General features: G+C 70.2%; 50 protein-coding genes and 4 pseudogenes (1 of these 54 cut by a window edge). 21 read left to right on the top strand and 33 right to left on the bottom strand.

Translation table 11 applies throughout. The annotated features are described in order from the left end of the window. Both AB0H32_RS17945 and mltG read left to right on the top strand, forming a co-directional pair. Positions 1–1,102 carry the 3' portion of an ABC transporter ATP-binding protein gene (locus tag AB0H32_RS17945; protein ID WP_361120854.1) on the top strand. It extends 701 nt beyond the left edge of the window, so the window shows 1,102 of its 1,803 coding nt (coding positions 702–1,803); its start codon lies beyond the left edge, outside the window; the stop codon is at positions 1,100–1,102. A gap of 93 nt (positions 1,103–1,195) precedes the next feature. Next, positions 1,196–2,188: an endolytic transglycosylase MltG gene (gene mltG / locus AB0H32_RS17940; protein WP_361120851.1), complete on the top strand. Its 993-nt coding sequence runs from the start codon at positions 1,196–1,198 to the stop codon at positions 2,186–2,188. 12 nt (positions 2,189–2,200) lie between these two features. On the opposite strand, the gene AB0H32_RS17935 is transcribed toward mltG, so the two are convergent. Both AB0H32_RS17935 and AB0H32_RS17930 read right to left on the bottom strand, forming a co-directional pair. Then, positions 2,201–3,286 carry an NAD(P)-binding domain-containing protein gene (locus AB0H32_RS17935; RefSeq protein ID WP_361120848.1) on the bottom strand — a complete coding sequence of 362 codons (1,086 nt, stop codon included), beginning with the start codon at positions 3,284–3,286 and terminating at the stop codon, positions 2,201–2,203. Positions 3,287–3,308: 22 nt separating this feature from the next. Further along, complete coding sequence (locus AB0H32_RS17930; protein WP_361120846.1) at positions 3,309–3,464, bottom strand: hypothetical protein; 156 nt, start codon at positions 3,462–3,464, stop codon at positions 3,309–3,311. Between the two features lie 91 nt (positions 3,465–3,555). On the opposite strand from AB0H32_RS17930, the gene AB0H32_RS17925 reads away from it, so the two are divergent. Further along, positions 3,556–3,978, top strand: a complete 423-nt coding sequence (locus AB0H32_RS17925; RefSeq protein WP_361120843.1) for a secondary thiamine-phosphate synthase enzyme YjbQ — start codon at positions 3,556–3,558, stop codon at positions 3,976–3,978. Between the two features lie 394 nt (positions 3,979–4,372). Here the strand turns inward: AB0H32_RS17925 and AB0H32_RS17920 are convergent, their stop codons facing one another. The 4 genes from AB0H32_RS17920 to AB0H32_RS17905 all read right to left on the bottom strand — a co-directional run bounded on the left by AB0H32_RS17920 (position 4,373) and on the right by AB0H32_RS17905 (position 8,293). Continuing rightward, positions 4,373–5,839: a benzaldehyde dehydrogenase gene (locus AB0H32_RS17920; protein ID WP_361120840.1), complete on the bottom strand. Its 1,467-nt coding sequence runs from the start codon at positions 5,837–5,839 to the stop codon at positions 4,373–4,375. Between the two features lie 158 nt (positions 5,840–5,997). Next, positions 5,998–6,237 carry a non-oxidative hydroxyarylic acid decarboxylases subunit D gene (locus tag AB0H32_RS17915; RefSeq protein WP_361120837.1) on the bottom strand — a complete coding sequence of 80 codons (240 nt, stop codon included), beginning with the start codon at positions 6,235–6,237 and terminating at the stop codon, positions 5,998–6,000. 21 nt (positions 6,238–6,258) lie between these two features. After that, positions 6,259–7,683, bottom strand: coding sequence for a non-oxidative hydroxyarylic acid decarboxylases subunit C (locus tag AB0H32_RS17910; protein WP_361120835.1), 1,425 nt, complete (start codon positions 7,681–7,683; stop codon positions 6,259–6,261). A 13-nt stretch (positions 7,684–7,696) separates the two neighbouring features. Beyond that, positions 7,697–8,293 (bottom strand): non-oxidative hydroxyarylic acid decarboxylases subunit B, encoded by a 597-nt coding sequence (locus AB0H32_RS17905; RefSeq protein WP_067317976.1) that lies wholly within the window; start codon positions 8,291–8,293, stop codon positions 7,697–7,699. 86 nt (positions 8,294–8,379) lie between these two features. Here AB0H32_RS17905 and AB0H32_RS17900 point away from each other — a divergent pair, with 86 nt between their 5' ends. Next, positions 8,380–9,279, top strand: a complete 900-nt coding sequence (locus tag AB0H32_RS17900) for an AraC family transcriptional regulator (protein WP_067310967.1) — start codon at positions 8,380–8,382, stop codon at positions 9,277–9,279. Positions 9,280–9,635: 356 nt separating this feature from the next. On the opposite strand, the gene AB0H32_RS17895 is transcribed toward AB0H32_RS17900, so the two are convergent. The 4 genes from AB0H32_RS17895 to AB0H32_RS17880 all read right to left on the bottom strand — a co-directional run bounded on the left by AB0H32_RS17895 (position 9,636) and on the right by AB0H32_RS17880 (position 14,518). Further along, a complete protein-coding gene (locus AB0H32_RS17895) occupies positions 9,636–10,151 on the bottom strand; it encodes a hypothetical protein (RefSeq protein ID WP_361120831.1) in 516 nt (171 codons plus the stop codon). Positions 10,152–10,849: 698 nt separating this feature from the next. Then, positions 10,850–11,278: a PPOX class F420-dependent oxidoreductase gene (locus tag AB0H32_RS17890; protein WP_067310962.1), complete on the bottom strand. Its 429-nt coding sequence runs from the start codon at positions 11,276–11,278 to the stop codon at positions 10,850–10,852. Between the two features lie 665 nt (positions 11,279–11,943). Continuing rightward, a complete protein-coding gene (locus tag AB0H32_RS17885) occupies positions 11,944–12,699 on the bottom strand; it encodes a nuclear transport factor 2 family protein (RefSeq protein WP_361120828.1) in 756 nt (251 codons plus the stop codon). A gap of 451 nt (positions 12,700–13,150) precedes the next feature. Then, positions 13,151–14,518, bottom strand: a complete 1,368-nt coding sequence (locus AB0H32_RS17880; protein WP_361120825.1) for an NAD(P)/FAD-dependent oxidoreductase — start codon at positions 14,516–14,518, stop codon at positions 13,151–13,153. Positions 14,519–14,736: 218 nt separating this feature from the next. On the opposite strand from AB0H32_RS17880, the gene AB0H32_RS17875 reads away from it, so the two are divergent. Continuing rightward, a complete protein-coding gene (locus AB0H32_RS17875) occupies positions 14,737–15,276 on the top strand; it encodes a TetR/AcrR family transcriptional regulator (protein ID WP_067310958.1) in 540 nt (179 codons plus the stop codon). 41 nt (positions 15,277–15,317) lie between these two features. Here the strand turns inward: AB0H32_RS17875 and AB0H32_RS17870 are convergent, their stop codons facing one another. Next, positions 15,318–15,512, bottom strand: a complete 195-nt coding sequence (locus tag AB0H32_RS17870) for a hypothetical protein (RefSeq protein ID WP_361120870.1) — start codon at positions 15,510–15,512, stop codon at positions 15,318–15,320. Here AB0H32_RS17870 and AB0H32_RS17865 point away from each other — a divergent pair. Both AB0H32_RS17865 and AB0H32_RS17860 read left to right on the top strand, forming a co-directional pair. Beyond that, positions 15,475–15,963, top strand: a complete 489-nt coding sequence (locus AB0H32_RS17865; protein ID WP_079147091.1) for a GNAT family N-acetyltransferase — start codon at positions 15,475–15,477, stop codon at positions 15,961–15,963. The genes AB0H32_RS17870 and AB0H32_RS17865 overlap by 38 nt on opposite strands. Before the next feature lie 742 nt (positions 15,964–16,705). Further along, positions 16,706–17,521 (top strand): methyltransferase domain-containing protein, encoded by an 816-nt coding sequence (locus AB0H32_RS17860; RefSeq protein ID WP_361120820.1) that lies wholly within the window; start codon positions 16,706–16,708, stop codon positions 17,519–17,521. Here the strand turns inward: AB0H32_RS17860 and AB0H32_RS17855 are convergent. Both AB0H32_RS17855 and AB0H32_RS17850 read right to left on the bottom strand, forming a co-directional pair. Next, positions 17,464–17,759: pseudogene (locus AB0H32_RS17855) on the bottom strand (redoxin domain-containing protein); the annotation flags it as partial. The gene AB0H32_RS17860 and the pseudogene AB0H32_RS17855 overlap by 58 nt on opposite strands. Before the next feature lie 17 nt (positions 17,760–17,776). Beyond that, entirely contained in the window at positions 17,777–19,612 is a 1,836-nt protein-coding gene (locus AB0H32_RS17850; RefSeq protein ID WP_361120817.1) for a glycoside hydrolase family 15 protein, read from the bottom strand. Between the two features lie 1,161 nt (positions 19,613–20,773). Here AB0H32_RS17850 and AB0H32_RS17845 point away from each other — a divergent pair. After that, the gene (locus AB0H32_RS17845; RefSeq protein WP_361120814.1) at positions 20,774–21,115 is read left to right on the top strand and encodes a hypothetical protein; all 342 of its coding nucleotides are present in this window, start codon (positions 20,774–20,776) and stop codon (positions 21,113–21,115) included. A 49-nt stretch (positions 21,116–21,164) separates the two neighbouring features. Here the strand turns inward: AB0H32_RS17845 and AB0H32_RS17840 are convergent, their stop codons facing one another. Together AB0H32_RS17840 and AB0H32_RS17835 are read right to left on the bottom strand one after the other, a co-directional pair. Continuing rightward, on the bottom strand, positions 21,165–21,866 hold the full coding sequence (locus AB0H32_RS17840; protein WP_361120867.1) for a hypothetical protein: 702 nt from the start codon (positions 21,864–21,866) through the stop codon (positions 21,165–21,167). Positions 21,867–22,021: 155 nt separating this feature from the next. Further along, positions 22,022–22,162, bottom strand: a pseudogene (locus tag AB0H32_RS17835) (amidase family protein); the annotation flags it as partial. Between the two features lie 199 nt (positions 22,163–22,361). Between AB0H32_RS17835 and AB0H32_RS17830 the strand changes: the two are divergent. Continuing rightward, entirely contained in the window at positions 22,362–24,428 is a 2,067-nt protein-coding gene (locus tag AB0H32_RS17830; protein WP_361120811.1) for a discoidin domain-containing protein, read from the top strand. A gap of 353 nt (positions 24,429–24,781) precedes the next feature. On the opposite strand, the gene AB0H32_RS17825 is transcribed toward AB0H32_RS17830, so the two are convergent. Next, complete coding sequence (locus AB0H32_RS17825; RefSeq protein WP_361120808.1) at positions 24,782–25,405, bottom strand: TetR/AcrR family transcriptional regulator; 624 nt, start codon at positions 25,403–25,405, stop codon at positions 24,782–24,784. 61 nt (positions 25,406–25,466) lie between these two features. Between AB0H32_RS17825 and AB0H32_RS17820 the strand changes: the two are divergent. The 5 genes and pseudogenes from AB0H32_RS17820 to AB0H32_RS17800 all read left to right on the top strand — a co-directional run. Further along, positions 25,467–25,562, top strand: a pseudogene (locus AB0H32_RS17820) (family 1 glycosylhydrolase); the annotation flags it as partial. 893 nt (positions 25,563–26,455) lie between these two features. Beyond that, positions 26,456–26,821, top strand: coding sequence for a hypothetical protein (locus AB0H32_RS17815; RefSeq protein ID WP_361120806.1), 366 nt, complete (start codon positions 26,456–26,458; stop codon positions 26,819–26,821). Continuing rightward, positions 26,811–31,091 carry a DUF6531 domain-containing protein gene (locus AB0H32_RS17810; RefSeq protein ID WP_361120804.1) on the top strand — a complete coding sequence of 1,427 codons (4,281 nt, stop codon included), beginning with the start codon at positions 26,811–26,813 and terminating at the stop codon, positions 31,089–31,091. Before AB0H32_RS17815 ends, AB0H32_RS17810 begins: the two co-directional genes overlap by 11 nt. Further along, a complete protein-coding gene (locus tag AB0H32_RS17805) occupies positions 31,088–31,549 on the top strand; it encodes a hypothetical protein (protein ID WP_361120800.1) in 462 nt (153 codons plus the stop codon). Before AB0H32_RS17810 ends, AB0H32_RS17805 begins: the two co-directional genes overlap by 4 nt. 184 nt (positions 31,550–31,733) lie before the next feature. Then, complete coding sequence (locus AB0H32_RS17800) at positions 31,734–32,192, top strand: hypothetical protein (RefSeq protein ID WP_361120798.1); 459 nt, start codon at positions 31,734–31,736, stop codon at positions 32,190–32,192. Between the two features lie 32 nt (positions 32,193–32,224). Here the strand turns inward: AB0H32_RS17800 and araD are convergent, their stop codons facing one another. The 9 genes from araD to AB0H32_RS17755 form a co-directional block, all read right to left on the bottom strand. Next, a complete protein-coding gene (gene araD / locus AB0H32_RS17795) occupies positions 32,225–33,958 on the bottom strand; it encodes an L-arabinonate dehydratase (protein WP_361120794.1) in 1,734 nt (577 codons plus the stop codon). After that, positions 33,955–34,866 carry a dihydrodipicolinate synthase family protein gene (locus AB0H32_RS17790; RefSeq protein ID WP_361120791.1) on the bottom strand — a complete coding sequence of 304 codons (912 nt, stop codon included), beginning with the start codon at positions 34,864–34,866 and terminating at the stop codon, positions 33,955–33,957. The genes araD and AB0H32_RS17790 overlap by 4 nt, the downstream gene beginning before the upstream one ends. Beyond that, positions 34,863–35,519 carry a GntR family transcriptional regulator gene (locus AB0H32_RS17785; protein WP_361120788.1) on the bottom strand — a complete coding sequence of 219 codons (657 nt, stop codon included), beginning with the start codon at positions 35,517–35,519 and terminating at the stop codon, positions 34,863–34,865. Before AB0H32_RS17785 ends, AB0H32_RS17790 begins: the two co-directional genes overlap by 4 nt. Positions 35,520–35,649: 130 nt before the next feature. Next, on the bottom strand, positions 35,650–36,411 hold the full coding sequence (locus AB0H32_RS17780) for an MBL fold metallo-hydrolase (protein ID WP_361120786.1): 762 nt from the start codon (positions 36,409–36,411) through the stop codon (positions 35,650–35,652). A 35-nt stretch (positions 36,412–36,446) separates the two neighbouring features. Next, positions 36,447–36,974 carry a DUF6368 family protein gene (locus AB0H32_RS17775; protein ID WP_361120784.1) on the bottom strand — a complete coding sequence of 176 codons (528 nt, stop codon included), beginning with the start codon at positions 36,972–36,974 and terminating at the stop codon, positions 36,447–36,449. Between the two features lie 27 nt (positions 36,975–37,001). Beyond that, positions 37,002–37,589: a TIGR03086 family metal-binding protein gene (locus AB0H32_RS17770; RefSeq protein ID WP_361120781.1), complete on the bottom strand. Its 588-nt coding sequence runs from the start codon at positions 37,587–37,589 to the stop codon at positions 37,002–37,004. After that, entirely contained in the window at positions 37,586–38,041 is a 456-nt protein-coding gene (locus AB0H32_RS17765) for a DUF6010 family protein (RefSeq protein WP_361120778.1), read from the bottom strand. The genes AB0H32_RS17770 and AB0H32_RS17765 overlap by 4 nt, the downstream gene beginning before the upstream one ends. A 276-nt stretch (positions 38,042–38,317) precedes the next feature. After that, positions 38,318–39,481: a hypothetical protein gene (locus tag AB0H32_RS17760; protein WP_361120775.1), complete on the bottom strand. Its 1,164-nt coding sequence runs from the start codon at positions 39,479–39,481 to the stop codon at positions 38,318–38,320. After that, complete coding sequence (locus AB0H32_RS17755) at positions 39,478–40,419, bottom strand: 5-dehydro-4-deoxyglucarate dehydratase (protein ID WP_361120772.1); 942 nt, start codon at positions 40,417–40,419, stop codon at positions 39,478–39,480. The genes AB0H32_RS17760 and AB0H32_RS17755 overlap by 4 nt, the downstream gene beginning before the upstream one ends. Before the next feature lie 223 nt (positions 40,420–40,642). Between AB0H32_RS17755 and AB0H32_RS17750 the strand changes: the two genes are divergently transcribed. The 7 genes from AB0H32_RS17750 (at position 40,643) to AB0H32_RS17720 (ending at position 48,024) form a co-directional block, all read left to right on the top strand. Next, on the top strand, positions 40,643–41,452 hold the full coding sequence (locus tag AB0H32_RS17750) for an NAD(P)-dependent oxidoreductase (protein ID WP_361120771.1): 810 nt from the start codon (positions 40,643–40,645) through the stop codon (positions 41,450–41,452). Between the two features lie 321 nt (positions 41,453–41,773). Beyond that, entirely contained in the window at positions 41,774–42,544 is a 771-nt protein-coding gene (locus tag AB0H32_RS17745; RefSeq protein ID WP_361120768.1) for a DeoR/GlpR family DNA-binding transcription regulator, read from the top strand. A 76-nt stretch (positions 42,545–42,620) separates the two neighbouring features. Next, positions 42,621–43,991 carry a sugar ABC transporter substrate-binding protein gene (locus AB0H32_RS17740; RefSeq protein WP_361120763.1) on the top strand — a complete coding sequence of 457 codons (1,371 nt, stop codon included), beginning with the start codon at positions 42,621–42,623 and terminating at the stop codon, positions 43,989–43,991. Further along, positions 43,988–44,926 (top strand): sugar ABC transporter permease, encoded by a 939-nt coding sequence (locus tag AB0H32_RS17735; protein ID WP_361120760.1) that lies wholly within the window; start codon positions 43,988–43,990, stop codon positions 44,924–44,926. The genes AB0H32_RS17740 and AB0H32_RS17735 overlap by 4 nt, the downstream gene beginning before the upstream one ends. Further along, the gene (locus tag AB0H32_RS17730) at positions 44,923–45,768 is read left to right on the top strand and encodes a carbohydrate ABC transporter permease (protein WP_361120758.1); all 846 of its coding nucleotides are present in this window, start codon (positions 44,923–44,925) and stop codon (positions 45,766–45,768) included. The genes AB0H32_RS17735 and AB0H32_RS17730 overlap by 4 nt, the downstream gene beginning before the upstream one ends. Beyond that, positions 45,765–46,754, top strand: coding sequence for a zinc-dependent alcohol dehydrogenase family protein (locus tag AB0H32_RS17725; RefSeq protein WP_361120755.1), 990 nt, complete (start codon positions 45,765–45,767; stop codon positions 46,752–46,754). The genes AB0H32_RS17730 and AB0H32_RS17725 overlap by 4 nt, the downstream gene beginning before the upstream one ends. Positions 46,755–46,836: 82 nt before the next feature. Continuing rightward, positions 46,837–48,024, top strand: a complete 1,188-nt coding sequence (locus AB0H32_RS17720; protein WP_361120752.1) for a TerD family protein — start codon at positions 46,837–46,839, stop codon at positions 48,022–48,024. A gap of 177 nt (positions 48,025–48,201) precedes the next feature. Here the strand turns inward: AB0H32_RS17720 and AB0H32_RS17715 are convergent, their stop codons facing one another. The 8 genes and pseudogenes from AB0H32_RS17715 to AB0H32_RS17680 form a co-directional block, all read right to left on the bottom strand. After that, on the bottom strand, positions 48,202–48,774 hold the full coding sequence (locus AB0H32_RS17715) for a helix-turn-helix domain-containing protein (protein WP_361120749.1): 573 nt from the start codon (positions 48,772–48,774) through the stop codon (positions 48,202–48,204). 108 nt (positions 48,775–48,882) lie between these two features. Beyond that, positions 48,883–49,521, bottom strand: a complete 639-nt coding sequence (locus tag AB0H32_RS17710) for a 2'-5' RNA ligase family protein (protein ID WP_361120746.1) — start codon at positions 49,519–49,521, stop codon at positions 48,883–48,885. Between the two features lie 57 nt (positions 49,522–49,578). Then, positions 49,579–50,163 carry a hypothetical protein gene (locus AB0H32_RS17705; RefSeq protein WP_361120743.1) on the bottom strand — a complete coding sequence of 195 codons (585 nt, stop codon included), beginning with the start codon at positions 50,161–50,163 and terminating at the stop codon, positions 49,579–49,581. Positions 50,164–50,306: 143 nt separating this feature from the next. Continuing rightward, positions 50,307–51,314 carry a 1-aminocyclopropane-1-carboxylate deaminase gene (locus AB0H32_RS17700; RefSeq protein ID WP_361120740.1) on the bottom strand — a complete coding sequence of 336 codons (1,008 nt, stop codon included), beginning with the start codon at positions 51,312–51,314 and terminating at the stop codon, positions 50,307–50,309. A gap of 14 nt (positions 51,315–51,328) precedes the next feature. Beyond that, positions 51,329–51,976 (bottom strand): GntR family transcriptional regulator, encoded by a 648-nt coding sequence (locus AB0H32_RS17695; protein ID WP_361120738.1) that lies wholly within the window; start codon positions 51,974–51,976, stop codon positions 51,329–51,331. 91 nt (positions 51,977–52,067) lie between these two features. After that, positions 52,068–53,651 (bottom strand): TROVE domain-containing protein, encoded by a 1,584-nt coding sequence (locus AB0H32_RS17690; protein WP_361120735.1) that lies wholly within the window; start codon positions 53,649–53,651, stop codon positions 52,068–52,070. Between the two features lie 503 nt (positions 53,652–54,154). After that, positions 54,155–55,606 carry an alkaline phosphatase PhoX gene (locus AB0H32_RS17685; RefSeq protein WP_361120862.1) on the bottom strand — a complete coding sequence of 484 codons (1,452 nt, stop codon included), beginning with the start codon at positions 55,604–55,606 and terminating at the stop codon, positions 54,155–54,157. Positions 55,607–55,870: 264 nt separating this feature from the next. After that, positions 55,871–56,521 (bottom strand): annotated as a pseudogene (locus AB0H32_RS17680) (hypothetical protein); the annotation flags it as partial.

Below are 56,521 nucleotides of genomic sequence, written 5' to 3'. Positions count from 1 at the left end.
CGACTCGCTCACGGGGTCCTTCGCGGAGGAGTCCGAGCGGCTGGTCGACCTCGAAGTGAAGTCGAACATGGCCGGGCGCTGGCGCACGGCCGTGATCACGATCGTCATGGCCGCGATGCCCGCCGTCATCTACTGGACCGCGGGACTCGCCCTCCAGCTCGGCGGCCCGCAGGTCTCGCTCGGCACCATCGTCGCGTTCGTCTCGCTCCAGCAGGGCCTGTTCCGCCCGGCCGTGAGCCTGCTGGCGACCGGCGTCCAGATCCAGACCTCGCTCGCGCTCTTCCAGCGCATCTTCGAGTACCTGGACCTGCCCATCGACATCACCGAGCGCGAGGAGCCGGTCCACCTCGACCAGATCAAGGGCGAAGTCCGCTTCGAGGACGTCGAGTTCCGCTACGACGGCAAGGGCGGCCCGGTCCTCGACGGCATCGACGTCACCGTCCCGGCCGGCGGCAGCCTCGCGGTCGTCGGCCCGACCGGCGCCGGCAAGTCCACGCTCGGCTACCTGGTGCCCCGCCTCTACGACGTCACCGGCGGCCGCGTCACCATCGACGGCGTCGACGTGCGCGACCTCGACTTCGACACCCTCGCCCGCGCGGTCGGCGTCGTCTCGCAGGAGACGTACCTCTTCCACGCCTCGGTCGCCGACAACCTGCGCTTCGCCAAGCCGGACGCCACCGACGACGAACTGCACGCGGCGGCCCGGGCCGCCCAGATCCACGACCACATAGCCGCGCTGCCCGACGGCTACGACACCGTCGTCGGCGAACGCGGGCACCGCTTCTCGGGTGGCGAGAAGCAGCGCCTGGCGATAGCCCGCACCATCCTGCGCGACCCGCCGGTGCTCATCCTCGACGAGGCGACCAGCGCCCTGGACAACCGCACCGAAGCCGCGGTGCAGGATGCCATCGACGCCCTGTCGGCGGACCGGACGACCCTGACCATCGCGCACCGCCTGTCCACCGTCCGTGGCGCCGACCAGATCGTCGTCCTGGACTCCGGCCGGGCCGCCGAGCGGGGCACCCACGAGGAACTGCTGGAGCTGGACGGGCGGTACGCGGCCCTGGTTCGCCGTGACGCGCAGCTGGAACCGGCGGGCTGACACGGTGCTCGGGCCGATCGGCTGACGTGGTGCCCTGGCCGACAGGCTGTCGATATGTCGGGTTTATGGTGATTGGCGTATTACCGTGCCCGCATGCAGATGAACACTCCGCGACAGAGCACGATGCGACTGACGCGCCGGGGCAAGCTCGTCCTCCTGGTGACCGGCGCCGCCCTGGCCGGCACCGCCGTGGTGGTGCCGCTGCTGAGCCTGGCACGCGGCCACAAGGAGCCGAAGCCCGCCATGCTCGTCATCCCGGAGGGCTGGCGCGCCAGTCAGGTCTACGGCGCCGTCGACAAGGCCCTCAAACTGCCCCCGGGCAGCACCCGGAACTCCCTCGGCAAGGCCGCCCTGAAGCTGCCGAGCCAGGCCGGGGGCAACCCTGAGGGCTACCTCTTCCCCGCGACATATCCCGTGAAGAAGGGCGCCACCCCCGAGTCACTGCTGAGGTTCATGGTCGACACGGCCGGGGCGAGATTCGGCGGGCCGCCGATCGCGGCCGGGGCCCAGCGCAACGCGATGAACGTCTATCAGACCGTCACCATCGCCAGCATCGTCCAGGCCGAGGCCGCCACCAAGGCCGACATGGGAAAGGTCGCGCGGGTCATCTTCAACCGGTTGCAGAAGGGCATGCCCCTGCAGATGGACTCCACCATCAACTACGTGCTGAACCGCAACACCGTCCACACCAGCGTCGACGACACCCACTTTCAGAGCCCGTACAACTCCTACCAGCGCATGGGTCTGCCGCCCACCCCGATCGACAACCCCGGTGGGGACGCCCTGCGCGCAGCGATCAACCCGCCGCCCGGCAACTGGCTGTACTTCGTCACGGTCAAACCCGGCGACACCCGCTTCACCGCCGACTACTCCGAGCACCAGCGCAACGTGGCCCAGTTCAACGCCGGTCAGCAGACGACGGCGCAGCCCCCCAGTCAGCAGACGACGGCGCAGCCCCCCAACCAGCAGGCCACGGGGCAGCCCCAGAACCCCGGCTACAGCCCGCAGCAGCTCCCGCCCTCACAGACCCCGCAGCAGCTTTCGCCCCCGCAGACTCCGCCCGTACAGACACAGCCGCCCCGCTGAGCCGGCGGGCCCTCACGCGGCGAGCGGCTCCTCGGCCAGCAGCCGTCTGATGTCCCGCACGGCCGCGCGCCCGGCGCGGTTGGCGCCGATGGTGCTGGCCGAGGGCCCGTAGCCGACGAGATGGACGCGCGGGTCGGCGACCGCGCGGGTTCCCTCGACCCGGATCCCGCCACCCGGTTCACGCAGCCGCAGCGGCCTCAGATGATCGAGCGCGGCCCGGAACCCGGTGGCCCAGAGAATGACGTCGGCGCAGACGTGCCGACGGTGCGGTCCCCCGTCCCACTCCACCCCGTCCGGGGTGATCCGGTCGAACATCGGCTGCCGGTCCAGGATCCCGTCCGCCAGGCCCTGCCGGATCGCGTCATTGAGCGGAAGCCCGGTGACGGAGACCACGCTTCTCGGCGGCAGACCCTGCCGTACCCGCTCCTCCACCAGGGCCACGGCCGCACGGCCGACCTCCTCGCCGAACGGGCCCTCGCGGAAGACCGGGGGCCGCCGGGTCACCCAGGTGGCGGCGGCCGCGTACGGGGCGATCTCCAGCAGATGCTGGGTGCCGGACGCACCGCCGCCCACGACCACGACCCGCTTCCCGGCGAACTCCTCGGGCCCGGGGTACTGCGCGGTGTGCAGCTGCCGCCCCCGGAAGGTCTCCTGGCCGGGATAGCGGGGCCAGAACGGCCGGTCCCAGGTCCCGGTGGCGTTGATCAGCGCGCGAGTCGACCAGGTCCCGTCCGAAGTCTCCACGAGCAGCCGTCCGTCCTCGCCCTCGCGAACGGCCGTCACGTCGACGGGCCGCCGTACCCGCAGGCCGAAGGTGCGCTCGTACCGGTCGAAGTACGTGCGGAGGACCTCCGCCGAGGGCCGCGCCGGATCGGGGTCCGTCAACTCCATGCCGGGCAGCGAGTGCATCCCGTGCACCTTGCCGTACGTCAACGACGGCCAGCGGAACTGCCAGGCGCCGCCCGGCCCGGGGGAGTGGTCGAGGACCACGAAGTCGCGGTCCGGTTCGAAACCGGTGCGCCGCAGGTGATAGGCGCTGGACAGTCCGGCCTGTCCGGCGCCTGCGACGACTACCTCCACCTCGCGTGTTTCGTTCACCCCCCTGCCAACAGCGGGCACGTCACCGGTCTTCCCGGCCGGTCGGCACCCGCTGCCGGCGCGGTCCGGCCGCCCCGGTGACGGTGCCGAACAACAGCCCGGCCGCGACGCGCCGCAGCGAGATGGCCTTGGCCGAGAACGCACCGCGCGGCTGAACGAAGCCGGGTGAGCGCGCCACGGTCGACGACCTCTCGCCCGGTGAACCCCTCGTATCGGGAAACGGTCGTGCCACGACGTGTGAAACCGGCGTATGGGCCAGGATTGGGGGCATGCCAGATGCCTTCACCACACGGATGCTGCACATCGCCACCGGTTCCCGGGAACGGGTCGTCGATCTGACCTCCGAGTGCGAGGAGTTCCTGAGCGAGGCTGCGGCCGGCCGCGACGGTCTGCTGAACATCTTCGTGCCCCACGCGACCGCCGGTATCGCCGTCATCGAGACGGGATCCGGCAGCGACGACGACCTCCTCGCCGCCCTGCACGCCCTGCTCCCCGCCGACGACCGCTGGCAGCACCGGCACGGCAGCCCGGGACACGGCCGTGACCACGTCCTCCCGGCCTTCGTCCCGCCGCACGCGACCCTTCCGGTCGTCGGCGGACACCTGGAACTGGGCACCTGGCAGTCGGTGTGCCTCGTGGACACGAACACGAATAACACAGACCGTCGGGTGCGGTTGAGCTTCCTGGGGTGACCGCCGTGCGAGCAGCAACCTTGTCAGGCGGTTTGATGACTGAGCCGATGAGGCAGAGTGGCCGACAATCTCGTGGTGCCAAGCGGCCATGCTTGGCAGCATTGGCGGAACGCCTAGCAGGTTCTTCGTCTGCTGGTGGTACGAGCAGGCCGCTGCATTGGCCTGCGGAAACGACCGTCTTGGACCGTCGGGTTGCATAATGGTCCGGGATTGGTGCGGATCTTGGTCAATCGACCTGGCGCGCGGTGTGCTTACGCAGAGGGCGGGTGGGCGTGCCGCGTGGTTCCAGGAGTCAGGTGTGCCAGTCGACCCGCGATGGATGCGGCAGACAGGCCGTTGCCCAGGAGCATTGTCCGGCTGGCCCAGGGTTGAGGCTCTCGGCTCCTCCTGGTTGCTACATCGCATAGCCAGGAATTTCCTGACGGACGGTCATCCATCGAGTTTCGGTGTAAGCCTCGATGTTGGCCTGGGCGCCGCCGAAGCGCGTCGCGGTTCCCGAATCGAACATGCCGCCGAACGGTGCGTTGGCCTCGTCGTTGACCGTCTGGTCGTTGATGTGAGCCGTTCCCGTCGGGATGCGTTCGGCCAGCGCCAGTCCGGCGGCGACGTCGGAGGTGAGGATGCCCAGGGAGAGTCCGTACTCGCTGGCTGCGGCCAGGTGGGCGGCCTCATCGAGAGTGCTGAAGCGGGCGACTGCGGCCACTGGGCCGAAGACTTCGCTGTCGTATGCGGGGATTCCCGGGCCGCTGTCCGCCAGCACGGCCGGCCGGTAGAAGAGGCCCTCGAAGCTGCCGCCGGTCTTGAGCGTGGCGCCGGCGTTGACGCTGCTGGTGACGAGTGCGTGGATCTTGTCGCGCTGCCGCTCGTCGATGATCGGCCCCAGCGCGACGTCTTCAACGGTTGGGTCACCAACGGTCAGTTGCGCGGTGCGTTCGGCGAGCAGCTGTACGAACTCCTCGTAGATCGACTCGTGCACCAGGTGCCGACCGCTGGCCATGCAGACCTGCCCTTGATGGAAGAACGTGCCCTGCATCGCCGCACCGACAGCTCGGTCGAGATCGGCATCCTCCAAGACGATCAGCGCGTTGTTGCCGCCCAGTTCGAGGTGGGTATGGATGAAGCGACGCGCGGCGATCTGCCCGACCGCGCGGCCCGCGGCGGTGGATCCGGTGAAGGAAACGGCGCGCACAGCCGGGTGGTCCACCAGCGCCGAGCCGATGTCCCCTCCGCCGGGCAGCACGTGCAGGACTCCTGCTGGCAGCCCCGCTTCCTCGAAGATGCGGGCGATCGTCACACCGCCCGATACGGCGGTGCGCGGATCCGGTTTGAGGACGACGGCGTTGCCGAGGGCAAGGGCCGGTGCCACCGAGCGGATGGCGAGCTTCAGGGGAGCGTTGAACGGAGCGATCACGGCGACCACGCCTACCGGGACCCTGCGGGTCATGCTCATCCAGGCACGTTCGCTGGGGATCACTTCACCGAGCGGAAGTGAGGGCAGGCTGGACGCCTCGAAGCACTCGGCTGCTGCGCCCTGGACCTCGTACGCTGCTTTGGCGCGAGTGGCGCCGGCTTCGCGGATCAGCCAGCGTGCGGTCTCCTGGCTGTGTTGCTGCCACAGTTCGCCCGCGCGGCGCAGTACCGCGGCGCGTACGCTGTACGGGGCCGCTGCCCATGAGCGTTGGGCATCGCGCGCCTGCTCGACCGAGTGGGTCAGGTCCTCGATGCCGGCGGCGCCCACGGTGGCGAGGGGGGCTCCGGTCGCGGGTTCGAGGACCGTGTTCACTCCGCCGTGGGCGTCACACCATGAACCGGTGAAGAGTCGGCCCTGCCATGGCGCGTCATCAAGGATGGTGGAGTTCAACGTTGGTTCCTGTTCTGTTGCGGGCAGGTCGGCTGTCGGCCCCCCGGGGGGGGCGTCGCCGCGGCCTCGGGTCCGGTCGGTGTGGCGTCGTGACGAACGTCTTCCGCGTGCCTGGTGGCGTGGGCCGCGGGGCGTGGTCGTTGGCGTGAGCGGCCGGTTCAGTGGGCTTGCACAGGCGGGATGGCGGGCACCTCCGGGGAGTTGTCGATGTCCGCCGGGGTCAACCGGAACTCAACGGGGTAGGCGTCGCGCCGGGTTCGGCGGGCGGGTTCGGTGGTGCGCCACATGTAGAGACAGCGGCCGCACTGGAGCACGTCCCACGCACCGGGGACCGGGGAGGTGGTGATGGTCTCGATGATGTCGTGTGCACAACGGGGGCAGATCAGGGGGGATTCCATCAGTGGGTTCCTCGGCTGTTCTCAGCGGGCGGCGATCAGAGACCGGAGGCGCTCGGTCCACTCCTTGGTCTCCGGCAGATCGCGTACCGGCGTACTGAAGTTGCCGCGGTCGTCCGGCGAGACGGGCGTCGTGGCATCGGTGATCATCTTGCTGGTGATGCCGACCGGGGAGGCGGCCGGTGCCAGTTCCATGACGGACAGGTTCGGGATGACGACCACATCGTCCGCGGGATTGACCTTGCACGACATCGCCCACATCACCTGCGGCAGGTTGAAGGGGTCGACGTCCTCGTCGACGAGGATCACCTGGCTCACATAGCCGAGGCCGTGAGGGGTGGTCATCGCGCGCATGCCGACCGCCTTGGCGAAGCCGCCGTAGCGCTTCTTCGTGGAGATGATCACGGACAGGCCGTGCGTGTACATCGCGTTGACCGCCTGCACTTCGGGGAATTCGGCGCGCAGCTGCTTCAGCAACGGGACGCAGGTGTTCGCTCCGACCAGGTAGTCCACCTCCGTCCACGGCATGCCCAGGTAGAGCGATTCGAAGATCGGATCCGTGCGGTAGGAGACGCGGTCGATGCGGATCACCGGCATCCGTCGGCCGCCGGAGTAATGGCCGGTGAACTCGCCGAAGGGGCCCTCGATCTGGCGCTTGCGGCTCTCGATCACCCCTTCGATGACCACCTCGGAGCCCCACGGGACGTCGAATCCGGTCAGCGGTGCCGTGGCGATGGGTGCGGGAGCGCCCCGCAGGGCACCGGCCATCTCGTATTCGGACTGGTCGTAGCCCATCGGCATGCCGGCCACCATGGTCATCACCGGGTCGTTTCCCAGGGTGATCGCGATGGGCAGGTCCTCGCCAAGGCCCTCGGCCTTGCGCAGATGCAGGGCCACGTCGTGCATCGGAACCGGCTGGATGGCGAGCCGGTTGCGGCCGATGACCTCGATCCGGTAGATGCCGACGTTCTGCTTGCCGAAGTGATCCGGGTCCTGCGGGTCGCGGGAGACGACGGCGGACTTGTCCAGGTAGAAGCCGCCGTCACCGTCGTTCAGACGGAACAGCGGGAGGATCTGGAACAGGTCGACGTCCGCGCCCGCCACGGTGTTCTCACGCCAGGGCGCGTCCTCGCGACGCTCGGGCGCGATGGGGAAGGCGTCCCAGCGGCGCGCGAACTCTTCGACCTGGCCCCTGACCGGGGTGCCTGGAGGCAGTCCGAGTGCGAGGGCGTGGTTGCGCCAGGACCCGTGGACGTTCATGACGATCCGGGCGTCGTGAAACCCGGTCACGTTGTCGAAGTACAGGGCGGGGGCTCCCTCGCCGATCCGGCCGGCCGCATTGGCCGCGGCGGCAAGGTCGGGTTCGGCCGGGATCTCCTCGCTGATCTTCAGCAACTGGCCCTCCTTCTCCAGCGTTTCCAGGAAGCTGCGCAGGTCGTCGTATGCCATGTGCGGCTCTTTCTCAAGCGACGGGGTGGACGGGGGCGGTCCGGGCGGCACGCATGCCCTCCCAGCGCCTGGCGGTGGGGGTGGGCAGCGCGAACTGGTCGAGGATGCGGGTGGTGATGTGCTCGACGATGTCGTCGACCGAGGCGGGATGGTTGTAAAAAGCGGGCATGGGCGGCACGATCCGCACCCCCTTGCGGGCCAGGTCGAGCATGTTCTCCAGATGAATCTCACTGAGCGGCGTCTCGCGCGGTACGAGCACCAATGGGCGCCGCTCTTTCAGCACCACGTCCGCGGCGCGGCCGACGAGACCGTCGGCGTAGCCCGCGCGGATGCCGGCCAGCGTCTTCATGGAGCACGGCACGATCACCATGCCGTCGGTCCGGAACGAGCCCGACGCGATGGTGGCGCCTTGGTCCTCGGGGTTGTGTACGACATCGGCGAGATCCGCGACCTCGCGGACGCTGCGGCCGGTCTCCAGCTCGATGGTGGTCCGCGCCCAACGGCTGAGCACCAGATGGGTCTCCACCTCGGGATACTCGGCCAGCTGCTGCAACAGCCGAAGCCCGAGTACGGCACCAGTGGCTCCGGTCATCCCCACGATGAGTCGCACGTCGATCAACTCCTTGCTTCCGCGCTCCCTCGCTTTCGACGCTATGGGCCGTTCGACGGCGCGGGCGGGTAGCCTGGAGACCAGTCATGGGAAAAAACCGACAGCTCTCCGTCGCCGACGTGTCATACCGGCCCTCGCTGAGCGCGCCCATCGGGATGGACGTCCTCGACTTCGCCGAACTGTCCAAACGCGTGAACCGGAGGGGACTGGACCTGTCGGCGCCGCTCCGGCCGGCCTTCCACCATCTGATCCACGTCAGGCAGGGCCCGGTGCGCCACACCGTGGACTTTCGGGACTACACACTGGACTCGGGCTCCTGGCTCTGGGTCCGAGCCGGCCAGGTCCACCAGTACGTCCCCCGTGATCACGCCGCGGCGCGGGGCACCATCGTCATCTGGCAACCCGGCTTCGTCGCCGCCGAGCCCCTCCACAACGACTCGCCCATGCTCCTCACCGGACGGCACGCCCGATCCGCCGGCCTCGCACTGCGCCACCTCGTCCACGAGTACGGTGACCTGGCCTCGATTCCCCTCGACGCCCACATCGACACGCTGCGCCACCTCCTCAGCGTCCTCCTGCTGCGTCTCGCCCACGCCTGCCCGGCCCCCGCATCGCTCGGGTCGGACAGCGAGGTCTTCCGCAGCTTCCGTGTCGCCGTGGAACGCGACTTCGCAAGCTCCCACCACGTCAATGACTTCGCCGCCGCACTCGGCTACAGCGTCCGCACCCTGTCCCGCGCCGCACAGGCTGCGACCGGTTCGACCGCCAAGCAGTACCTCGACGCCCGCATCCTCCTGGAAGCCAGACGGCTCCTGGTCCACACCGACGCCACCTCCGCGGAGATATCCCGCCGGCTGGGCTTCCCCGACCCCAGCGACTTCACGAAGTTCTTCCGGAAACGCGACGGGGGGACACCACTGAGCTTCCGCGAGGTCGCCCGAGGAAGAGCACCAGGGATGCTCTCCGCCCCGGCGTCCGACGAGTAGATGCTCTCGACGCGTTCTGACTCATCCCCGCACCCTGCCGGAGGGCCGGGAGGTCATATCTGCCCCGGTCGAGACGAAGACCGTGACCTGGACTTACGGGCAGACCGGTCAGCGCGCGCGGACCGTCCCGCGATGGTTGACTCCGACGCGAGTGACCCCGCGGCCGGATCTCGTGCACCTGACCGACGAGCGGAATCTGCTCTGTGCGACTACCGGCCCGCAGCGCAGCGACCCTCTGCAAGGGCGGTAGTGGGCATGCGCAAGCCCCCGCCCTGATCCGCTTCCGCATGCCGCCAGCAACGCCGTGATCGACAGGCGTGTGGGATCCAGCAACAACTGGTCGAGTTCAGGAGAGGTCACCGGCGTCCGCCGTCCTGGCTGAGCTGCTTGAGTCGCTCGAACCGCCCCTTGGACGGGAACATCGCCGCCAGTCCCACGGCGATTCCCAGCAGCAAGTGCCAGCCGGGGACGTAGGACAAGATCGCGACACTTCCCACGGAGACCGCACCCACCACGCTCACCACGACGAGGAGTCCGATCCAGGGAGAGCGCTGCTCCGTCGACCCCGTCGGGATGATCCCCTGCGGCAGCAGCTCGGGGGGAAGACCGAGCAGGCCGCGCCCCTGCCGCGTGAATTGGCCCGCGAGGAACACAACCGTCAAGATGCCGAGAATCCCGTCCCACCACATCCACCACCGTTCCAGGTGGAGCAAGGGCAGAAGGTCGGGTGAGGAGAGGACCAGGTATAGGTAGAAGCCCCAGGCCATCGAGAACCATCGGGGTTGACGTTGCGCGTCTATCGCCTGGTCGCGGCGACGCTGGACTTCCTCCAGGGCGCGGGCCGCCTGCTCGGCGTCGGGTTCAAGGGGCACGGGCCATCTCTCGGTAGTCGTGGGGGCGAGTGGAAGTACTTGCCTGAGCGGAAGGTGCTCATATCGGCATGCGGAGCGTGACGAGGGCGGCGGTGAGATGGAGAGAGAAGCCGAGGGCACAGCGCCCTTCTCGATGCAGCGACGTAGCTTGCCGAAGCCGTTCATCCAGGAGGCTGGGTGCGCTCCTCACCCACCGATTCCGACACCCTGCGGGCGGGCACGCCCTGTCGGACGGTCTCACCAGTGAAGCCCGCCTCCGTCGGCAAGAGACGGGCCACGTCGCTGTCGTGGCCGCGATCGAGGTTGGCGTTCACCTGCTCGGGCAGGGCACCTGGCTGATGCCTGCACGACGTGGAAGGCAGGACCGAGCAACCGGGAGTCGTGCTGCTTGGCCGACCGAGACCATGCCCAGCGGCGTGTGCCGGCCGTTTGTGAGGCAAGCAGCGCTAGGCCCTGGTCGCCGAGGTCGACCGGCGAGCGTCCTGCCCGCGCGCACGGCGCTTTGGCAGCCGTCCAACGAAATCTCCGTGGGCCCTGGACCGGTCATGCGGTCGTATGCCTCCCGGACCAAGGCTTGGACCGCTCGGCTATGGCCTTCGCCTCGCTGATCGACGCGGCGTCGAGTGGTGCGGCCGGAGCAGCCGGGCCCCGTGGTCCGTTCGTACCCGGAGCCGTGGACCAAAGCGCGCCCTCTCGCGTCAGTCGGCTACGCCGCTGACGGCCAGGACCTTGTCGATCGACACCCGCACCAGGAGAATCCCGGGCACGCTGTTGCGGACGGCGTACTCTGCTGCACGGTCCTCCCCCACGTAGCGGGCAGCGATCCGGGTCGCCCAAGCGCGCACCTGCGGCAAATCCTCGCTCACCTGCGCCCGGCCGTCGATGACGACGAAGGAGAACGGCGGCTGATCATCGTCAACACACAGGGCGAGGCGCCCGTCGCGGATCAGGGTGCGGCCCTTGACAGTGTTCTTGCCGGTGTTGAACACGAGGTCGTCGCCGTCCAACAGGAACCAGACGGGGGCCACGTGTGGGCGCCCGTCGGCCCGGGTGGTGGCGATTTTCGCGGTCCGGGTGCCTTCGCTGACGAAGGAGCGCCATTCGGCATCGGTCATGGGTGCGGCCATGAGTCCTGGGTTTCCTCACGAGAGGGGTCGGTTGTGGTATGGCGTGTGGGTGTCGGAAGGCTTTGTCACCTGCCCGGGCCTGCCGGCTTCGCCTCACGTTCTGCCTGCCCGGCAGGTGACTGTTCGCTGATCCGGAGGACCGGCTGAGGCTGTGGCGATGCGCCTGACCCGACGACTCGTGGTTCAGGCCGCTGGTTGCACCGTGGATTTCATCGAGCACGGCACCCGGTGCGCGCACACATTGTCGCGCCACCCAGCACCCGATCAGCTCGTAGGCAGCCCAACAAGCAATGCCCACCGTTTGGTTCCGCCGGCCGAGCCGCGCCGATCGCGTTCCTCACTCATCCCGCGATGGACGGCTCGCACAGCAGGGTCCTCAAAGGGTTGACCGTCTCGGTCCGTCCCCGGTCGACCGGGCGCGTCCCAAGGCAGCGGCGGTGACTGCGACAAGTGCCGACGCCTCTCTCCCTACGAGCGGTGCAACACTCGAAGAACGCACACCGGGGTGTCGCCTACGGATCCCGGCTTGGCGGCAACCGCTGGGTCATGGAGCCCCCGTCTGCATGGCCGATTCCGCCGACTCCGCGTCCGTGAGCGGACGTCCACGGCCTGCTGGAACTGGCCTGCCGCGTGACCTGCCTCCGTCGGCTCCGAAGCTAATTCTCTTAGAACAGGCCGTTGCTGTGGGGCAGTTCAGCGGGGACCTCCTGGATGGCATCCCAGTGCTCGACGATCTTCCCGTCGGCGAGGCGGAACAGGTCGTAGTAGACGACCGGCACGCCGAACTCACCCTCGGCCTGCACCAGAGCGAAGTCACCCTCTGCGATGACCTTGTGGATCGTCTTGTAGACGACGTTCTTGCCCTGCTCGGCCCACTTGGCGGCGGCCACTCCGAAGCCGTCCAGACCGTCACCGGCCTCCGGGTTGTGCTGGAGGTAGGTCTCGGTGGAGGTGTAGTCGGTCACCAGCGAGTATTCGGCGCCCTTGAGGATCTTCTCCGCGTACTCCGCGACCAGCTTGCGGTTCGCCTCGGTGCTGCCCAGGTCGCCGACCCGGGCAGGGCCGTCGGTCTGGGAGCGGCCGCTGACGGTGTCCCTGACCACCGGCACCAGGGCGTCCCAGTGCTCGGCGAGCTTGCCGTTCTCCACGCGGTAGATGTCGAAGGCGACCAGTGGCTCGGGGCCGAAGCCGTGGTAGACCCCGTGCAGCGCAACCACGTCTCCGTCGGCGATGACCCGGGCGCCCTCGTAGCGGAAGTCCGCGGGCAGCGAGGAGATCAGTTCGCGCAGAGCCTCGGGGCCGTCGGCGGCCAGCGTGCTGTGCTGCTTGTACGTCGGCGAGACCCAGCGGTCCACCGCGGAGGGGTCCTTGTCGCCGAACAGCTCACCTACGGCCTTGAGAACCAGATCCTTGTTGTTCATGACACACATCCATTCTGCCGGGCCGGCAGACCCTGTGTCCGCCGACCGCGCATCTCCAGAGTTGTCGGACTTGACACGGCAGACGAGGTGAAACCCTGACCCGCTATGGGCGAAAGTGGACAGCAGTCGGGACGCGCCGCCACTGCTCGTCGCTGGGGATCCAGAGAAGCTTCATCAGTTTCCGCACCAGCCCACGCTGCTGCCCGCCGCCACCGAACCCCAGGTACTCGGCCAGCCCCCGGGCGTAGGCGTCAATCGTCGTCGGCGCCCGCCCCGAGTCCTCTCACGCCTGCAGCCATGCCACCGCCTGATCGTGCCGACGGAGTATCGGTCACTTCATCCTTGTCTCGATCATCTGGTGCCGCTGATCCCCAAAGCCCATGGGTCCCGTATGAAACCGCCCGCCTCGCGAGTGATTTCACGTAACTGCCAGCTGTTTCAGTCCGCTGTTTCAATCAGCGATTTCCTTCGCGGCGCGGATTCCCGACAGGTAGGCGCCGTGGACGGTTTGGTAGGAGGCGCGGTGCGTCGCCTCGCCGGCGAAGTGCACACGGTCGTCCACGCTGGCCGCGAGATGGTCACGCATGGCAGGTGTGGAGCCGATCTTGTTGTACGAGTACGAGCCTCGCGCGTACGGGTCGGACGCCCAGCGGGTGATCTGGTAGCCCAGAGGCGCGGGGATGCCACTGCCGAAGATGGCTTTCAGCGTCCCCATGGCGCTGTCGACGATCCGGGTGTCGCTCCAGCCTTCGATCGTGCGGCCGAAGTCGGCGGCGTTGAAGCCGAGCAGCACGGGCTGGCCGGTGGGACGGGTGATGTTGATCCACTGTTCCCACTGGCCGTACTCGTCCACATTCGGCACGTAAGTCATCCAGTCGGTGTCCGGCCAGAACACCTCGGGAAAGCGCAGGTAGCACTTGTTGAGCACGCCCATGCCGAGCTTGTCGATCGCGGTGCGCTTGGACGCGGGCAGGCCGGGGCCGAACGTGACCGCGCCGCTCTGCAGTACGCCCAGCGGCAGCGTCACCACCACATGCCCGGCGTGGAACGTGTCCGTGTCGGTGCCGACTGTCACGTCGCTGGAGTTCCAGTCGATGTGCTTGACGACCTGCCCGGTCCGGATGGACAGCCCGGAGGCGAGCAGATCGGTGATCTGGTGGTAGCCGCGCGGGAACAGCACGTCCTTGCCCTTGATGTCCGCGCCGCTGTCGAAGTACAGGGCCGACATCTGGTCCACGCTGCCCGAGTACTCGTGCTCGTAGTCGTTCAGCCCGAACGAGATCAGGGCCTTGTCGTCCTCCGACAGTGAGGACCAGCCCAGCGCACGCTCCACCACGCCGCGCACCGACGCGTCCTTGTCCGCGTCGTCCTGGTACGAGGCCAGAGCGTCCCCCATTTTGCTCTGCCAGCCCGCGATCGCCTTCGCCCGGGCACCGTCGGCGAGGTAGTCGGTGGAGCTGTCGGGGTTGGTCACGACCGTCCGCGCTTTGGCCTTCTCGGCCAGTGCGGCGATGGGATTGTCGTTGATGCCGTGGATCCATGAGGCCCCGAGGTCGAGCGGCACACCGGCCCACTTCTCGCTGGTCCAGATGCGGCCGCCGATTCGGTCGCGCGCTTCGAGGACCACCACGTCCTCCCCCTGGCCGGCCAGGTGGCGGGCTGCGGCAAGACCGCTGATCCCGGCACCGATGACGATCACCCCTTCACTGCTGGTTGTACCGGTCGCGCTGGCTTTGCAGGCGGTCAGGGAGGTGAGAGCGGCGAGGCCGGGCAGGCCCAGGCTTGCACTCTGCAGGAAACGCCGGCGGTGCATCGTCATGAATGACAACCGATCTGCGATCTGACACGGGCTCTTGCAGGAATGCCGATGAACGCTCCGTTGCGTTCGGCGGTCTGCCCGTTGGCGAAGAAGCCGCGCAGGCTCCAGTGAGGTCCCCGATCCAGCCGGGGACCGCCTCAGTACAATGAGGCTGATACTGCAGAGCATGCAATTGAAACATCAGTGTGTCAATAGAGGCATTGGGGATTGGTTCGACGATGCGTACCGACGCGGCAGAGGTGCTGGACTCGGCAATCCCGGTCCTCGCCAAGGACCGGGCGGCGTCCATGCAGGTCATCGCTGCACGCGCGGGCATCAGCCGGGCGACCCTGGTCCGCCATTTCCCCACCCGTAAGCTCCTGGTGCAGGCGATGGCCGAGAAGATCCTGGACGACTGCGACCGGGTCCTGGCCCAGGCCGAGGGCGACGCCGCGCCCATGGAGCAGGTGCTGGCCGCGCTGGTTGCCGCGTACACGCCTTTTGCCCAACTGTGGAACCTGGTCTACGTCGACCCCGACGTCTCGGGTCTGCCCGAGGCCAGCACGCGGGCCAAGGCGATCTTCATCCGGACCGTCAAGCTCATGGAACGCGGCCAGAAATCGGGGCTGCTGCGGGGCGACATGCCGGCCACCTGGCTGGCCTCGACGTTCTGCGGCCTGGCCGAGACCGCATGGGAGCTGACACTCGAAGGCCACATGGGCGCCCGTCAGGCCCCGGACTTCATCAACGCGATCCTGCTGCACGGCGCGTCTGCCTGACTGCCGTCCGGAATCGCCTGGCCCAGGCCCTGGCCGACTGGTCACGTGAGCTCGGCAGTGCTCCCGGCGGCCGATTCGGCGGCAGTGACGTGGCCGATCGGGGCCTGGGCAAGCGGTTCCCGGGAGCGGTGCAGGAACGCCTGCCCGAGCAGCCGACCCGCCGCGGGAAGGCACTGCCCGGTGCGAAATACTCTCCCGATGAGTTCACGCACTTCCCCGATCAGCCAGCCGATCACGATACGGAGGGCAGTCGCGCGGGATGCCAAACGGCTCACGCGGCTCGTGCGTGGCTCAGGCGCCTACGAGGGTAAGTACGCAGCCGCAGTGGCGGGCTACCGGGTCGGTCCTGATTACATCGAGGCCCACCGCGCCTTCGTGGCCGTCGGCGCCGACGAGCACGGAGGCCGGGTCCTCGGGTTCTACTCGCTCGTCCTCGTTCCACCGGAGCTCGACCTGCTGTTCGTCGCCGACGAAGCGCAAGGACGTGGTATTGGACGGCTGCTCGTCGCGCACATGCAGTCCGAGGCCCGTGCCGCCGGCATCGACCGTGTCAAGGTCGTGTCGCACCTTCCCGCCGAGGACTTCTACCACCGCGTCGGTGCGGTGCGGACCGGGACCGCGCTCGCGAACCCGCCCGCCGTGCCGTGGGACCGTCCTGAATTCGAGTTTCGCATTCCTTCGGAGTGACGCGGTGTGCCGGTTCGCAGGGCACCGGCTTCGCCTGCAAGGGGCAGACGATCTGGCGCACTCCTGCCTGTGGCGCCGAGCTCTCGCCGGGCAGGGGGCGACTCAGGTTGAGAGATCCGCGACGCGTACTCATCGTCGACGGCGGCGCCCTGGGCCGGGACCGGCGCGCACTCCTACTCGGGCAATAGGTGACCCGTGGAGGTCGCCGGTGGGAACGGCGCTTGCGGAGACAACGATCGTGGTAACGAAGCGCACCGACTTCTGATCGGGTGTCTGGCAAGGAACCCGGGCTGCCAGTGCGACGGGCAACAGTAGCTCGACTTGTTGTGCACCTTGCAGGTGCTCCAGCCGCTGCGGTCGGCCGGCGATGGGACGTCCGCGGCGTCGGCGCTGGTTGTGTGTCCGGAACCCGGTTAACCTTGAGTTGTCTTTGCGGAGGTTGGCGGACACGAATCGGGATAATGCCAACCGCCAGGTTCGGTTGAGCTTCTTCGGCCAGTGATTCGCTTCGGTGGGACTGTATCGGTGAGGTCCGGCCGCGCCAAACGATCCGTGGAAGGTTGAGAAGTGCCCACCTTCAGGTGGACGGTCAGGGGCTCGGGTTCGGGCCGGCTCGCGGGGTGTCGCGCGGGTTCGGGGAGCGGGTTGGCTCCCAGACGGCTCCCAGGAAACGGTGAGGTCCTTGCCATCCACCACTGGCATCCGCCCCAGCCAGGCCCTGGTGACGTGTGAGGATGTGGTCATGGCTGCTGTGACGCGTGCCCAGTCGTTCGATGGGGTCGCCGCGCAGTACGCGGCGAGTCGACCGTCTTACCCATCCGCCGTGCTGGACGAGATTGAGGCATTCCTCGGGCGCTCCCTGGGGGACGCTCGGGTGGCGGATGTCGGCGCAGGTAGCGGCATCGCCACCGTCCTGTTGCGCGAGCGAGGCGCCGACGTGCTCGCCGTTGAGCCGGGTGCAGGCATGGCGGCACAGTGCCGTACTGACCACCCCGATCTCCCCATCGTGCGTGGCGACGGCAACGCCCTTCCCCTGCGTGACGGTTGTCTCGACGTGATCACGTATGCGCAGGCGTGGCAGTGGACCGACACCGCCCGCTCCGTCCCCGAGGCGCTGCGCGTGCTCCGGGGAGGGGGTGTGCTCGCGGTGTGGTGGAACACCACGGCCTTCGATGTGCCGTGGATCGCAGCACAGCACGAGCGCATCGCGCGCTTCTGTGGCGTGCGGGCGCGCGCCCGAACCCGTCCTGGCGACGAGGAGGCCATCGGACTTGCCGGTTTCGCGGGTCTGCGGGCCGCACGCCGTCAGCTGTGCTGGAGCCGGACCGTGCCGTTGGACATCCATCTCGCCAACATCGGCAGTCGGTCGGCGCTTCTCGTGCTGGGGGAGGATCGCGTCCGTGGCTTCCTGGCGGAGGAGCGGGTACGGCTGCGCGAAATGTTTCCCGATGACGTGGTGGAGGAACGTTACGCGGTCGACCTCCTCATGGCGGCGGCGCCTCAGCGCAGGGCGTCGAGTGCGGCGCTGATGTCGGCCGGTTCGGCCCGCTTGGTGTAGTCGGTGTCGGCGAACGCCCAGCGGATGGGGCCGCCTGGGTCGATGACGTACGTCGCCGGGAGCGGGAGCGTCGCGGGTGGACGCCGTTGACGCGCTGGAGGTTGAAGCCGAGCTTGTCGTAGATGGCGGCGAGGCCGTCGGGCAGGTCGAAGGCGAGGCCGTACGCCTTGGCGGTGTCGGAGCCGACGTCGCTGAGGACGGTGAAGTCCAGGGCGTGCTTCTCGGTCAGGGAGAGCGACCTTCCGCAGGTGGCTGTTATGGGTGTGTGCCTCCAGCCGGTTGGGGGGCCGCTTCGGCGGCGCGGATGGCGCGGGCTGCGTTGATGAGGCCGATGTGGCTGAAGGCTTGAGGGAAGTTCCCGAGGGCTTCGCCGGTGCGGGTGTCCACTTCTTCGGGGAGGAGGCCGATGTCGTTGGCGTGGCTGAGTGCCCTTTCGAAGACCTGGCGGGCGCGTGTGATCTGGCTGGTCTCGGCGAGGGCTTGGGCGAGCCAGAAGGTGCACAGCAGGAAGGTGCCCTCGTCGTTGTCGATGTCGTCCTGGAGATAGCGCCTTACCAGGCCGCGAGAATCGGTCAGCTGTCGTGCGATCGTCTCGACGGTGGAGCGCACGCGGGGGTCCGTGCCCGGGAGGAAACCGACGAGGGGCAGCATCAGCGCGGAGGCGTCAAGTTGCCGGCTGCCGAATGTCTGGGTGAATGCCCTGGCCTGGCGGTTGAATCCCTGGTTCTCGATGGCCTCGCGGATCTGTTCGCGAATGTGCTGCCAGTCGGTGACGCGGTCTTGGGCGTTCAGGGCGGGCGCCAGATCGATAGCGCGGTCCAGTGCGACCCAGCACATGAGTTTGGAGTGCAGGAAGTGGCGGGCTGGTCCGCGTCCCTCCCAGATGCCCTGGTCGGGCTCGGTCCAGCGGTGTGCGGCTGCTTCAGCGCACTGACGCAGGAAGGAACGGATGGGCGGGTCGAGCGGCACGTCGGGCGGCAGTGTCTGGTGGGCCGCGTCCAGGAGTTCGCCGTAGACGTCGAGCTGGCATTGGCGCCATGCGCCGTTGCCGACGCGCACCGGGGCGCTGCCGCGCCAGCCGGACAGGTGCGGCAGCACGCGTTCGCTCAGGTCGTGCTCTCCGCCGATGCCGTACATGACCTGGAGGTCGACGCCTCGTTCCAGCTGTGTGGCGGCGGCTTGGGCGAGGAAGGTGAAGAAGTCGCCTTTCTCCTGCTTGCAGGCGGCGGTGGCCAGGGCCTGGAGGGTGAGGCTGGCGTCACGTACCCAGGTGTAGCGGTAGTCCCAGTTGCGGATGCCGCCGATCCGCTCGGGCAGCGAGGTGGTCGGCGCCGCGACGATGGCTCCGCTCGGGACGTAGGTCAGCGCGCGCAGCACGCGGCCGCTGTGGCGGACCTGTTCCTGCCAGGGGCCTGTGTAGGCGTCGTGGAGCGCGGACCAGGAACGCCAGCCCGCAGCGGTGTCGTCCAGCCGGGAGCGGACGCGGCGGCCGGGCCACGGCTTGGGGCCCTGTTCCCATGCCGGCGTCGCGGTCAGCGCGAGGTCGAGGCGGTCCCCGGCCTTCAGCGCGATCTCGCCGCGGGCAGTGGAACCCGACACCTGCAGGGTGAGGCTGGTGGACAGCATCAGGACGTGAGCGCCGCCGCGCGCCTCCAGACCGCCGTGGACCGGCGCCATGACGGGCTGGACCAGCCCGAACTCCGGACGCGGGGCGTAGTCGACGGCGACGTCAAGTTGTCCGTGTGTGCAGGTGATCTGGCGCAGCAGCACTCCTGGGGAGGACTTTCCCATGGCGTGGCCGCGCTCGCGCTTGCCCAGGGCGAACGCGTCGAGCAGCACCGCCGTCCCGGTCGGCGTACAGAAGGTCGTTTCCAGGACGAGGGTCTGCGGCAGGTAGCGGCGGCTCACCTCGGCCGCCTCGACTGGGCGGATCGACCAGTGACCCGCGTCCTGGTCCAGCAGCCGTGCGAAGACCGCCGGGCCGTCGAAACGCGGGAGGCACAGCCAGTCCACGGACCCTGCGATACTGACCAGCGCCGCTGACCGGCAGTCCGAGAGCACTGCATAGTCGCCGATGGGCCGTTTACTCACGTAGCGCTTCCCTTCAGCGGCTGAGCCTCGCCTGCGCAGGGGCATCGACTCCGCCGGCGGCACTGGTGGTGGTCCGCACGTCATGATGTCGTCTCGGGCCTGTCCGCCGGCACGTGACACGAGCGAGCATGGGGCCGCGGGTCGCCGGCGAGCGGTGGCTGCGCTGCTGGCCCACCGGCCGCAAGGCCACTCCAAGGGTTCGACATGTTGAGGCGTGTCTTCGGCGGGTCATGTGCGGCTTCGCACGGTTCGCACTCCCCGCCCCGGAGCCGACGGTGTGACGGCAAAAGCCCCAGAGCAGGGGGCGGTGAGCCCAGCCACCCGCCCGGGGCAAACGAGGCCACACCAGTCAACGTCAGGTGCCTGCCCTCCAGCCGCCCACCACGCCGGTCCCCCTATGACCGCCACGACCAGGACGGCGGCAGTCATGTCAGCCACGCTGAGGTCATGGACGATGCTCCTTATGGGGAGCTCTTCCGCAAAGCTGCCGCAGGTCCGGAGCGACCACCCCGACGGTCACGATCGCGGCTGCGGGGACCATGACCATGCAGCGCCGCCACGACGGCCACTGCTGTCGCAGCGGCATCGGTCTGAGCCGCACCTCCTGTGACAGCCCGACCGCCGGAATACGGCGGCCACCACCTTGCTGCCAGGGCGGCGCTGGACGTCGTGCGCACTGAGAGGCCAGGCGGTCGAAGTACACCGGGGCCCGAGTTGACCTCCTGGCACGTGGGTTTCGGCCAGGATGTGTGGGAGTAGGCCGACATGGTGTTCCGGGGTGCGACGGCTACTGGGTTCAGCTGTCTACGAAGGTGCGGGGAGTGCGTGTGAGTACCGCCGGTTCAGCGGGAGCAAGCCCCTGGGAGCCCTGGAACAGCGGCCTCTACGCGCGAGCAGTCGACGCGCGGGAGGTCGATCTGTCACTGCGCGACGGGGAGGGCTGGTGTATGCCTCTGGACGTCGGCAGGTGGTCCCGGAGTGCGGACGCTGGGGACCAGTCGGTTGTGGAGCGGTGTGTGGGCCAGGTGCTGGACATCGGCTGCGGGGCCGCGGATCGTCGAAGCGCTGACTCTGAGTGGGCATCAAGCGCTCGGGATCGACGTGTGTCCCTCGGCCGTGGTCGCAACGGCCTGCCGGGGCTGCGCCGCGCGCAGAGGGTTCGTGTTCGATCCGCTGCCGGAGGAGGGCAGGTGGGACACGGCGCTGCTCATGGACGGGAACATCGGCATCGGTGGCGAGCCGCGCCTGCTCCTGCGACGCAGTCGGGATCTCGTCCATGATCAGGGGTTGCTGATTGTGGAAACCGCCCGCGCTGACGTGGACGAACGCCGACGCGTCCGCATCCATGTCGGGCAGCGGGCTGCCAGCCCCGTCTTTTCCTGGGCCGTCGTCGGCGCCCACGCCCTGATTCGATATGCCCAGTTGTCGGGCTGGACGGCCACCGAGGAGTGGACCACCAATTCGGCGGAGCGTCACTTCGTCGCCTTGCGCGCTCGTGCCTGAGCCCGTCTCTCCTCGCGTCGCGGCCTCAGACGCAACCAGGTTCGCACGATCACGGCGATGGCGAGGCGAGGAACAGGGAGGCCGCGATGGGCAGCCAGCGGTCCAGGAATCCGTCCGCCGACAGGCTGGCGTCAGCGGTGTACCGGCCGCCCTGGCGTAGGATCAGCGGCCACCACACCAGGAGCAAGACCCCCGCGACGGACTGCGCCAGAACCCCGGACGACTCGGCCCCGGCGGCGGCCCCGCGGGCCGGAGCCTGCTCGCGGCGACACGTAGCCGGTCTATCAGCCCCACGCGCGGTGGGGCGTCGGGGCAACGCCGGGCGGGGGTTCGCCGTTCGGACGGTCCGCCTGCCGCCGCTCGCCTCCACGCGAGACACCTCCAGCACGCAAACGCGACTGAACGGGTACAAGTGCTGGGGAGAGCATGCCGCACCCGAGGCACTTGGACCACGCCCGCGACACGCGGTAGCTATGCGGGCTCGGGCGCGGGCCGCCGCGTCGACGAAGTTCCGGGCGTACGGCGTCAGGTCGTCGGCCCGAGTCTGTGCGACCTCGGTGACCTGGGCGCCGAAGATGGTGGAGAAGTGGCCGGCGACGGCCGTTGGCGGATCGGCTTTCGTCCAGGGGAGTTCGATCTCCTCGACGCGCGCGCCCGCGTCTGCGAGGGCCGCCGTGGTGGGACGAAGGTTCGCCTCGACCTCGGGGTGAACGTCGTACTCGCCGAGGCGTAAGCACAGCGCGATCCGCATCCCCGCCACGTCGTCGTACGCCCGTGGGGAGGGTCAGCTCGGGGTGGATGGTGGTGTGGTAGCGCGGGTCGGGGCCGCAGAGGGCGTTCCGGAGGGCGATGACGTCGTCGACGGTGCGGGCCGTGGGGCGCTTCGAAGTCGACGGTGCTGGTGAACGCGGCCGGGATGCGGGTCAAGCCACCGATGCCGGATGCCGGTGCCAGCAGGGTTGTACCGGCGGCGAGTGCGGCACCGGCGCCGCCGGACGAACCGCCCGGAGTGAACTCGGTGTTCCACGGGTTGCGGGTGACGCCCCACAGGCGGGTGTGGTGTACGTCGCGATGGAGAACGCGGGGGCGTGGTGCGGGCAGGGATGATGCCGCTCGCGCCTTCTCGGGCGCGAGGCCCCCGGTGGAGTGATCTTCGATAGCCCCCGTCAGGGGGTTGGCGTTGCGAGCTCGCGTCTCTAACGTATGAGCGGAATATGAGCCCCGCTCACATTTAAGGATCCATGCGATGACCATGGTTCAACCTCAGCACCGCAGACTCAGATCCCTCACGGTGGCGTCATTGCTCCTCGCCGTGATGGCCCTGGTGCTCGGTCCGATGCCAAGCTCCGCGGCGGAGTCCAACTGGTGGGATCCGTCCGCGCGGCCCGCGCCCGATTCGCAGATCAACGTCACTGGTGAGCCCTTCAAGGGCACCGACGCCCACGGGCGCGTCAGGGGCTTCGTCGACGCCCACGACCACATCATGTCCAACGAGGGATTCGGCGGCCGGCTGATCTGCGGCAAGCCGTTCTCGGAGCAGGGCGTCGCCGACGCGCTCAAGGACTGCCCCGAGCACTACCCCGACGGCTCGCTCGCCATCTTCGACTTCGTCACCAAGGGCGGCGACGGCAGGCACGACCCGGTCGGCTGGCCCACGTTCAAGGACTGGCCCGCCCACGACTCGCTGACCCACCAGCAGAACTACTACGCCTGGATCGAGCGGGCATGGCGCGGTGGCCAGCGGGTGCTGGTCAACGACCTGGTCACCAACGGCGTGATCTGCTCGGTCTACTTCTTCAAGGACCGCAGCTGCGACGAGATGACCGCCATTCGTCTCGAGGCGCAGAAGTCGTACGACATGCAGGCCTTCATCGACAAGATGTACGGCGGCCCGGGCAAGGGCTGGTTCCGGATCGTCACCGACAGCGCGCAGGCCCGAGAGGTCATCGAGCAGGGCAAGTTGGCCGTCGTCCTGGGCGTCGAGACCTCGGAGCCGTTCGGCTGCAAGCAGATCCTGGATATCGCGCAGTGCAGCAGGGCGGACATCGACAGCGGCCTGGACGAGCTGTACAAACTGGGCGTGCGCAGCATGTTCCTGTGCCACAAGTTCGACAACGCTCTGTGCGGGGTGCGCTTCGACTCAGGCGCCCTCGGTACGGCCATCAACGTGGGCCAGTTCCTGTCGACCGGCACGTTCTGGAAGACGGAGACCTGCCGCGGCCCGCAGCACGACAACCCCATCGGCAACGCGGCGGCACCGGAGGCGGAGAAGCAGCTCCCGAAGGGCGTGGCCGTCCCCTCGTACGCCTCGGGTGCGCAGTGCAACACGCGCGGGCTGACCGACCTGGGTGCGTACGCGGTGCGCGGCATGATGAAACGCCACATGATGCTGGAGATAGACCACATGAGCGTCAAGGCCGCGGATCAGGCCTTCGACATCCTCGAGTCCGAGTCGTACCCGGGCGTCATCTCCTCGCACAGCTGGATGGACCTGGGCTGGACCGAACGGCTCTACAAGCTCGGCGGGTTCGCCGCCCAGTACATGAGCGGCTCCGAGGCGTTCAGTGCGGAGGCCAAACGCACGGACGCGCTGCGCGAGAAGTACAAGGTCGGCTACGGCTACGGCACCGACATGAACGGCGTCGGCGGCTGGCCGGCCCCACGGGGCGGGGACACCCCGAACCCGGTGAAGTACCCCTTCCGCAGCACGGACGGCGGCTCGGTGATCGACAAGCAGACCACCGGCGAACGCACGTGGGACTTCAACACCGACGGCGCGGCGCACTACGGCATGGTCCCGGACTGGATCGAGGACATCCGGATCGTCGGCGGCCAGGGGGTCGTGGACGACCTCTTCTCGGGCGCCGAGTCCTACCTCCACACCTGGGGGAACACCGAGAAGTACAAGGCCGGGGAGAACCTCGCCTCGGGCGCGGCCGCCACGGCGTCCTCATCGGAATGGTGGAACCCGTTCGTCAGCTTCAAACCCGGCAAGGCGGTGGACGGCGACACGGGCACCCGCTGGGCCAGCGAGTGGAACAACGACCAGTGGCTGCGCATCGATCTCGGATCCGCGAAGCCGGTCAAGCGCGTCACCCTCGACTGGGAGAGGGCGTACGCGAAGTCCTACCGCGTCGAGCTGTCGGAAGACGGCACGAACTGGAAGACGGTGTGGTCCACAGCCTCCGGTGACGGAGGCCTGGACACAGCGCGTTTCGCCGGAACTCAGGCGCGCTACGTACGGATCAAGGGGCTGGAGCGCGGCACCCAGTGGGGCTACTCACTGCGCGAGGTCGGCGTCTACGCCGACTGAGGCACCGGTGAGGAGGTGTCCAGGGCCACGGCCGGCCGGATCGGCTCTCCTGATCCGGCCGGCCCCGGCTGACCTGTCCGGCGCACTCGCGTCCCTGACGTATCAGCAGAACATGAGCCCAGCCCTCCTATGTCCTTGCCGCGGTCCGCCGAGGCGGGGAGAACCTCGGTGACCAGGGCGGTGTCGACGGCCAGGTCCCCGATCGCTGCGGTCGTGCTCGGCAGTCCGGGGGGCTACAGCTCGCTAGTTTCTCTGCTCCGCGGCCATGTCCGGGCTGGGCGCGGCATTGGTCTGGAAGGTCAAGAGCGTCCGTTGGAGCTCAGCCGGGCGCTGGACCACGAACTGGTTGCCAGTCACCGGAGCCGGTCGTTCAGATAGCCGTTGAGGACTCGTTTGCACTCGGCGATCAGCTGGGGGTCGCCCTGCGGATCGGCACGGAAGGCCAGTTTCAGCACGCTGTCCGCGCACTCCAGGGCCACCCGCACAGCGATCTCAAGTTCGGCGTTGTCCTGGACACCGGTCAGGGAGGCGGTCAGCGAGCGCAGCCGTCCGGCGACCGCGGTGTTGTTGTCCAGGGCCGGCTCCAGGATGTGGTCCTGTCCCGCCACGCCGAAGTCGACCACGCCGAAACCGGTGATCGTCCGGCGCATGGCGACGAACTCGTCGACGGTCACATCCACGATGCCCGAGATGCCGTCGGGCGCCTCGCGCTCCAGTCGGTCCGAGACCCGCTTCAGGAAGGACTCCAGATTGCGGGCGGCGAGCGCGCCGATCAGCCCCTCCCTGTCGGAGAAGAACTGGTAGAGGGTGCCGATGGGCACCTCGGCTCTGCGTGCCACCTCCTTGGTGGTCAGCGCGGCATAGCCGACCTCGTCCAGGAGTTCGGCGCAGGCGTCCAGCAGCCGTTCGAAGCGTTCGGCGCTGCGCTTCTGGACTGGCAGCCGGCGCAGCGTCCCTGCGGTGCGGTCTTGATTCACGCTTCCATCATCCCATCGGGCGGGCCAACGTGAGCACTACTCATGTTTTAGGGGGGTGTGCGTGACACTGGACCATCTGCCCGCGGACTTCATCTGGGGCGCCTCGACGGCGTCGTACCAGATCGAGGGCGCCACCAGGGAGGACGGTCGCGGACCGCGAGCGTGCGGTGGGCGGCGAAGATGGCCTGACCGTGCACCCCCGGCACCCCGGTGCCGACCATGATGCGCGCCCCCGGGGCACTGGCGCTGGAGCTCGACGAGCGCAAAGCGGTGCGGAACGCGGGGCGGTCAGGCGCCGGCAGCAGCCGGCCCATCGTGAGCATGGTGGCGGTGACGGCCTATCGGTAGGGTCGGGGTTGTCTTAGCGGAGGTTGGCGGATACGAACAGGGACAACGCCAACCGTCAGGTGCGGCTGAGCTTCCTCGGCTGATGCATGTGCCGGAACTGTAGCGTCGAGTTCCAGCCGCTCCCAATGCCCCTTGGCTCCTGCGGGAGCAGCCCGTGACCGTCTTGTTCCCTGGTGCGGTCGAGCGGCGGGATTTGAGCCCGCGACCTCTTGGTCCCGAATGAGGTTCGGCCGCTGGGCGTGCCAGGGCGGATGGCGCTTGCGCCGGTCATGGATGGGCTCCGGGTGGTCTCGCCTGACCTGGAAGGGGTTTGGGAGCGGGTCGGCTCCCGGATGGCTCCCAACGGATGGAGCCTCAGTCCCGTGCTGGTAGGGGGGATCGACGCGGATCGTGCCGGGGCGGCGATCGCTATGACGACGGCAGTCGCCGAAGATGTAAGGGTGAACGCGCCGGGTGTGGCGGCCCGGGCTGTGAAGCCGGGAGTGGATGGTGTGTCGAGGCGGCGGGCCAGCGCCACTTGATCTCTCTGCTGTGCGTACGCACGGCTGCCCTCCGGTAGCTCCGGAATGCCGCGCAACGTCGTTGCGGGGCGCTGCCTCACCGTCAGCACATTGCCTGTGCATGCCTTCAATATGACCTTCCCTTGACTCGCCTCCTCTAGGGTCAGAAGCCGCAGTTGCGAACCAGGGGGAGGCGGCGGCGATGGGCGACGGCAAGGTCCCCGGCAAGGTGCTGGACATCAAGACCGCCGACATCAAGGCGGCGGCACCGGCCTTCCACCAGGGAGCCATCGATCTGAGCAAGGCGTTGACCACCCTCATCAAGTCCCTGGACGGCCTGGGTGAGCCCTGGGGTCACGACGAGCAGGGCGACAAGTTCGGCAACGCCTACAAGCCGCAGCAGAAGAAGATCGAGAGCGCGGCGGGCATCCTGGTGCTCGGGCTGACGAGCATTCACGAGGCCATGGTCGACATGTCCGACGGAACCGTGGACAACGACCAGCTCATCGCCGGCATGTTCACCAAAGTGAAGACCGACAAGCAGAGCGACGGTGCCGGTGAGCGTTGAGGACAAGGCCCGCCACATCCTTCTCAAGCTGGGCCTGTGGTGGCCCGAGGCCGACTCCGGCCAGCTTCGGGAGGCCGCGAAGGCCTGGCGTACGTTCGCCGGGTCCGTCGACGATGTCCGCTCTCCCGTGCACCGCAGCGCGTCGTCGATCATCCACAACAACACCGGTGAGTCGATCGAGGCGTTCGACAAGTTCTGGGGCCGCTACGCCAAGGACCAGGACGGCGGCTGGCTCAGTGACCTCGCGAAGTCATCGCGGGAGATGGCCAACGCGCTGGAGAAGTTCGCCGACGCCATCGACGACGCGATCAACAAGCTCTGGACGCAGATCGGCATCGACGCGGCCGTGATCGCGGGCGGTGTGGCGCTGGCCTTCTTCACGGCGGGCCTGGCCTCCGGGGCGGCCGTCGCGGCGGCGGACGCCGTCATCGAGTTCGGTGCCACGATGGGCGTCGCGGTCACCACGACGGTGGCCGAGATCGCTGCCGGCACCCTCGTCGCCGCCGCGTTCGGCGGGGTCGAGTCGGTCGCCGTCGACCTCGCCATCGCCCAGCCGCTGAAGATGGCGACCGGTCTGCAGCACGGCTTCAGCCTCGACGAGGTCAACCAGGCCGCCAAGGACGGCATGATCTTCGGCGGCGCGCTGGGCGCGGGCAGCGGTGTGCTGAAGGCGGGCGTGGAAGGGCTCGGCGACACCCCGCTGCTGCTGCGCCCGCCCTCACTCCGCCCCGACCTGGTCGATCTGGGCCCGGCGGCCCGCAACGCCGAGCGCACCCCGTGCGTGGGCGAGCCGATCGACGTGGCGACCGGCGCGATGCTGATGACCCAGACGGACCTGGCTCTTCCCGGAAGCCTGCCACTGGAGTTCACCCGCACCCACCTCTCCTCGTACCGGGGCGGCGTCCGCTTCGGCCCGACCTGGACATCGACCCTGGACGAGTGCCTCCAGATCGACGGCGAGGGCGTCGTCTTCGCCGCGGCCGACGGCATGCGCCTGGTGTACCCGGTGCCGGAACCGGGCGTTCCGACCATGCCGCTCAAGGGCGCCCGCTGGCCCCTGGAGTGGGACGGCACAGCGGACGGCGCGATGACGGTCACCGACCCCGTGACGGGTGCGGTCCGCACCTTCGGCGCACCGGTACCCTCCCCCACCTTCGGCGTCTTCCACCTGGCGCTGGACTCCTGGAACGACCGCAACGGCAACCGCATCGACGTCGAACGCGACGATGAGGGCATCCCGTTCGGCATCCGCCATTCGGGCGGCTACTACGTCGCCGTGGACACCCAGGGCCCCCGCATCACGGCCCTGCGCCTGCTGGACGAGCCGCCGTCCCGCTACCACCCGGGCACGGCACCCGACGAGGGCACGGTCGTGATGCGCTACGGCTACGACGCCTCCGGCAACCTCACGGAGGTCGTCAACTCCAGCGGCGAGCCCCTGCGCTTCACCTACGACGCCGAGGGCCGCGTCACCCGCTGGACCGACCGCAACGGCACCTGGTTCGGCTACGTCTACGACGAGCGCGGCCGGGTGGCCCGCACCGAGGGTGTCGACGGCATCCTCTCCGGCACCCTGGCCTACGACGACACGGCCCGCACGACGACGTACACGGACTCGCAGGGCCACGTCTCGGTCCACCGGTACAACGCCGAAGGGCTGGTGGTGGAGGAGACGGACCCCCTCGGGCACATCACCCGTACGGAGTGGGCCGAGTACGGCGACCAGCCGCTGTCGGTCACCGACGCCCTCGGCCACACCACCCGGTACTCCTACGACGTCTCCGGCCTCGTCACCGAACTCACTCTGCCCGACGGCTCGGTGGCCCGGGCGGTCTACAACGCGCTCGGCCTGCCGACCCGGTTCGTCGAGCCGGGCGGCGCGGTCTGGCGGCACACGTACGACGAGCGGGGCAATCTGCTGGCGACGGTCGACCCGCTCGGTGCCGAGACCCGGTACGTGTACAACGATGCGGGCCATCCGACGGAGATCACCGACGCCCTCGGCCACACCCGTACGGTCGCCTACGACGGCGCCGGTCTCCCCCTCGCCCTCACCGACGAACTGGGCCGCACGACGACCGTCCGCCGGGACTCCTTCGGCCGGGTGATCGAGGTGACGGACCCGCTGATGCATCGAACCCGCCTGGGCTGGACGACGGAGGGCAGGCCCTCCTGGCGCGAACAGCCCGACGGCACGCGCGAGTCGTGGACCTGGGACGCCGAGGGCAACCTGCTCGCCCACACCGACCCCGCCGGGAACACCACCCGCCACACGGTGGGCCATTTCGGTGTGCCGGCCACCCGTACGGAGGCGGACGGAGCGCAGTACGAGTTCGTCTACGACACCGAGCTGCGTCTGACGTCCGTCGCCAACCCGCAGGGCCTGACCTGGTCGTACAGCTACGACGAAGCGGGCCGGCCGACCGCGGAGACGGACTTCAACGGCCGTACCCTCACCTACACGCACGGCGCCGACGGGCAGCTGGCCGCCCGCACCAACGGCGCCGGGGAGACGCTGCGCTACGCCAGGGACCCGCTCGGCCGGGTCGTGGAGCAGCACTCGGACGCCGGTGATGTCACGACGTTCGCCTACGGCCCCGACGGCGGGCTGTGCCGTGCGGCCAACGCGGACGCCGAGATCGCCCTGGAGCGTGACCTGCTCGGCCGGGTGCTGTCGGAGACCGTGAACGGCCGGACGACCACACATGTCCACGACGCCGTCGGGCGCCGTGTCCGAAGGTCGACACCTTCCGGGCTGGTCTCGGAGTGGACGTACGACCCGGCGGGACAGCCGCTCGCCCTGCGGTCGTCCGCGGGTTCGCTGGACTTCGGCCATGACGCCGCGGGCCGCGAGACACTGCGCGCCCTCGGTACGGAGGCCACCCTGGCCCAGACATGGAACGCGACGGGGCTGCTGACCGCGCAGACCCTGACCGCCGCCGCCTCGGACCGCCTCCTCCAGCACCGGACGTACGCCCACCGGGCGGACGGCAACCTCACCGAGATCCGGGAGCTGACGTCGGGCACCCGCCGGTTCGACCTGGACGGCATGGGCCGCGTCACCGCGATGCGTGCCCACGGCTGGAGCGAGACCTATGCCTACGACCCGGCGGGCAACGTCGTCCGGGCCACGACACCCGCCCATGAGGCAGCCGGTGAGCGCCGGTTCGAGGGCACGCTCGTCCGCTCGGCCGGCCGCACCTCGTACGAGCACGACGCCGAGGGCCGCCTCGTGCGCCGGACCCGCAAGCTGCTGAACGGCCAGACCCGCACCTGGACCTACGCCTGGAACGCCGAGGACCGCCTCACGGAGGCGACCGCCCCGGACGGCGGCCGCTGGCGGTACGCGTACGACCCGCTCGGCCGGCGCGTCTCCAAGCACCGCGTGACCGATGACGGCTCCGCGGCCGACCGTACGGACTTCGTATGGGACGACCTCTGTCTGGCCGAGCAGACCGCGCCGGACGGCTGGGTCACCACCTGGGACCACGCGCCGAACGGTCCCCGCCCGGTCGCCCAGACGGACCACAGGCCGGCGGCGCCGGCCGCCAACGCGTCGTTCCTGGCGCAGCTGGCGCTGGAGTCGGATCCCGGTCTCGACGCCCGGTTCCACGCCGTCGTCACCGACTCGATCGGCACGCCCACGGAACTGGTCACCTCGACCGGGGAGCTGGTCTGGCAGCGTCGTACCGGCCTGTGGGGCACTCATGTCCCCGCTCCGGAGGAGGACCGTTCGCCGGTCGACTGCCCGCTGCGCTTCCCGGGCCAGTACGCCGACCCCGAGACCGGCCTGCACTACAACGTGCACCGGTACTACGACCCGGAGACGGCGCGGTACATCAGCGCGGACCCGCTGGGGCTGCTCCCGGCGCCCGATCACCACGCCTACGTGCCGAACCCGCTGGGCTGGAGCGACCATCTCGGCCTCGCCGGGAAGGGCCCGACGGGGCCGCAGAACCCGCTGGACTTCGGGCAGGGGTACACAGGCCGGCGCGACCCCTTCCCTGTGGGCAACAAGGGAATGGACGTGGAAATCCACGTCTACGACAAGTCCATGCGCGAGGTCGGGCTGTACAACAGCCAGGGATGGTTCAATAAACATGGCATCAAAGCCTCGGAAGTCGAGGTCCCGCCCGCCGTGGAGAACGCCATCAAGGGACGGATGATCTACGAACTGCGGAAAATTGGCCGCATCGGCCCCAAGGGGACCGAGGACATCACCGGAGACAAATGGCGGCGACCGCCTCTCGCCGCGGAAGGTTGCAAATGAAGTACGTCACGGCCGAATGGGATTCCGGCGGGTTCTTCGTGGATCCACGGGCCTACCTGGCCGAACTCCCCAAACTCCGCGACCGGTTGCCGGCCGGGGCATGGGCATTCGCATCCGATCCGGCGCATTACGATTTGGGGCATGGCAACAGTCACTGCGTCAAGGATCTGGAGTTGTCCGGAATCCAGGTGGCCACCGACAAGAGCGGAGGGCTGACCCTGGAATTCGCTCCGAATCAGTGGAAGCACGACTCCGGGCTGCGCATCAGCTATTCAGGCGTGACACACTTCTCCATCGACTATGCGCACGCCATCAACTGGATGCTGGTCGACACCGTGCTCCTGGACGAGATCCTCCCGGACGAGGACGGCGGTTGCGCCCACGAGATCGCACTCACCGATGCGTCGATCACCGTCCGTTGCGATGACCTGCAGGCTGTATGGGGAGACGCGGGCTGAGCGCGGAAGCCGTCGACCGGCCGCGGTACCCACCAGTGTCCGGGCGGCGATGCCATGTCGGCCGAAGCCATGCCGAACCGGCTGCGACCAGGGCTGTACGTCTCCGTACCGGAGGCTCCCGAGACGGAGGACGGGCCGGTCGTCAGTATGGTGAGCGTGCGCCGGGACGGAGAGGATCCCGGCCATGAGATTCGCCCGGGCCTGCTGGAAGGACCACGGGTTCTTCCTGGATCCCTCCGCCTACCTGGCCGAACTGCCGCGCCTGCGTGGCGTCCTTCCGCCGGGCGCGTGGGCGTTCGCCTCCGACCCGCCTCACTACGACTTCGGGCTCGGCGAACGGTGCGTGAAGGACCTGGAGCCGGCCGGGGTCCATCTCGCCACCGACAAGAGCGGAGGGCTGGTCCTGGAGTTCGCGCCCAACCGGTGGAAACACGAGTCCGGCCTGCGCATCAGCTGCTCGGGCGTGACCCACTTCTGCATCGACCACGAGCACTCCGTCGACTGGATGCCGGTCGACACCGTGCTGCTCGACGAGATCCTCCCGGACGAGGACGGCGGTTGCGTCCACGAGATCGCGCTCACGGACGCGTCGATCACCGTCCGCTGCCAGGACCTCAGCGCGCAGTGGGGCAGCGGCAGCTGACGGCGTGGGGATTGCGGTGACCGCGGGTGTGTTCAGCCGGCGTACGGATCCGGGACCTTGCCGGGCCGGGCGAGGAACTCGAAGTCGCAGCCGGTGTCGGCCTGGGTGATCTGCCCGTTGTAGAGGACGCCGTAGCCACGCTCGGACCGGGCGGGCGGGGGCGTCCACGCGGTCCTGCGCCGCGCCATCTCCCCGCCGTCCACATGGAGATGCAGGCTGCGGGCCTCGACGTCCAGCGTGATGAGGTCCCCGGTGCGCACCAGCGCGAGCGGCCCGCCGATGTGCGCCTCCGGGGCCACGTGCAGCACACAGGCGCCGTAACTCGTGCCGCTCATCCGGGCGTCGGAGATCCGCACCATGTCGCGCACCCCCTGCTTGAGCAGGTGGTCCGGGATGGGGAGCATGCCGTACTCGGGCATGCCCGGGCCGCCCCTGGGACCGGCGCCGCGCAGCACCAGCACGCTGTCGGCGGTGATGCCGAGCGAGGGGTCGTCGATGGTGCGCTGCATGGTCCGGTAGTCGTCGAAGACCACGGCGGGCCCGGTGTGCCTCAGCAGCCGGGGCTCGGCGGCGATGTGCTTGATGACCGCCCCGTCCGGGCAGAGGTTGCCGCGCAGGACCGCGACCCCGCCCTCGCTCGCGACCGGGTTGTCCCGGCGGCGGATGACGTCGTCGTGGTGGACCCGGGCACCGGCGAGCTGCTCGCGCAGGGTGTCGCACGACACCGTCGGGCGGTCCAGGTGGAGCAGATCAGGGATCCGGGAGAGGAAGCCGGGCAGGCCGCCCGCGAAGTGGAAGTCCTCCATCAGGTACGTACGGCCGCCGGGGCGGACGTTGGCGAGGACGGGCACGGTCCGCGCGATGCGGTCGAAGTCGTCCAGGGTGAGCCGCACCCCGGCGCGGCCGGCCATGGCGATCAGATGGATCACCGCGTTGGTGGAGCCACCGAGCCCCAGCACGGTGGTGACGGCGTCCTCGAAGGCCTCACGGGTGAGGATGTCGGAGAGTCTGAGGTCCCGGTGGACCAGTTCGACCGCGGTCAGACCCGCCCTGGCGGCCATCCGGTCGTGTCCCGAGTCGACCGCCGGGATGCTGGACGCGCCCGGCACGGTCACGCCGAGCGCCTCGGCGGCGGCCGTCAGCGTGGACGCCGTGCCCATGGTCATGCAGTGGCCCGGCGAGCGGGCCAGACCGCTCTCCAGCTCGGTCATCTCGCAGTCGCCGATGAGGCCGGCCCGCCTGTCGTCCCAGTACTTCCACATGTCGGTGCCGGAGCCGAGGACTTCGCCCCGCCAGTGGCCCGGGAGCATGGGCCCGGCCGGTACGAACACGGCGGGCAGGTCTGCGGACGCCGCGCCCATCAGCAGCGCCGGTGTGGACTTGTCGCAGCCGCCCATCAGGACGGCGCCGTCCACGGGATAGGACCGCAGCAGCTCCTCGGTCTCCATCGCGAGCAGGTTGCGGTAGAGCATCGGGGTCGGCTTCTGGAAGGTCTCGCTGAGGGTGGAGACCGGGAATTCGAGCGGGAAACCGCCGGCCTGCCAGACCCCGCGCTTGACGGCCTGCGCCCGGTCCCGCAGGTGCACATGGCAGGGGTTGATGTCGGACCAGGTGTTGAGGATGGCGACGACCGGCTTGCCCAGGTGCTCCTCGGGCAGATAGCCGAGCTGGCGGGTGCGGGCACGGTGGCTGAAGGAGCGCAGGCCGTCGGTGCCGTACCACCGGTGGCTGCGCAGCTCTTCCGGGCGCTTGCGGGGTGCGCTCATACGGGCCACCCGGCGGCGATGGCGGCGACCTCGGCGCGCCTGTCCTCGGGCAGCCGTCTGCTCGGCGGACGGACGTCCCTGCGGCACAGGCCGAGCGCGGCGAGAGCCTCCTTGACGACGGCTACGTTGTCGGCGGAGCCGTGGGCGGCGCGCAGTTCCTCGAAGCGGCGGATCTGTTCCCAGACCTTCATGGCGGCCGGGTAGTCGCCGGATCGCAGCGCTTCGATCATGTTCAGCGGGACGGCCGGGGCGACGTTCACGAGTCCCGAGGTGAAGCCGGTGGCGCCCGCGGAGAAGTAGGAGGGTGCGTAGGGCTCGGCGAGGCCCGCGATCCACACGAAGCGGTCCAGGCCCGCGTCCCGCGCGAAGGCCGCGAACCGGGCTGCGTCCGGGACGGCGTACTTCACGCCGATGACGTTCGGGCAGCGGTCGGCGAGTTCCGCGAGGCGGGCACCGGGCAGCCGGTCGTTGCGGAGGTAGGGGACCACGCCCAGCTCGGGCACGGACTCGGCGACGGCGCGGTGGTAGTCGACCCAGCCGGCGGCCGAGACGTAGGGGTGCACCGGCTGGTGGACCATCACCATGCGGGCACCCAGGTCGCGGGCGTGGCGGGCGGAGGCGATCGCGGTGGGCAGGTCGTGACCGACGCCGACGAGGACTTCGGCACGGCCGTCGGCCTCCGCCACGGTCGACTCGGTGACGAGGCGGCGCTCCTCGGGTGTGAGGGCGTAGAACTCGCCGGTGTTGCCGTTGGGGGTGAGGGTGCGGATCCCGCCGTCGAGCAGCCGGCGCAGCAGGGCCCGGTGGGTGTCCTCGGCGACGGAGCCGTCCTCGGCGAACGGGGTCACCGGGATGGCCACCACGTCGGCCAGGGCCGCCCGTTGGGTCTCGAACGTCACGCTGCTCATCGGTGGCCCTCCGCAAGCCGGGACTCGGGGAAAGCCCGTCGCACGAAGGACGCGATGTGGGCGTGCAGGGCGCTCGCCGCGCCGTCCGCGTCGCCCTCCAGCGCGAGCCGCAGGATCTCCCGGTGCTCGGCGGCCTCCCGGTCCCAGGACGGTTCGCCCGCCCAGGCCACGGCCGAGACGAGGGCGGCCTGGTCACGCACCTCGTCCAGCATCCGACCGAGCAGCGGGTTGCCGCACGGCAGGTAGAGGGCGCGGTGGAACTCCCGGTTGGCCAGGGAGCGTTCGGCGGTGTCGGCGGCGGCGTCGGCCCGGGTGAGGGCCTCGCGGGCGGCGTCGAGGGAGGCGCCGCGCACCACCGAGCGCCTCAGTGCCTCGGGTTCGAGGAGCAGCCGCACGTCGTAGACCTCGCGGGCCATGTCCCCGTCCACCCTGCGCACCGTGACGCCCTTGTACTGGTTCATCACGACGAGACCGGTCCCGGCGAGCGTCTTCAGCGCCTCCCGCACCGGGGTCTTGGACACCCCGAACTGCGCGGCCAGCTCCGTCTCGACCAGGGCGTGACCAGGGGGCAACTGCCCGGTCAGGATGCGGTGTTTGATCGCGTCCAGCACGTATTGCGTGCGGGAGGGGATCGGGGTGGGCACAAAGGTCATGCGGCCCTCTCGGATCTCACATATCGCGTCTCATATATGACGTACGAAGGACGACGCGTTGAAGGTAGGAGTGGGCCCGGGTTTCGTCAATGCTTCTGACAAAAGAAGGCGGGGAGCCGGGGCGGGCGGCTCAGACGGTACGGATGTCGCCCTCGACGGCGGCGTACGCGGGCCTGCCGAAGGCCCCCGCCGCGCGGGCGGTGGCCGCCTCGCGGGTGAGGGTGGGACCGACGTGGGTGACGAGCAGCTCGCGCACGCGCGCGTCCCGGGCGACACGACCGGCGTCCTCGGGCGTCAGATGGACCTGCTGGACGTGTTCGCCGTCGCGATGCTCGTCGATGTCCGCCTCGCACAGGAACAGATCGGCGCGGGAGGCGAGTTCGGTGAGTGCGGGGCAGGGCCCGCTGTCTCCCGAGTAGGCCAGCACGCTGCCCTGGCTCTCGGCGCGCAGCCCGTACGCCTCCGTGTCGTGGGCGACGGCGCGGGCGGTCAGACGGAGGTTCCAGTGCCGGACGTCGTGGCCGTCGTACAGGGCCCGGAAGTCGAAGACGCCCTTCAGGAACTCGACGTCCGGACGGCCGAAGAAGCCCGCCAGCCGGCGCGCGCAGTCCTGCGGCGCGTACACCGGGACCGGCGCGTGCGGGGTCATCCCGCCGAAGGCGAAGGCGTAGGCGGCGGCGAGGAGGTCGGCGCTGTGGTCGGCATGCAGATGCGAGATCCAGATCGCGGTGAGCCGGGCGGGATCCGTGTGCCGCTGCAACGCGGCGAACGAACCGGGCCCCGCGTCCACCCACACCTCGGCACCGCCGCCGGTCACCAGATAGCCGGAGCAGGGGCGGTCCGGACCCGGGTGCGGGGAGGCGGTGCCGAGAACGGTGAGGGTGAGTGGCATGGAGGGAGAGTACGACGCCCCGGACCCGCTCCGGCTCAATGGACCAACCGGAACCCGGGGTGACGCAGCCAGGCGGCGAGGAACTCGGCATCGCCGACGTGCCGGACGGCGCGCTCGCCGTCCGACGTGCCGTAGGACACCTCGGCCAGGGTGCCGGGGAAGCGCGAGGGCCCCTCGAACAGCATGCCGTCGAAGTCGATCAGTGCGTCCAGGCGCCGGGCCGCGCCGAGGGCGAGACGTCCCAGGGCCAGGTGGTCCGCCCGGCCCGGGCAACCGGCGATCAGGAGGAGCCCGTGCGCCGGAGCACACGGGAAGGCCGACCAGTCCTCGTCGTCGGCGGGGACGTCGTCGTCCACGCAAAGGGTGAAGCACCCGGTCTCGCCGACGTCCGCCTGCGGCGGCCCGAGCGGGCGGGTGTCGGTGATCCAGAAGTCGACGTCACCGTCTTCCCCGCGCCGGACGGGATCGCAGAAACTCTCCAGCCAGGGGAGGACACCGGCCACGGCGTCCTGGGCGCGACGCCCCTCGTCGAACAGCCACAGCCCCACGACCGGCCCCGCCATGACATCCCCCGCTCCCCGTCCCTGAGTCTACGGCCGCCAGCCGGGGTCCCGGCCGCTCAGCCCGACCGCCCGGTCCAGCAGCGGGGCGCCCTCCGGGACCGGCACGACCGGGCCGAAGAGGCCGCTGCCGCGGTTCGGGTCGTCGGCCGCGGCGCGCAGGAAGACGAGGGCCGAGTCGAGGGCGGCGGGGTCGGGGGCGTAGGACTGGCCGGTCGCGCGGGCCAGGTCCCAGCCGTGGATCACCAGCTCGTCGGCGACGACCGCGCCCGCGACGGTGCCGGGCAGGTGCACCCCGCCCGCGCGGGTCATGCCGGTCCAGGCGGCCGGGTCGCGCCAGGCGTCGGCCAGCTCGTCCAGCGCCTTGGCCAGCTCCTCGCGCCAGCCCGGTCCGATGTCCGGGACGGCGGAGTTCGGGTTGGTGTCGGTGGTCGCACCGAGATCCTTGCGGGCCGCGTCACGGAAGGCGACGGACAGCCCCAGCACGTGGCCCAGCAGGTTGCGGGCCGCCAGGTCCGGGCAGGGTGTCGGCGCCGACAGCTGGTCGTCGGTCACGGCCTCGGCGAGGCGTGCCACGATCCGAGTCTGGGGGCCGAGGTCGAGGATCATGTCGGTCATGGCTGGCTCCTGGGAGACGGCGAACCCTGTACGCCATGATGACCGGCCGGCTCCCGGAAACTCATCGGTGCCGCGCGGCCGCGCCGCCAGGGTGAACGGCCGCCTCCGAGGCACCACACCGCGATCACCGGGTCGCACAGCGCGCAGCCGAAGGACGAGTCGTGGGCGAACGGGACGATCGGGTGGCCCTTGAGGTGGTGCACCACGTCCCACGTGGTGTGCAGCAGCCAGCCGAGGCCGATGGACGTCCAGGAGTCCAGCCCGCGGTAGGCGACGTACGTGGCCACCGCCGTGAACGCGAACTCCCAGCCGCCGAGGCCCCCGCCGCTGAGGTAGGCGGCCCCGGCACCGGCGACCATGACCGCGTTGAAGCGGCGCCGGTGGGGTTCCGGGATCAGTGACATGAGCAGGACGTAGACCAGGCCGATGAGGATCGGTGCGATGTAGCGCATGGGGTCGACGCTATGAGCGGGCGGGAACTCGCCCCAGGGGCATTACTGACGGGTTCCGACGGATTGTCGCCGCCGTGTCCCGCGCGCGGACGGGCATGCTGCCGTGGGCGCCCGCCCCGGCCGGCCCGGCGCCGGGCACACTCGTCCCCGACCTCTTCCGGCACACCCGCCCGCCGACCGCTTCCGCCACACTCGCCCGGCCATCGTTCGGTCCCACTCGCCCGCCCACCGTTTCGGTCCCACTCGTCCGCCGACTGCTTCCGGTGCGCTCGCGGCTCAGTGCGCGGCGAGCGTCTCGCGCACCGCGGCGAGGTCGCCGTCCGACGCCAGCCCGGCGTGATACAGCCGCAGTTCGGTGGCGCCCCGGGCACGCGCGTGTGCCGCGTCCACCGCGAGCGTGCCGGGGCTGCCGCCCATCCCGGAGACCACCGTGAAGTTGGCGGCCAGGACCGTCCGCCCGCGCGCGTGCTCGGCGAAGGGCGCCAGCAGGGCCGTACCGCCCGTGCAGGGCACCACCACGCCGTCAGCGACGGAGAGGATGTGCGCGGGGTCGACGCCGGCGTTGGCGCCGCAGTGGTACGGCACCGGGTCCGCGTGCAGCAGGATCTGGAAGCCGTCGGGTGCGGCGGAGCGCACCGCGGTGACGGCCTCCTCCTGGAGGGTGCGGGCCGTGGTGTCGCGCCACGCGCGCGTGGCGGCCGCGGTGTCCTCGCCGAGCAGCTTCTCGACCGTCGGCCAGCCCTCGTCGTCCGCGGCACCCCGCCACAGCGGCTCCAGCGCCGTGCGCACGGCGGCCGCCAGCCCGTCCGCCTCCAGGCCCTGTTCGCCGTAGCCGGTGCTGCAGGCCGGGCAGAAGCAGAGTGCCATCAGGTACTGCCCGGCGTCCTTGAGGCCGACCCCGGACGTCTTGTCGTGGGCGTGCAGGTGCTGGAGCCCGTACCAGCCGAGGGACTCCAGTTCGGTGCCGTGCGCGCCGGGGCGTACCGCGGCCTCGGCGGCCAGGTCGACCAGGTACGCGCGCGTGGCGGGCTGGGCGATGCAGGGCGCCCACGGGTAGCGGTCGCCGTAGGCGTTGACGACGGAGGTGTCCGGATGTTCGGCGCCCAGCCGGGAGTTGTGCGCGAGGACGACCCAGGTGTGCACCTCCAGACCGGCCGCCGCGAGCGCCTCGGCGGCCTCGCCGTAAGCGTCCCCCGGTGCCCAGCGTCCGGCGGGGTACGGGCGCAGACCGCGGCCCGCCCAGCGGTGGTCCGGCGGGTAGAGGACGGCCGCGTACTCGGCGGTGACGATGCGGCGGCGGGGGTGGCGGGGGGTCAGGGCGCGGGTGGAGTGGTAGGCGGAGGCGAGGGTCGCCTGCCGCACGCCGAGCGCGGCGATCCGGGCGGGGGCCGCGCGGTCCCCGACGACGTCCCAGGGGTAGACGAACGCCGATGCCTTCACGCGTCCTCCTCCAGCAGCGCGTAGCCGCGCTCGATCAGCTGGGCGAGCTGCTTGACGTGGTCCTCGGCCGGCTCGTGCAGCGGGGGCCGGACCTCGCCCACGTCCAGGCCGCGCAGGCGTACGCCCGCCTTGACGAGCGAGACGGCGTAGCCGCGGCCCTGGGCGCGCAGTTCCACGAACGGGCGGTAGAAGCCGTCCAGGAGGCGGCGCACGGTGTCCTCGCCGCCGCTGTCCAGGGCCCGGTGGAAGGCGAGGGCGATCTCGGGGGCGAAGCAGAAGACGGCCGACGAGTAGAGGGTGACACCGAGGGCGCGGTAGGCCAGCTGGGTCTGCTCGGCGGTGGGCAGACCGTTGAAGTACAGGAAGTCGCCGGGGACCTCGGTGCGCACGGCGCTGACGATCCGCTGCATGAGGTCGAGGTCGCCAAGGCCGTCCTTGAGGCCGATGACGCCGTCGGTGCGGGCGAGTCCGACCACCGTCTGCGGGGTGAAGACGGCGTTGTCGCGCTGGTAGACGATCACCGGCAGGGAGGTGCCCGCGGCGACCTCCCGGTAGTGCCGCAGCAGGCCCTCCTGGCCGGCGAGGACGAGGTACGGCGGCATGGCGAGGAGCCCGTCGGCGCCCGCGTCCTCGGCCAGCCGCGCGTGGCGGACGGCGAGCGCGGTGCCGTAGCCGACGCCCGCGATCACCGGGACGCGCCCGTCGGCCGCCTCGACGGCCGCCCGGACGCAGGCCTCGAACTCCTCCGGCAGCAGTGCGTGGAACTCCCCGGTGCCGCAGCAGGCGAACACGGCGGCGGCCCCGGCCGCGACGCCGCGGCGCACATGGGTGCGGCAGACGTCGAGGTCGAGGGAGCCGTCGGGGCCGAAGGCCGTGACGGGGAAGAAGAGCGGCCCCTTCGGGGCGCGGAGCCGGGCGGCGAGAGGGGCTGGCGTCACGAGCGCTCCCTGTCGGTGCATGCTTCTGATCGGCGTCTATATTTCTGAACAACTTCACGCTACGGTCCCACTTCGGGACGGGTCAAGCGGGCAACCCCGCAACAGAGCAATGGATTTCCCCGCCCCGCGACACACTTGACGAGGCCTGTCACGGCTCCCTAGCGTTTCCAAGAATGTGAATCTCGTCCATGCATGCGGCCCGCCGTCGTCAAGGAGATCGAGGATGCCCGCTCCCCGCACCGTTCTGCTCACCGGCGCCGCCGGCGGGCTCGGCACCCTGATGCGGTCCCTGCTGCCGGAGTACGGCTACACGCTGCGTCTGTTCGACGTGCGCCCCGTCGAGGACGCACCCCGGGCCATCACCGCGGACCTCACCGACACGGGGGCGCTGCGCGAGGCCGTGCGCGGCGTGGACGCGGTCCTCCACCTCGCGGGCATCTCCCTGGAAGCGCCCTTCGAGAAGATCCTGAGGTCGAACATCGAAGGCACCTACAACCTCTACGAGGCCGCGCGCCTGGAGGGCGTGCCCCGGATCGTCTTCGCCTCCTCCAACCACGCCGTCGGCTTCACCCCGGCCCCGCGCGAGGGCGACCCGCCGATCCCGGTCGACACCCCGCACCGGCCGGACACCTTCTACGGCCTGTCGAAGTCCTTCGGCGAGGACCTCGCCCAGCTGTACTGGGACAAGCACGGCCTGGAGACCGTCTCGGTGCGCATCGGCTCCTGCTTCCCGGAGCCGAACAGCGTGCGCATGCTCTCGGTGTGGATGAGCCCGGCCGACGGCGCCCGCCTCTTCCACGCGGCCCTGACCGCCGAGGAGGTCGGCCACACGGTCGTCTACGGCTCCTCGGCCAACACCCGCCTGTGGTGGGACCTCGCATCGGCCCGGGCGCTCGGCTACGAACCGCAGGACGATTCCGAGCCGTACGCCGAGAAGCTGATCGCCGAGCAGGGCGAGCTGGACCCGCAGAACCCGGCACACAGCCACCTGGGCGGGCACTTCGTGAGCGACCCGCCGATCTGGCCGTACTGAGCCGGCCTCCTGCACCGAGCCGGTCTGCCCGTACTGAGCCCGCCCGGCCGCACCGAGCAGTACAGGGAGGCGGAAAACGGTCGCCCACGACGGCGGGCGGGCACCGAACGGGCCGCCCGCCGCGGCATTCGGGCATCCCGGCCGCCCGCCCCCACCCCCGCAGGGGGCAGCAGCGCAGGTTGGAGGCGGGCACCCCGTTCGGCGAACGGGCACACACGGGCAGTATCGGGCACCCAACAGAGCTGGTCAGCACCGCGCACCCCCTGTAGAACTTCCCCCATGGGCCCGAACGGGCAGCTCCCCAGGGAAGCGGGTGACGAGATGACCACAAGGACGGCCGAAGAGCGCCAGCGCGAGATCGTGCGGGCGGCACGGACCACCGGCTCGGTCGACGTCACCGCGCTCGCCGTCGAGCTGGGTGTGGCCAAGGAGACCATCCGGCGCGATCTGCGCGCCCTGGAGGACCACGGCCTGGTCCGCCGTACGCACGGCGGCGCCTATCCGGTGGAGAGCGCCGGCTTCGAGACGACGCTCGCCTTCCGCGCCACCAGCCACGTCCCGGAGAAGCGCCGGATCGCGGCCGCCGCGGCCGAGCTGCTCGGGGACGCGGAGACGGTCTTCGTCGACGAGGGCTTCACCCCGCAGCTCATCGCCGAGGCCCTGCCCACGGACCGGCCGCTGACCGTCGTCACCGCGTCCCTGCCGGTCGCGGGCGCCCTCGCCGAGGCCGAGACCATGTCGGTCCTGCTCCTCGGCGGGCGGGTGCGGGCCGGAACGCTGGCCACCGTCGACCACTGGACGACGAAGATGCTGGCCGGTTTCGTGGTCGACCTCGCCTACATCGGAGCCAACGGCATCTCCCGCGAACACGGCCTCACCACCCCCGACCCCGCGGTGAGCGAGGTGAAGGCCCAGGCCATCCGAGCCGCGCGGCGCACCGTCTTCGCGGGCGTGCACACCAAGTTCGGAATGGTCAGTTTCTGCCGGTTCGCGGAGGTCGGAGCGCTGGAGGCGATCGTCACGAGCGCGCAGCTTCCGGCGGCCGAGGCCCACCGCTACTCCCTGCTGGGCCCACAGGTCATCAGGGTCTGAAAACCAAACTCACTCCCCCTGTAGCTTCTCCATAGCTGCGGTGCCCCATATATCCCGATACATCCAGGAGCGATCCATGCGCATCCCGAGCCGACGGAGGCCGCGAGCCACGCTCGCCATGGCCCTCGCAGGGACGCTGCTCGCCCCGCTGCTCTCCGGCTGCTGGGTCGGTGCGGGCGGGACCGGTTCCGGCGGCGACTCCATCAATGTCCTGATGGTCAACAACCCCCAGATGACCGAGCTGCAGAAGCTGACCGCCGCGCACTTCACGAAGGAGACCGGCATCAAGGTCAACTTCACCGTCCTTCCCGAGAACGACGTCCGCGACAAGATCAGCCAGGACTTCGCCAACCAGGCCGGCCAGTACGACGTCGCCGCCCTCTCCAACTACGAGATACCGATCTACGCCCGCAACGGGTGGCTGCACGACATGGACGCGTACGCCGCCAAGGACCGGTCGTACGACGAGCGGGACGTGCTGAAGCCGATGCGCCAGTCCCTCACCGGCGACGACGGCAGGCTCTACGGGCAGCCCTTCTACGGCGAGTCGTCCTTCCTCATGTACCGCAAGGACGTGTTCGCGGCGAAGGGCCTGACCATGCCGGCCCGTCCGACCTGGCAGCAGGTCGCCGACCTCGCCGCGAAGGCGGACGGCGCACGGCCCGGCATGAAGGGCATCTGCCTGCGCGGACTGCCCGGCTGGGGCGAGCTGATGGCACCGCTCACCACCGTCGTGAACACCTTCGGCGGCACCTGGTTCGACAAGGGCTGGAAGGCCCGCCTGGACTCCACCGAGTTCGAGAAGGCGACAAAGTTCTATGTCGATCTCGTCCGCAGCCACGGCGAGTCGGGTGCGGCCCAGTCCGGCTTCGCCGAGTGCCTCAACGACATGACCCAGGGCAAGGTCGCCATGTGGTACGACGCCACCTCCGCGGCCGGTCTGCTGGAGGCGGCCGGCTCGCCGGTCAGGGGCAAGCTCGGTTACGCCCCCGCCCCCGTCGAGAAGACGGACTCCTCCGGCTGGCTCTACACCTGGGCCTGGGGCATCCAGAAGGCCTCCCGCAACCCCGACAAGGCCTGGAAGTTCGTCTCCTGGGCGTCGAGCAAGGGCTATGAGCAACTGGTCGGACGGACCAGCGGCTGGCCCGACGTCCCGGCGGGCAAGCGGGCGTCGACGTACACGAACGCCGAGTACCGCAAGTCGGCCGCCGCCTTCCAGGAGATGACGAAGGAGGCCATCGAGAGCGCCCGGCCCGACGACCCCGGCGTGCAGCCGCGCCCCGCGCCCGGCATCCAGTTCGTCGGCATCCCCGAGTTCACCGACCTCGGCACCAGGGTCTCCCAGGAGATCAGCGCGGCCATCGCCGGAAGCCAGTCCACCGGATCGGCCCTCAAGAAGTCCCAGCAGCTCGCCGAGAAGATCTCCAAGGAGTACGAGGGACGATGACAGCGACGACTACGGCTCCCCTCACAGCCACCCCCGTAAGAACCATGAACCAGCCCTCGGCCCGGCTGCGCGCCTGGGCCACCCGCGGCCCGCTCCTCCCGGCCCTCGTCTTCATGATCGCGGTGACCCAGCTGCCGTTCGTGGCCACGCTGGTGATCTCCTTCTTCGACTGGAACGCCCTCTACCCCAAGGCCCGTCACTTCACCGGCATCGACAACTACCGCCAGGTGCTGACCGACGCGGACCTGCGCCACTCGGTGTGGACGACCGTGCTGCTCACGGTGGCGGTGGTGCTGGCCACTCTGGTCCTCGGCCTGGCGCTGGCGCTGCTGCTGGACCGGAGGTTCCGCGGCCGGGGCGTCGTACGCACCCTGCTCATCGCCCCGTTCCTGGTGGTGCCCGTGGCCGCGGCCCTGCTCTGGAAACATGTGCTCTACAACCCCGAATACGGCCTGTTCAATGGGTTGTTGCACTATGTGGGCGGTCCACAGCCGGACTGGATCTCACACACCCCGCTGCTCGCTGTCGAGGCCTCCCTGGTGTGGCAGTGGACGCCGTTCATGATGCTGATCCTGCTGGCCGGACTGCAGAGCCGGGACCAGCAGCAGATCGAGGCCGCACGGGTCGACGGCGCGAACGACTGGCAGATCTTCCGCCATCTCACCCTGCCCCACCTGCGCCGCTACCTCGAACTGGGCGCCCTGCTCGGCTCGATCTACATCGTGCAGAACTTCGACGCGGTGTTCACGATCACCTCCGGCGGCCTCGGCACCGCCAACCTGCCCTACACCGTCTACCAGAGCTTCTACCAGGCCCACGAGAACGGCCTCGCCTCGGCCGCCGGTGTCCTGGTCGTCATCGGTTCGATCATCATCGCGACCTTCGCCCTGCGCGTGGTGTCGTCCCTGTTCCGCGAGGAGGTGTCCCGCGCATGAGCGCAACCGTCGTGCGGCGCAAGAGCCGCCACGGGCTCGGTCTGGGCCTGGTGGCCTGGCTGGCCGGGATCGTCTTCTTCCTGCCCATCGCCTGGATGGCCCTGACCTCCTTCCACTCCGAGGCGGACGCCGCGACCAACCCGCCCTCCTTCGCCGCCTCCCTCACCCTGGACGGCTACCGCGAGTTCTTCGGCACGGGTGGCGGCGCGAGCCCGTGGCCCGCGCTGATCAACTCCACGGTGGCGTCCGTGGTCTCCACGGTGTGCGTCCTGCTGCTCGCCCTCCCGGCCGCGTACGCGCTGTCCATCCGGCCGGTGAAGAAGTGGACGGACGTCCTGTTCTTCTTCCTGTCCACGAAGATGCTGCCGGTCGTGGCGGGCCTGCTGCCGATCTACCTGTTCGCCAAGAACACCGGCATGCTCGACAACATCTGGCTGCTGGTCATCCTCTACACCTCCATGAACCTGCCGATCGCGGTGTGGATGATGCATTCCTTCCTCGCCGAGGTACCCGTCGCCGTCATCGAGGCGGCGCGGGTCGACGGAGCCCGGCTGCCGACGATCCTCGCGCGCGTGGTGGCCCCGATCGCCCTGCCCGGCATCGCCGCCACCGCCCTGATCTGCTTCATCTTCAGCTGGAACGAACTGCTCTTCGCCCGAGTCCTGACGGGCGTGGTCGCCGAGACCGCCCCCGTCTTCCTGACCGGTTTCATCACCAGCCAGGGCCTGTTCCTGGCCAAGGTGTGCGCCGCGTCGCTCGTCATCTCCCTGCCGGTGCTCGCCGCGGGGTTCGCCGCCCAGGACAAGCTGGTCCAGGGCCTGTCGTTGGGAGCCGTGAAATGAAGGCCGCCGTCATCGAGTCCGTGGGCCGCGCCGTCGTCACCGAGGTCCCGGACCCGACGCCAGGGCCCCGCGAGGTCGTCGTGGAGGTCGCCGCCTGCGGCCTGTGCGGCACCGATCTGCACATCCTCCAGGGCGAGTTCGCGCCCAAGCTGCCCATCGTCCCCGGTCACGAGTTCGCGGGCGAGGTGGTCGGGGTCGGCACCCAGGTCACGGAGGTCGCGGTCGGCGACCGGGTGGCCGTGGATCCCTCCCTGTACTGCTACGAGTGCCGTCACTGCCGCAGCGGCCACAACAACCTGTGCGAGCGGTGGGCCGCGATCGGCGTGACGACGGCGGGCGGAGCGGCCCGGTACGCGCTGGCCCCGGTGGCGAACTGCGTGAAGCTGCCCGAGCACGTGCGCACCCAGGACGCGGCCCTGGTGGAGCCGCTGTCCTGCGCGGTACGCGGCTACGACGTCCTGCGCTCCCGCCTCGGCGCGCACGTCCTCGTCTACGGCTCCGGGACCATGGGCCTGATGATGCTGGAGCTGGCCAAGCGCACGGGCGCGGCCAGCGTGGACGTGGTGGACGTCAACCCCGCCCGGCTGCAGACGGCCCGCCGCCTCGGTGTCTCGCGCGCCGCGGCCGGCGCGGACGAACTGGACCGCCCCCAGGGCTGGGACGTGGTCGTGGACGCGACCGGCAACGCGGCGGCGATCCAGGACGGCCTGGACCGGGTGGCGAAGGCGGGCACGTTCCTGCAGTTCGGGGTGGCCGACTACGCGACGCGGGTGACGATCGATCCGTACCGCATCTACAACCAGGAGATCACCATCACCGGTTCCATGGCGGTGCTGCACAGCTTCGAGCGGGCGGCGGAGCTGTTCGCGAACGGGGTGCTGGACCCCGACGTGTTCATCAGCGACCGGATCCCGCTGGAGCGGTACCCCGAGGCGCTGGAGCAGTTCGCGGCCGGGATGGGCCGGAAGATCGTGGTGGTGCCCTGAGCCGATCGGGGGCGATCGGCCATCGGGACGGTCGGTAAGGGAACGGTAAAGCGGTGTCGTTCGTTCACCCGGCATGACAGCTATGACCCCTGGCTCGAACATCCCTCTGCCGGTCACCCGGGTGACGGTGGACGTCGCCGCGCCGGTGCGGCTCGACGTGTCGGGCCTGCTGCTCACCGCCGACGGCAAGGTGCGCTCCGACGACGACTTCATCTTCTACAACCAGCCCGCCGGACCGGGCGTGACGTACACGTCGGGCGGCGGTGCGGCCCCCGACGCGATCACGGTCGACACCGGTTCGGTGCCGCCGGACATCGAGAAGATCGTGGTCACGGCCAGCCCGGACGCGGCCGGCCAGACGTTCCAGGGCATCGAGCCGACGGCCACGATCCGGGACGCGGACGGCGGCTCGGCCCTGGCCACCTTCACACCGCCGCAGCTCGGCACGGAGACGGCGCTGGTGATCGTCGAGATCTACCGCCGGGGCGGTGCGTGGAAGGCCCGCGCCGTGGGCCAGGGGTATGCCAATGGGCTCGCGGGCATCGCGACGGACTTCGGCGTGACGGTGGAGGAGCCCGCTGCCGCGCCCGCGGCTCCGGCGCAGCAGCCGGCCGCCCCGCCTGCGCCCGCCGCACAGGCCCCCGTCGCGCCGTCGGCCCCGCCGACCCCGCCCGCTCCGGCGCCAGGCGCCGGGAAGATCAACCTGGACAAGGGCCGGGTCAGCCTCCAGAAGAACCAGACCGTGTCGCTGGTCAAGGGCGGGCGCCCGCTGCTCTCGCTGGTGCAGATGGGCCTGGGCTGGGAGCCCGCGTTCCACAGCCGGGACATCGACCTGGACGCCTCGGTCATCGCCTACGGCCCGCAGCGCAACGCCGTCGACAGCTGCTACTTCGGCAAGCTGACGATCCTGAACGGCGCGATCAGACACTCCGGCGACAACCTCACGGGTGAGGGCGGGGGCGACGACGAGGTGATCACGGTCGACCTCGGCCGCCTCCCGCAGGAGGTCACCGGCCTGGTCTTCACCGTCAACTCCTTCTCCGGGCAGAAGTTCACCGAGGTCGCCAAGGCCTACTGCCGTCTGATCGACGCAAGCACCGGCGAGGAACTGGTCCGCTTCGACCTCACCCACGCCGAGCCGCAGACGGGCGTGATGATGGCCAAGCTGATCCGGCAGTTCTCCGGCGAGTGGGACATGACGGCGATGGGCGAGTTCGTGAAGGCACGGACGGTACGGAACATGGTGGAGCCGGGGGCCCGGGCCCTGTGACACCGTGCGGGTCGGAGCGGAGGACCGCCGGCCTCTCACCGGCCGCTCACCCCGCTCCGGCCTGACCGGCTCTCTCCCCGCTCCGGCCCGGACGCCGCCACCCCGGCCACCGCCGCCACCACCGGCACCGGCACCACCGGTGGCGGCGTCCACAGCGGCCGGCGGGACGCCGTGGCCTCACCCCGCCGGCCGCAGTCCCTCCGTCAGCAGCGTCAGATAGCGGCGGATCTCACGCCCCTGTCCGTTCGCCAGCTCCGACGCCGTGGCCACCCCGTGGGCCAGCCGCAGCACCTCGACCGGCTCCACGTCGGCCCGCAGAACCCCCTGCGCCTGCGCCGCCTCCACCAGCCGGGTCGCCGCGCCCTTCACGGACGTACCGCACGCCGTCATCGCGACCGACCCGCCGTCCGTGACCGCCGAGCCCAGCAGGGACTTCAACCCCCGCACCTGGATCGTGGCGACACACAGTTCGTTCAGCCACTCCATCAGCGCCTCGCCCGGCGGCAGCTCCCCGGCCAGCTCGTCGGCCCGCGTCCCCAGCGCTTCGATCCGGTCCACGTAGGCCGCCTCCAGCAGCGCCTGCCGCGTCGGGAAATGCCGGTAGAGCGTGCCCGAGCCGACGCCCGCCCGCTTGGCGATGTCGTCGAGCGACGCGTTCTCCCCATGCTCGGCGAAGGCCTCCGCCGCCACCTTCAGCAGCCGCTCGTAGTTGCGCCGAGCGTCCGCACGCATGGGCCTGACCTGCGGCATCCAGATACTCCTTGCGAACCGGGGACCCTCTGAGCACTCCACCTTCCCCTCAACCGGCAGGTCGGGCAAGGGGCGACGGTCCTGAACGACGCGCTCGCCGCCACCAGGTCAGCGCCGCTCGGGTGGCTCGTAGCCGCCGGCGGCCGGGTCCGGTCCGAGGTCGCGGTGGACCGCGCCGGTGCCCAGGCCGATCGTGGCGCGCGTGCGCATCGGGCCGTCACCGCGGCGGGAGAGCAGGACGATCTCGGCGACGCGCGCGTGCAGCACGCCGAGCCGGGCCGCGCACTCGGCCGTGAGGACGCGCGGGACGCGGGTGCGCCCGAGCGAGAGGTGCGGGGTGAAGCGCGCAGAGCGCTCCCTGCAGTACGGGAAGGGCTCCCCCAGGGTGCGCCGGAGTTCCGTCCAGGGAGCGGCACCGGCCGCCGCGGGGTCGAGCCACACGGTGGCGTAGGACCGGTGACGGAAGGCACGGACCCCGCTGAGCCGGATGTCGAAGGGCTCGCACTCGGCGGCCGCGGCGGCCAGCAGCGGGAGCGCCGCCGGGAAGTCGTCCTCCGGCACGAATCCGAAGAGCAGATTCACATGGGGCGGCCAGCGGCGGATCTGCGGGTCGTGCTCGGCGCGGATGCGCTGGACGGCGGGCCACAGTTCGGCCGGAGGAAGCCATGCCACGGCGGTCCGGGGTGTGGGGGCCGACTCGATGCGGCCGAGGACCTCGGCCGGGCCGGACGTCGGGGGGCGGGTCACACCGCCATCATGTGCCCACCCGCCGACGGCCGCCGCCCCCGGACTCCGTCGAGAGGCTCACGCACCCGACGCCTGCACTGCGACGGAAGTGCTGGAGAAACGCTCGATTCCAGCCCCATGCCGGTGACTGTGGCTGTGCTTGAACACCCAGCGCTCGTGAACATGCCTGGACACCCGCTGCGTGTGCTCGTGCTTCTTGAACACCGGTCGCTTGCCCTCGTGCTTCTTGGACTCCTGCCCCTTGCCCTCGTGCCCCTTCGCAGCGGGTCGCTTGCCCTCGTGCTTCTTCACCACCGGACGCTCTTCCTCGTGCCCCTTGGACTCCTGCCCCTTGCCCTCGTGCCCCTTCGCCGCCGGACGTTTGTCCTCGTTCTTCGCCGCCGGACGCTTGCCCGCGTGTCCTTTGGACTCCTGGCGCTTGTCCTCGTGCTTCTTCGCCGGACGCCGAGTCGCGTGCGAGTCGGAGTGCTGCTCCTCGTCCGGGGCGGCACCCCACGTGACCACGGCGTCGGCCTGCGCGGAAGCCACCACGGACACCTGCTGCGGATCATCGGAGTCGTCGGCGTGGCCGACGCCGACGCCGAGAGTGGACAGCCCTGCGACGACTGCGGCTGTGAGTGCGGCGCGCTGGAACTTGCGCATGGTGTGACCCTTTCTCACCCGAGTGTGGAAACCCTGTTTCAATCGACTACTCAGCGTGAGAATATAAGGACGGATCGTAGTAACTTGCGACCTCGGGATCGGGCGCCGTGTCGGCCCCCTGCGTGGGCGGAACCCGTCCGGAACTAGAACAGGGCGCTGTAGGCGTTGAGTGCCGGTTGCCCGCCGAGGTGGGCGTAGAGCACGGTGGAGTCGGCGCCGATCTCGCCGCGCCGGACGAGGTCGATGAGCCCGGCCATGGACTTCCCCTCGTAGACGGGGTCGGTGATCATCCCCTCGGTCCGCGCGGCGAGCCGCATGGCCTCCAGGGTGGCTTCGTCGGGGATGCCGTAGGTCCCCGCGTGGTACCGCTCGTCCAGCTCGACGGGCAGTTCGCCCTTCACTCCGATCAGCCGGCCTGTGGCCCGGGCGATCCGGGCGATCTGCTCACGGGTGCGGGCGGGCTCGGCCGAGGCGTCGATGCCCAGCACCCGGCGCGGCCGGCCGCCCGCCTCCTCCAGGGCACGGAACCCGGCGATCATGCCCGCCTGGGTGGACCCGGTGACCGAGCACACGATCACCGTGTCGAAGAAGACACCCAGCTCCTGCTCCTGATCGGCGACCTCGTGGGCCCAGCGGGCGAAGCCGAGGCCGCCGAGCGGGTGGTCGGAGGCGCCGGCCGGGACGGCGTAAGGCTTTCCGCCGGCCTCCTCGACGTCCCGCAGCGCCTGCTCCCAGCTCTCCTTGAACCCGATCCCGAACCCGGCCCTCACCAGCCGTACGTCGGCCCCGGCGAGCCGGCTGATCAGGATGTTGCCGACCTTGTCGTACACGGAGTCCGGCCACTCCACCCAGCTCTCCTGCACCAGCACGCACTTCAGCCCGGCGTGGGCCGCGACGGCGGCGACCTGACGGGTGTGGTTGGACTGCACCCCGCCGATGGACACGAGGGTGTCGCAGCCCTGCGCGAGTGCGTCCGCGACCAGGTACTCCAGCTTGCGGGTCTTGTTCCCGCCGTAGGCGATCGGGGAGTTGCAGTCCTCCCGCTTGGCCCACAGGGCGGCGCCGCCGAGGTGGGCGGTCAGGCGCCGCAGGGGGTGCACCGGGGACGGGCCGAAGAGGAGGGGGTAGCGCTCATAGGAAGACAGGGACATGAGGCCTCCGTGAGTCAGTCGGGGTCGGCCAGGTCTGCGAGGGTGCGCCAGATGTCGGCCGTGACACGGACGGCGCCGTCCGTGTCACCGTCGGCGCAGGCATCGATCAGCCGCTCGTGCAGCCCGGCCGAGCGGCAGGAGCCGCCCTCGCCGAAGCGCTGCCGTTCCAGACGGCGGATGAGCGGGGTGTAACGGGCGACGGTGGCGGCCGCCGCACGGTTGCCGCTCACCCGGACCAGGACGTCGTGCAGTTCGTCGTCGGCGCGCAGGGCCGCGTCCACGTCACCCGCCCCCACGGCGGCGGCGAACCGGTCGTTGGCAGCGCGCATCTCCTCCAGGTCGGGCTGCCGCAGCCGGGGGACGGCGACCCGGGTGACCAGCTCGTGCATGGCTCCGACCACGGCCGCCGCGTCGCGTACGTCGGCGGCGACGAGCGGGGTGACCCGGGTGTAGCTCTGCGGCTTGCTCTCCAGCAGCCCCTCGTCCACGAGCCGCGCGAAGGCCTCGCGCACGGGTGCCCTGGACAGGCCCAGCCGCTCGGCGAGGTCGGCGTCGCGCACCACCGCGCCGGGCTCGATCTCCCCGGCCACGATGGCGTCCCGGATCACCGTGCAGGCGCGCTCCCGGAGCAGGGTGCGGGGAACGGGTCGCAGGGTCTCCACGAACTGAAATGTTAGATATCAATTCGCGGGCGGGCAAGGGTGTGGCCCGCACCCCCCGTAGAAGTGCGGGCCACGATCAGGCCGGCCGCGGTCAGGCCATCCACGGCCAGTGGGCGTCACGAGCGGCTTCGAGCAGGGGCACCATCCGGAACGCCGAGTCCGACAGGCCCCCGAAGGTGTGCCTGTTGTCCGCGCCCGACGGACCGTGGCCCGCCCGGTAGCCCTCCAGGTTCCAGGTGTAGACCGGGACGTGCGCCGGGATCTGGGCGGTCGGGTCGCCCTGCTGGTGCGGGGCGTACTGCTCGTCGGTGATGATCAGCACGCGGTCGTGCTTCTTGTAGTGCCGGCGGACCGCCTCGGTGGTGTCGGTGCCGCCCAGGTCGCCGAAGCGCTCCAGGATCTTCAGCACCGACTCGCCCTTGCGGAACTCCACCTTCGCGCTGGTCGAGCCGAACTCGACCAGGTCGGCGTCGGCCGCCCGCAGCGCGAGCGCGGTGCCGAAGATCGCCGCCGCGTCGGCCCGGGTGAGCTGGGCACGGTCGGACACCTGCGACCAGAACATGGAGCCCGAGCGGTCGACCAGCACCAGCGTGCGGCCCGGCAGCGCGGGCACGTTGGCCAGCGAGTGGCCGAGCGCCTGCTCCAGCGGGTACGCCCAGCGCAGCGAGGGCGCGTGCCGGTACGCGGCCAGGTAGCGGAAGGGGAACTGCCGCGAACGCGCCACCTGCTCCGGGTCGCTGATCTTCGCCGCAACCTCGGCGGCGACCTCGTCCGAGACCCCTGCCTCGTCGAAGTTCCGCAGGTTGCGGACCAGCGCCATTGCGCCCATGGACGGGATCACGGCCTCCCAGGCCGCCTTGTCCATCGGGCCCTGCAGCCAGCCGGCCAGCGCCTCCCAGGTGATCCCGGCCGCGGCCAGCCGCTCGGCGCCGCCGGGCGAGGTGACGACCGCGCGCCGCCGGTCGACGGGCAGGGCCATCAGCTCGCGGTGCGCGGTGAGCACCGGGAGCGCGGCGGGCGGTACGGCGGTGTCCGGGTTGTGGCGCCGGTCGAGGGCGTGGCGAAACAGCTCGCCCTGCCACGGCTTGTCCGCGTCCGGCGCCGCGTGCACCAGGTTGAGGATGTCGCCGAAGCGGTAGCCCTTGGACGCGGTGTCGTACTTCAGCAGCGACTTGGCGTGGTACAGCCGTCGTACGGCGTCGGCGACGCCGCGCTTGACCGGCTTGGGGAGGGCGCGGCCGTACGTCGCCGTCCAGTAGGCGAGCAGCTCGCCGGGCTCGTCCGGGCGCTGGAGCACGGAGTCCACGACGTGCCGGTTGGAGGGGCCGTCGGTGGCTCCCGCCTCCAGCCGGGCGTGCACGTACTCGGCGGCGCCCACGATCGAGGCCGTCCGCATGTTGCCCTCGCCGCGCAGCCAGCCGAGCAGACCGGCCGTCCAGTCCGGGTCGCTGACGGCGAGATCGCGGACGAGGCGGGTGAACCGCTCGTCGCGGTCCTCGGCGTTCTCGTAGAAGGTGTTCTGCGAGACGAAGTTGGAAACGGCGAGCAGGAAAAGCTCGGATCGCGGATCGCGCTCCTGTCCGCGGCCGCCCTGGTAGGTCCGCAGGACCCGGCCGGTCGACGTCACCGCCGACTTCAGCTGCGCCTTGGCGGCACGCGTGTTGAATCGCGCCATGGTGAATTCCCCCGAATTCATCGTGTGTTTCGGAGGGAGGCGCAGCAAATGGAGGGTGCCCGAGGTCAGGGGTCGGCGGCGGAGATAAACAACTGCTCTACCACTGAGCTACAGCACCCGCTAAGTGCTGACGGGATTTGAACCCGCGACCGGCTGTGCCTGAAGTATCCGCTGCCTGCGCACCGGGCACCCACCATGTGCTGCGCCTCCCGAGATCAAGTCGGTCACGGCGGGGATTCTCTTTGCAAAAGAAGTAGCCGTGGCCTGCGCACCGGGAGGTGCATAAACTTTTGGGTGTCCAGAGATCGAGGCCGGCGGAACCGACGTGTGGTGCTCTGACCCCTGAGCTACACCGGCCTGTCGAGCCGGTGGCGGGACTCGAACCCGCGGCCTCCCCATGAAGAGTGGAAGTAGGTCCTGCCTGTCGCACCTGGACGTGCATCACTCTAGGAGGGGGACCGCGGGGCGAGCGAGCGAATTAATTGCCGCTTACCGCGCGCAGGTCAGTCGCACTTCTGCCGCTTCCAGGGCCCGGTGACGGCGAGCATGATGCCGGGGGTCTGGATGTTGGCGTAGAGGATCCGGCCGTCGGGCGAGAAGGTGACGCCGGTGAACTCGCTGTACTCCGGCTCCTCTTCGGTGCCGATGTTCAGCTCGTTGCGGGCGATCGGGTAGGTGCGGCCGCTCTCGGTGGCGCCGAACAGGTGCTGGACGCCCTCGCCGTCCTCGGCGATGACGAGGCCGCCGTACGGGGAGACGGTGATGTTGTCGGGGCCGTCGAAGGCGCCGTCCTCGGCGGGGTCCGGGTTCACGCCGAGCAGCACCTTCAGGGTCAGCGTGCGGCGCCCCGGGTCGTAGAACCAGACCTGGCCGTCGTGCTGGACCGGGCTCTCCGCACGGGCGAAGGAGGAGACGATGTAGACGCCGCCGTCGCCCCACCACATGCCCTCCAGCTTGCGGGCGCGGGTGACCTGGCCGTCGGTGAACTGCTTGCGCACCGAGACGGTCTTGGCGTCACGGTCGGGGACGTCCACCCAGTCGACGCCGTACACGGTCCCGATCCTGGTGGCGCGGGACAGGTCGTCCACGTACCGGCCGCCGGAGTCGAAGCACTTGAAGGCCTGGAGCACGCCCGCGTCGTCGGCGAGGGTGCGCAGCTTGCCGCGGCCGTGGCGGAAGCCCTGCGGCGGGGTCCAGCGGTACAGCAGGCCGTTCGGGGTGTCCGCGTCCTCGGTGAGGTAGAGGTGGCCGCGCCTGGTGTCCACGACGACGGCCTCGTGGGCGTAGCGGCCGAGTGCCTTGATCGGCTTGGGGTCGCGGTTGGCCCGGCGGTCGGCGGGGTCGACCTCGAAGACATAGCCGTGGTCCTTGGTCATGCCGTTCTTGCCGGCCTTGTCCTCGGTCTCCTCGCAGGTGAGCCAGGTGTCCCAGGGGGTCCTGCCGCCCGCGCAGTTCTGGGAGGTGCCCGCGATCCCGACCCACTCGGCGACGTGGTCGCGGCGGACCTCGACGACCGTGCAGCCGCCGGAGGCGGCGGGGTCGTAGACGAGGCCCTCGGTCAGCGGCACCGGGTACTGCCAGTTGGCCCGCGGGCCCTTCAGTTCGTGGTTGTTCACGAGGAGGGTGGCGCCGCGGGGGCCGTCGAAGGTGGCGGTGCCGTCGTGGTTGGACGGGGTGAACTCGCCCGACTCCAGCCTGGTCTTCCCGCTGTAGGTGATGACCCGGTACGTGAAGCCCCCGGGCAGCGCGAGGATGCCGTCCGGGTCGGGGATCAGCGGGCCGTAGCCGACCCCGTGGTGGTGCCCGGGCGCCGACTCGCCGTCCGCGCTCTCGATGCCGTCCGTGGCGGCGAGGGCGTTCGGAGCGCTGGCGAGGGCGCCGACGCTGCCCGCCAGTGCCACCCCGGCACCGGTGATCGCGGATTTTCTGGCGAAGTCCCTGCGGGTGAGCGACATGGTCTCTCCTGTGACGGTGGGCGTGCCGTGGAGGGTGGGTGGCCTCGTTGCGGCGCTCACGCTCCCGCCACCTTTTGAACAGGAGCTGAACACCCGGCTACTTCAGAGACCCCTGTTCCATGAATCCGTATGCACAGCCCCATGGCCGGCCAAAGCACCGCCCATGTCCTGCCCACCGTCACCTTTGCCTTCCGCCGCCGCAACGGCGCGCGGCCCGGACCACGGCCTCCGGCGGTGCCCAACCGGCCGCCGCCCGTTCCGCCCTCAACTCCCCTGCTGCGAACGCGCCTTGAACGCGGCCTTGCGCGCCTCCTTCGCCACCCTCTTGTCCGGGTGCAGCCGCCCCATCGCCTCCAGCACGTCCGCGGTGGCGGGATGTTCCACCCGCCAGGCCGCGGTGAAGAACCCACTGTGCTGCTCGGCCAGTCCCTCCACCAGCGCCTGCAGTTCCTCGGAGTTGCCCTCGGCGGCCAGCTGGGCGGCCACCGTGTCGATGGTCAGCCAGAACACCAGGTCCTGGGAGGGCGCGGGAACACCCGAGGCGCCTCGTTCGCTCAGCCACACCCGGGCGAGTCCGCCCAGTTCGGGATCGTCGAGAACGTCCCGCAGGGCGGGCTCGGCCTCGGCGCCGACCAGGGACAGCGCCTGCTGGCAGCGCAGCCTGCGCAGCGGCGCCCCGGCGTCGGCGCCCCGCGCCGCGGCCAGCAACTCCCGTGCCGCGGCGAGCGGTTCTCGTCCGCCCAGCCACTGCTCGGTCTCGGCCTGCGCGGCGTACTGCCCGAAGTGCGCGGTGCCGTCGAGCAGTGCGTCCGCGCCCTTGTCGGCGAGCTCGCCCCCCGCCGGCGCCGACAAACCCGCCGCCCCCAAGCCGGCCCGCCCGCCCGAGGCCCCCCACGGGGGGTGGCCGGCCCAGCC

Origin of the sequence: Streptomyces sp. NPDC020362, assembly GCF_040642095.1 — a bacterium.
Taxonomy (GTDB): Bacteria; Actinomycetota; Actinomycetes; order Streptomycetales; family Streptomycetaceae; genus Streptomyces.
Note: the sequence above shows the minus strand (reverse complement) of the source record. Positions and strands in the feature narration are given on the sequence as shown.

Excerpts from the sequence above, each read along its gene's own strand:
- mltG (WP_361120851.1), top strand. The coding sequence starts at position 1,196 with ATGCAGATGAACACTCCGCGACAGAGCACGATGCGACTGACGCGCCGG.
- AB0H32_RS17925 (WP_361120843.1), top strand. The coding sequence starts at position 3,556 with ATGCCAGATGCCTTCACCACACGGATGCTGCACATCGCCACCGGTTCC.
- AB0H32_RS17915 (WP_361120837.1), bottom strand. The coding sequence starts at position 6,237 with ATGGAATCCCCCCTGATCTGCCCCCGTTGTGCACACGACATCATCGAG.
- AB0H32_RS17910 (WP_361120835.1), bottom strand. The coding sequence starts at position 7,683 with ATGGCATACGACGACCTGCGCAGCTTCCTGGAAACGCTGGAGAAGGAG.
- AB0H32_RS17900 (WP_067310967.1), top strand. The coding sequence starts at position 8,380 with ATGGGAAAAAACCGACAGCTCTCCGTCGCCGACGTGTCATACCGGCCC.
- AB0H32_RS17890 (WP_067310962.1), bottom strand. The coding sequence starts at position 11,278 with ATGGCCGCACCCATGACCGATGCCGAATGGCGCTCCTTCGTCAGCGAA.
- AB0H32_RS17885 (WP_361120828.1), bottom strand. The coding sequence starts at position 12,699 with ATGAACAACAAGGATCTGGTTCTCAAGGCCGTAGGTGAGCTGTTCGGC.
- AB0H32_RS17880 (WP_361120825.1), bottom strand. The coding sequence starts at position 14,518 with ATGACGATGCACCGCCGGCGTTTCCTGCAGAGTGCAAGCCTGGGCCTG.
- AB0H32_RS17875 (WP_067310958.1), top strand. The coding sequence starts at position 14,737 with ATGCGTACCGACGCGGCAGAGGTGCTGGACTCGGCAATCCCGGTCCTC.
- AB0H32_RS17865 (WP_079147091.1), top strand. The coding sequence starts at position 15,475 with ATGAGTTCACGCACTTCCCCGATCAGCCAGCCGATCACGATACGGAGG.
- AB0H32_RS17860 (WP_361120820.1), top strand. The coding sequence starts at position 16,706 with ATGGCTGCTGTGACGCGTGCCCAGTCGTTCGATGGGGTCGCCGCGCAG.
- AB0H32_RS17840 (WP_361120867.1), bottom strand. The coding sequence starts at position 21,866 with ATGCGGATCGCGCTGTGCTTACGCCTCGGCGAGTACGACGTTCACCCC.
- AB0H32_RS17830 (WP_361120811.1), top strand. The coding sequence starts at position 22,362 with ATGACCATGGTTCAACCTCAGCACCGCAGACTCAGATCCCTCACGGTG.
- AB0H32_RS17815 (WP_361120806.1), top strand. The coding sequence starts at position 26,456 with ATGGGCGACGGCAAGGTCCCCGGCAAGGTGCTGGACATCAAGACCGCC.
- AB0H32_RS17805 (WP_361120800.1), top strand. The coding sequence starts at position 31,088 with ATGAAGTACGTCACGGCCGAATGGGATTCCGGCGGGTTCTTCGTGGAT.
- AB0H32_RS17800 (WP_361120798.1), top strand. The coding sequence starts at position 31,734 with ATGAGATTCGCCCGGGCCTGCTGGAAGGACCACGGGTTCTTCCTGGAT.
- araD (WP_361120794.1), bottom strand. The coding sequence starts at position 33,958 with ATGAGCGCACCCCGCAAGCGCCCGGAAGAGCTGCGCAGCCACCGGTGG.
- AB0H32_RS17790 (WP_361120791.1), bottom strand. The coding sequence starts at position 34,866 with ATGAGCAGCGTGACGTTCGAGACCCAACGGGCGGCCCTGGCCGACGTG.
- AB0H32_RS17785 (WP_361120788.1), bottom strand. The coding sequence starts at position 35,519 with ATGACCTTTGTGCCCACCCCGATCCCCTCCCGCACGCAATACGTGCTG.
- AB0H32_RS17780 (WP_361120786.1), bottom strand. The coding sequence starts at position 36,411 with ATGCCACTCACCCTCACCGTTCTCGGCACCGCCTCCCCGCACCCGGGT.
- AB0H32_RS17775 (WP_361120784.1), bottom strand. The coding sequence starts at position 36,974 with ATGGCGGGGCCGGTCGTGGGGCTGTGGCTGTTCGACGAGGGGCGTCGC.
- AB0H32_RS17770 (WP_361120781.1), bottom strand. The coding sequence starts at position 37,589 with ATGACCGACATGATCCTCGACCTCGGCCCCCAGACTCGGATCGTGGCA.
- AB0H32_RS17765 (WP_361120778.1), bottom strand. The coding sequence starts at position 38,041 with ATGCGCTACATCGCACCGATCCTCATCGGCCTGGTCTACGTCCTGCTC.
- AB0H32_RS17750 (WP_361120771.1), top strand. The coding sequence starts at position 40,643 with ATGCCCGCTCCCCGCACCGTTCTGCTCACCGGCGCCGCCGGCGGGCTC.
- AB0H32_RS17745 (WP_361120768.1), top strand. The coding sequence starts at position 41,774 with ATGACCACAAGGACGGCCGAAGAGCGCCAGCGCGAGATCGTGCGGGCG.
- AB0H32_RS17740 (WP_361120763.1), top strand. The coding sequence starts at position 42,621 with ATGCGCATCCCGAGCCGACGGAGGCCGCGAGCCACGCTCGCCATGGCC.
- AB0H32_RS17735 (WP_361120760.1), top strand. The coding sequence starts at position 43,988 with ATGACAGCGACGACTACGGCTCCCCTCACAGCCACCCCCGTAAGAACC.
- AB0H32_RS17730 (WP_361120758.1), top strand. The coding sequence starts at position 44,923 with ATGAGCGCAACCGTCGTGCGGCGCAAGAGCCGCCACGGGCTCGGTCTG.
- AB0H32_RS17725 (WP_361120755.1), top strand. The coding sequence starts at position 45,765 with ATGAAGGCCGCCGTCATCGAGTCCGTGGGCCGCGCCGTCGTCACCGAG.
- AB0H32_RS17720 (WP_361120752.1), top strand. The coding sequence starts at position 46,837 with ATGACCCCTGGCTCGAACATCCCTCTGCCGGTCACCCGGGTGACGGTG.
- AB0H32_RS17715 (WP_361120749.1), bottom strand. The coding sequence starts at position 48,774 with ATGCCGCAGGTCAGGCCCATGCGTGCGGACGCTCGGCGCAACTACGAG.
- AB0H32_RS17705 (WP_361120743.1), bottom strand. The coding sequence starts at position 50,163 with ATGCGCAAGTTCCAGCGCGCCGCACTCACAGCCGCAGTCGTCGCAGGG.
- AB0H32_RS17700 (WP_361120740.1), bottom strand. The coding sequence starts at position 51,314 with ATGTCCCTGTCTTCCTATGAGCGCTACCCCCTCCTCTTCGGCCCGTCC.
- AB0H32_RS17690 (WP_361120735.1), bottom strand. The coding sequence starts at position 53,651 with ATGGCGCGATTCAACACGCGTGCCGCCAAGGCGCAGCTGAAGTCGGCG.
- AB0H32_RS17685 (WP_361120862.1), bottom strand. The coding sequence starts at position 55,606 with ATGTCGCTCACCCGCAGGGACTTCGCCAGAAAATCCGCGATCACCGGT.